This window comes from Rhodobacter ferrooxidans, assembly GCF_000176015.1.
GTDB lineage: Bacteria > Pseudomonadota > Alphaproteobacteria > Rhodobacterales > Rhodobacteraceae > Pseudorhodobacter_B > Pseudorhodobacter_B ferrooxidans.
The window spans coordinates 1-45,011 of sequence record NZ_ACYY01000027.1; the positions used below are offsets into that span (position 1 = coordinate 1).

General features: G+C 63.0%; 47 protein-coding genes. 39 read left to right on the top strand and 8 right to left on the bottom strand.

Annotated features, from left to right (window positions below; genetic code table 11):
• Positions 1-387: 387 nt before the first annotated feature.
• From RSW2DRAFT_RS14975 to RSW2DRAFT_RS14985, 5 genes are all read left to right on the top strand, one after another.
• The gene (locus RSW2DRAFT_RS14975; protein ID WP_008032441.1) at positions 388-657 is read left to right on the top strand and encodes a hypothetical protein; all 270 of its coding nucleotides are present in this window, start codon (positions 388-390) and stop codon (positions 655-657) included.
• Positions 636-2,066: a His-Xaa-Ser system radical SAM maturase HxsB gene (hxsB, locus tag RSW2DRAFT_RS14980; protein WP_232209696.1), complete on the top strand. Its 1,431-nt coding sequence runs from the start codon at positions 636-638 to the stop codon at positions 2,064-2,066. The genes RSW2DRAFT_RS14975 and hxsB overlap by 22 nt, the downstream gene beginning before the upstream one ends.
• A 104-nt stretch (positions 2,067-2,170) precedes the next feature.
• A complete protein-coding gene (gene hxsC, locus RSW2DRAFT_RS17535) occupies positions 2,171-3,160 on the top strand; it encodes a His-Xaa-Ser system radical SAM maturase HxsC (RefSeq protein WP_198008115.1) in 990 nt (329 codons plus the stop codon).
• A gap of 86 nt (positions 3,161-3,246) precedes the next feature.
• Entirely contained in the window at positions 3,247-3,639 is a 393-nt protein-coding gene (locus RSW2DRAFT_RS18810) for a peptidoglycan-binding protein (protein WP_394295243.1), read from the top strand.
• A gap of 218 nt (positions 3,640-3,857) precedes the next feature.
• Positions 3,858-4,214, top strand: a complete 357-nt coding sequence (locus RSW2DRAFT_RS14985; RefSeq protein WP_008032446.1) for a hypothetical protein — start codon at positions 3,858-3,860, stop codon at positions 4,212-4,214.
• 48 nt (positions 4,215-4,262) lie between these two features.
• Here the strand turns inward: RSW2DRAFT_RS14985 and RSW2DRAFT_RS14990 are convergent, their stop codons facing one another.
• Entirely contained in the window at positions 4,263-5,684 is a 1,422-nt protein-coding gene (locus RSW2DRAFT_RS14990; RefSeq protein WP_008032448.1) for an amidohydrolase, read from the bottom strand.
• Positions 5,685-6,207: 523 nt separating this feature from the next.
• Between RSW2DRAFT_RS14990 and RSW2DRAFT_RS18075 the strand changes: the two genes are divergently transcribed.
• The 6 genes from RSW2DRAFT_RS18075 (at position 6,208) to RSW2DRAFT_RS18085 (ending at position 12,438) form a co-directional block, all read left to right on the top strand.
• Entirely contained in the window at positions 6,208-7,071 is an 864-nt protein-coding gene (locus RSW2DRAFT_RS18075) for a hypothetical protein (RefSeq protein ID WP_008032451.1), read from the top strand.
• Positions 7,072-7,170: 99 nt separating this feature from the next.
• Positions 7,171-7,386 (top strand): hypothetical protein, encoded by a 216-nt coding sequence (locus tag RSW2DRAFT_RS18080; protein WP_156790755.1) that lies wholly within the window; start codon positions 7,171-7,173, stop codon positions 7,384-7,386.
• Between the two features lie 441 nt (positions 7,387-7,827).
• Positions 7,828-8,562 carry a hypothetical protein gene (locus RSW2DRAFT_RS18390; protein ID WP_198008116.1) on the top strand — a complete coding sequence of 245 codons (735 nt, stop codon included), beginning with the start codon at positions 7,828-7,830 and terminating at the stop codon, positions 8,560-8,562.
• A gap of 621 nt (positions 8,563-9,183) precedes the next feature.
• Positions 9,184-10,443, top strand: a complete 1,260-nt coding sequence (locus tag RSW2DRAFT_RS15005; protein ID WP_008032454.1) for a site-specific DNA-methyltransferase — start codon at positions 9,184-9,186, stop codon at positions 10,441-10,443.
• The gene (locus RSW2DRAFT_RS15010; RefSeq protein WP_008032455.1) at positions 10,440-11,771 is read left to right on the top strand and encodes a site-specific DNA-methyltransferase; all 1,332 of its coding nucleotides are present in this window, start codon (positions 10,440-10,442) and stop codon (positions 11,769-11,771) included. The genes RSW2DRAFT_RS15005 and RSW2DRAFT_RS15010 overlap by 4 nt, the downstream gene beginning before the upstream one ends.
• A gap of 118 nt (positions 11,772-11,889) precedes the next feature.
• The gene (locus RSW2DRAFT_RS18085) at positions 11,890-12,438 is read left to right on the top strand and encodes a hypothetical protein (RefSeq protein ID WP_156790756.1); all 549 of its coding nucleotides are present in this window, start codon (positions 11,890-11,892) and stop codon (positions 12,436-12,438) included.
• Positions 12,439-12,456: 18 nt separating this feature from the next.
• On the opposite strand, the gene RSW2DRAFT_RS15015 is transcribed toward RSW2DRAFT_RS18085, so the two are convergent.
• Together RSW2DRAFT_RS15015 and RSW2DRAFT_RS15020 are read right to left on the bottom strand one after the other, a co-directional pair.
• Positions 12,457-13,008: a DUF3489 domain-containing protein gene (locus RSW2DRAFT_RS15015; RefSeq protein WP_008032458.1), complete on the bottom strand. Its 552-nt coding sequence runs from the start codon at positions 13,006-13,008 to the stop codon at positions 12,457-12,459.
• A gap of 90 nt (positions 13,009-13,098) precedes the next feature.
• Positions 13,099-13,329 (bottom strand): hypothetical protein, encoded by a 231-nt coding sequence (locus RSW2DRAFT_RS15020; protein WP_008032459.1) that lies wholly within the window; start codon positions 13,327-13,329, stop codon positions 13,099-13,101.
• 118 nt (positions 13,330-13,447) lie between these two features.
• On the opposite strand from RSW2DRAFT_RS15020, the gene RSW2DRAFT_RS15025 reads away from it, so the two are divergent.
• From RSW2DRAFT_RS15025 to RSW2DRAFT_RS15075, 12 genes are all read left to right on the top strand, one after another.
• Entirely contained in the window at positions 13,448-14,008 is a 561-nt protein-coding gene (locus RSW2DRAFT_RS15025; RefSeq protein ID WP_008032460.1) for a hypothetical protein, read from the top strand.
• Positions 13,956-16,010: a phage terminase large subunit family protein gene (locus RSW2DRAFT_RS15030; protein WP_008032461.1), complete on the top strand. Its 2,055-nt coding sequence runs from the start codon at positions 13,956-13,958 to the stop codon at positions 16,008-16,010. Before RSW2DRAFT_RS15025 ends, RSW2DRAFT_RS15030 begins: the two co-directional genes overlap by 53 nt.
• Position 16,011: 1 nt before the next feature.
• Positions 16,012-16,227, top strand: a complete 216-nt coding sequence (locus tag RSW2DRAFT_RS15035; RefSeq protein WP_008032462.1) for a phage head-tail joining protein — start codon at positions 16,012-16,014, stop codon at positions 16,225-16,227.
• Positions 16,228-16,230: 3 nt separating this feature from the next.
• On the top strand, positions 16,231-17,736 hold the full coding sequence (locus RSW2DRAFT_RS15040) for a phage portal protein (protein WP_008032463.1): 1,506 nt from the start codon (positions 16,231-16,233) through the stop codon (positions 17,734-17,736).
• Positions 17,736-19,082, top strand: coding sequence for a S49 family peptidase (locus RSW2DRAFT_RS15045; protein WP_008032464.1), 1,347 nt, complete (start codon positions 17,736-17,738; stop codon positions 19,080-19,082). Before RSW2DRAFT_RS15040 ends, RSW2DRAFT_RS15045 begins: the two co-directional genes overlap by 1 nt.
• A gap of 46 nt (positions 19,083-19,128) precedes the next feature.
• Positions 19,129-19,509, top strand: a complete 381-nt coding sequence (locus tag RSW2DRAFT_RS15050) for a head decoration protein (RefSeq protein ID WP_008032465.1) — start codon at positions 19,129-19,131, stop codon at positions 19,507-19,509.
• 33 nt (positions 19,510-19,542) lie between these two features.
• Positions 19,543-20,565, top strand: coding sequence for a major capsid protein (locus RSW2DRAFT_RS15055; RefSeq protein ID WP_008032467.1), 1,023 nt, complete (start codon positions 19,543-19,545; stop codon positions 20,563-20,565).
• 19 nt (positions 20,566-20,584) lie between these two features.
• Complete coding sequence (locus tag RSW2DRAFT_RS15060) at positions 20,585-20,899, top strand: head-tail joining protein (protein WP_008032469.1); 315 nt, start codon at positions 20,585-20,587, stop codon at positions 20,897-20,899.
• The gene (locus RSW2DRAFT_RS15065) at positions 20,896-21,531 is read left to right on the top strand and encodes a DUF6441 family protein (RefSeq protein WP_008032470.1); all 636 of its coding nucleotides are present in this window, start codon (positions 20,896-20,898) and stop codon (positions 21,529-21,531) included. The genes RSW2DRAFT_RS15060 and RSW2DRAFT_RS15065 overlap by 4 nt, the downstream gene beginning before the upstream one ends.
• A gap of 62 nt (positions 21,532-21,593) precedes the next feature.
• Positions 21,594-22,673: a hypothetical protein gene (locus RSW2DRAFT_RS18090; RefSeq protein ID WP_008032472.1), complete on the top strand. Its 1,080-nt coding sequence runs from the start codon at positions 21,594-21,596 to the stop codon at positions 22,671-22,673.
• Positions 22,670-23,011 carry an STAS-like domain-containing protein gene (locus RSW2DRAFT_RS17545; protein ID WP_083800725.1) on the top strand — a complete coding sequence of 114 codons (342 nt, stop codon included), beginning with the start codon at positions 22,670-22,672 and terminating at the stop codon, positions 23,009-23,011. The genes RSW2DRAFT_RS18090 and RSW2DRAFT_RS17545 overlap by 4 nt, the downstream gene beginning before the upstream one ends.
• 573 nt (positions 23,012-23,584) lie before the next feature.
• A complete protein-coding gene (locus RSW2DRAFT_RS15075; RefSeq protein ID WP_040672389.1) occupies positions 23,585-24,007 on the top strand; it encodes a hypothetical protein in 423 nt (140 codons plus the stop codon).
• A 51-nt stretch (positions 24,008-24,058) separates the two neighbouring features.
• Here the strand turns inward: RSW2DRAFT_RS15075 and RSW2DRAFT_RS15080 are convergent, their stop codons facing one another.
• Positions 24,059-24,283, bottom strand: a complete 225-nt coding sequence (locus RSW2DRAFT_RS15080) for a hypothetical protein (RefSeq protein WP_008032475.1) — start codon at positions 24,281-24,283, stop codon at positions 24,059-24,061.
• Between the two features lie 106 nt (positions 24,284-24,389).
• Here RSW2DRAFT_RS15080 and RSW2DRAFT_RS15085 point away from each other — a divergent pair, with 106 nt between their 5' ends.
• From RSW2DRAFT_RS15085 to RSW2DRAFT_RS18585, 3 genes are all read left to right on the top strand, one after another.
• Positions 24,390-25,331 carry a phage tail tube protein gene (locus RSW2DRAFT_RS15085; RefSeq protein ID WP_008032478.1) on the top strand — a complete coding sequence of 314 codons (942 nt, stop codon included), beginning with the start codon at positions 24,390-24,392 and terminating at the stop codon, positions 25,329-25,331.
• Positions 25,328-25,765, top strand: coding sequence for a hypothetical protein (locus tag RSW2DRAFT_RS15090; protein ID WP_008032480.1), 438 nt, complete (start codon positions 25,328-25,330; stop codon positions 25,763-25,765). Before RSW2DRAFT_RS15085 ends, RSW2DRAFT_RS15090 begins: the two co-directional genes overlap by 4 nt.
• Positions 25,766-25,848: 83 nt before the next feature.
• Positions 25,849-25,998: a DUF7697 family protein gene (locus RSW2DRAFT_RS18585; protein WP_232209697.1), complete on the top strand. Its 150-nt coding sequence runs from the start codon at positions 25,849-25,851 to the stop codon at positions 25,996-25,998.
• Between the two features lie 4 nt (positions 25,999-26,002).
• Here the strand turns inward: RSW2DRAFT_RS18585 and RSW2DRAFT_RS15095 are convergent, their stop codons facing one another.
• The 3 genes from RSW2DRAFT_RS15095 to RSW2DRAFT_RS15105 all read right to left on the bottom strand — a co-directional run bounded on the left by RSW2DRAFT_RS15095 (position 26,003) and on the right by RSW2DRAFT_RS15105 (position 27,055).
• Positions 26,003-26,293, bottom strand: coding sequence for a helix-turn-helix domain-containing protein (locus RSW2DRAFT_RS15095; protein ID WP_008032483.1), 291 nt, complete (start codon positions 26,291-26,293; stop codon positions 26,003-26,005).
• A 169-nt stretch (positions 26,294-26,462) separates the two neighbouring features.
• A complete protein-coding gene (locus RSW2DRAFT_RS15100) occupies positions 26,463-26,846 on the bottom strand; it encodes a type II toxin-antitoxin system VapC family toxin (RefSeq protein WP_040672390.1) in 384 nt (127 codons plus the stop codon).
• Positions 26,843-27,055 (bottom strand): AbrB/MazE/SpoVT family DNA-binding domain-containing protein, encoded by a 213-nt coding sequence (locus RSW2DRAFT_RS15105; protein WP_008032487.1) that lies wholly within the window; start codon positions 27,053-27,055, stop codon positions 26,843-26,845. The genes RSW2DRAFT_RS15100 and RSW2DRAFT_RS15105 overlap by 4 nt, the downstream gene beginning before the upstream one ends.
• 70 nt (positions 27,056-27,125) lie before the next feature.
• On the opposite strand from RSW2DRAFT_RS15105, the gene RSW2DRAFT_RS15110 reads away from it, so the two are divergent.
• From RSW2DRAFT_RS15110 to RSW2DRAFT_RS18590, 12 genes are all read left to right on the top strand, one after another.
• On the top strand, positions 27,126-29,660 hold the full coding sequence (locus RSW2DRAFT_RS15110; protein ID WP_008032490.1) for a phage tail tape measure protein: 2,535 nt from the start codon (positions 27,126-27,128) through the stop codon (positions 29,658-29,660).
• A complete protein-coding gene (locus tag RSW2DRAFT_RS15115) occupies positions 29,653-30,798 on the top strand; it encodes a hypothetical protein (protein WP_008032492.1) in 1,146 nt (381 codons plus the stop codon). Before RSW2DRAFT_RS15110 ends, RSW2DRAFT_RS15115 begins: the two co-directional genes overlap by 8 nt.
• Positions 30,795-31,655 (top strand): phage BR0599 family protein, encoded by an 861-nt coding sequence (locus RSW2DRAFT_RS15120; RefSeq protein WP_008032493.1) that lies wholly within the window; start codon positions 30,795-30,797, stop codon positions 31,653-31,655. The genes RSW2DRAFT_RS15115 and RSW2DRAFT_RS15120 overlap by 4 nt, the downstream gene beginning before the upstream one ends.
• Before the next feature lie 100 nt (positions 31,656-31,755).
• Positions 31,756-32,004: a hypothetical protein gene (locus RSW2DRAFT_RS15125; RefSeq protein ID WP_008032495.1), complete on the top strand. Its 249-nt coding sequence runs from the start codon at positions 31,756-31,758 to the stop codon at positions 32,002-32,004.
• Positions 32,005-32,078: 74 nt separating this feature from the next.
• The gene (locus tag RSW2DRAFT_RS15130) at positions 32,079-32,372 is read left to right on the top strand and encodes a hypothetical protein (RefSeq protein ID WP_232209698.1); all 294 of its coding nucleotides are present in this window, start codon (positions 32,079-32,081) and stop codon (positions 32,370-32,372) included.
• Entirely contained in the window at positions 32,365-35,691 is a 3,327-nt protein-coding gene (locus RSW2DRAFT_RS15135) for a phage tail protein (protein ID WP_008032498.1), read from the top strand. The genes RSW2DRAFT_RS15130 and RSW2DRAFT_RS15135 overlap by 8 nt, the downstream gene beginning before the upstream one ends.
• Complete coding sequence (locus RSW2DRAFT_RS15140; protein WP_008032499.1) at positions 35,688-36,683, top strand: hypothetical protein; 996 nt, start codon at positions 35,688-35,690, stop codon at positions 36,681-36,683. Before RSW2DRAFT_RS15135 ends, RSW2DRAFT_RS15140 begins: the two co-directional genes overlap by 4 nt.
• Positions 36,680-36,970: a DUF6127 family protein gene (locus RSW2DRAFT_RS15145; protein WP_008032500.1), complete on the top strand. Its 291-nt coding sequence runs from the start codon at positions 36,680-36,682 to the stop codon at positions 36,968-36,970. Before RSW2DRAFT_RS15140 ends, RSW2DRAFT_RS15145 begins: the two co-directional genes overlap by 4 nt.
• Before the next feature lie 296 nt (positions 36,971-37,266).
• The gene (locus tag RSW2DRAFT_RS15150; RefSeq protein WP_008032503.1) at positions 37,267-37,941 is read left to right on the top strand and encodes a YcbK family protein; all 675 of its coding nucleotides are present in this window, start codon (positions 37,267-37,269) and stop codon (positions 37,939-37,941) included.
• Complete coding sequence (locus RSW2DRAFT_RS15155; RefSeq protein ID WP_008032506.1) at positions 37,941-38,195, top strand: hypothetical protein; 255 nt, start codon at positions 37,941-37,943, stop codon at positions 38,193-38,195. Before RSW2DRAFT_RS15150 ends, RSW2DRAFT_RS15155 begins: the two co-directional genes overlap by 1 nt.
• A gap of 377 nt (positions 38,196-38,572) precedes the next feature.
• Positions 38,573-38,893, top strand: coding sequence for an H-NS histone family protein (locus RSW2DRAFT_RS15160; RefSeq protein ID WP_008032510.1), 321 nt, complete (start codon positions 38,573-38,575; stop codon positions 38,891-38,893).
• Between the two features lie 397 nt (positions 38,894-39,290).
• Positions 39,291-40,316 (top strand): HNH endonuclease, encoded by a 1,026-nt coding sequence (locus RSW2DRAFT_RS18590; protein WP_232209699.1) that lies wholly within the window; start codon positions 39,291-39,293, stop codon positions 40,314-40,316.
• A 277-nt stretch (positions 40,317-40,593) separates the two neighbouring features.
• On the opposite strand, the gene RSW2DRAFT_RS15170 is transcribed toward RSW2DRAFT_RS18590, so the two are convergent.
• The gene (locus RSW2DRAFT_RS15170) at positions 40,594-43,473 is read right to left on the bottom strand and encodes a UvrD-helicase domain-containing protein (RefSeq protein WP_008032513.1); all 2,880 of its coding nucleotides are present in this window, start codon (positions 43,471-43,473) and stop codon (positions 40,594-40,596) included.
• Between the two features lie 311 nt (positions 43,474-43,784).
• Between RSW2DRAFT_RS15170 and RSW2DRAFT_RS15175 the strand changes: the two genes are divergently transcribed.
• The gene (locus tag RSW2DRAFT_RS15175) at positions 43,785-44,882 is read left to right on the top strand and encodes a Fic family protein (RefSeq protein ID WP_008032515.1); all 1,098 of its coding nucleotides are present in this window, start codon (positions 43,785-43,787) and stop codon (positions 44,880-44,882) included.
• Positions 44,883-45,011: the final 129 nt, after the last annotated feature.

Sequence of the window (45,011 nt, forward strand, 5' to 3'; positions counted from 1 at the left end):
GTGACGGCCGCGATGCCGAAGGTGCGGCCGTGGGGAAATCGGTAACATCGACGATGTGGGCAGTTTGTGGTCGTTTTGGGATGCAGCAAAACAGGCTTTGCTGTGCGGAAGCGGAATTCGACAAGACCATTGCAAAAGTCGGACCCTTCTGAAAGCTAGCGACCGCAGATCAAATGTTGGGTCCAGTGCCCGGATTTTCCGCTGAGCTTCAGATTGTCAGCCCGGTAATTTTGCGCTGCAGGTTGCGTCTAGGCACACAAAGTTCGGCTTCAATGCGTGCTTCGGATTCGAAGTGGGAGTGCCGAAACGCCTACTTCGCGCGAATTAGCCACATGTAAACTCAACCAAAAGCATAGCAGTATGCGAACACGTATTAAGGTGATGACGATGATGACCGACCGCGCAAAGCGTCCCACTGAAACGGTCATAGTCGCCGTTCCCGATGAACTGCGAGGACACGCAAGAGAGGCTATTGCCCGGCTCTCCTACTTGTACCCCAACTTCGAGTTCGCCCTGTCTGAGACCGGGATCGAAGTACACGGACCAGCAGTCGATGCCGATCTGAGACGCGATATTCACTACACCTTAGTCCGCATGAAGATCTACTCTGAGGGTGCGGAATTGCGTGCCATGCTTTGGCGCTCGGTACATTCCTGATGCACGTCTGGCCACTCAAATTTAGAGAAGTGAAGGACGGCGGACTGATCATAACCGACGATGCTGGCGGTTTTTTTCGCAGTTCCGAAGCCTTCCTCACAAGGTATATCTCTGGAAAACTGACAGCAAACGACCAAAAATTCCTGCTGCGGAACGGTCATGCATTTCTTCATGAGAGAGATATTAATTTCATTGGGTTTGCCGCTCGTTGGTCGCGACGAATCAATCGGGTAAAGGAACTCGATTTTGTCATTCTGATACCGACATTGCGTTGCGATCTTGCCTGTTCCTATTGCCAAGTATCCCGTGCCAACGTGAATGCGAATGGTTTTGACTGGTCTGAAGAGCAGTTGGAAGCGGTTCTTCTTTGGCTTGGCGAAAACGCTGGGCCCAAGCTCAAAGTTGAGTTTCAAGGGGGTGAATGCCTGCTTCGAATCGATCTTCTGGAAAGAGTCCGTGACTATTGTCGCGACCGATTTGAAGAGGTGCAGTTCGTCGTTTGCACAAACTTACAGAATCTCTCCGCCGAGGCTTGGCACTTCCTCTCGGCCACCGATACAGTTCTCAGCACATCATTTGACGGCACCATGATCCAGCATCAGCGGCAACGCACAAAAACGCCAGAAGCAACCCACCGCTTTGAGATGAATCTTTTGCGTGCAGCCACAGAATTGGGACCAGAAAAGATTTCAGCACTTCCTACGTTCGATCCAGTCGATTTGCCCGAACCCGCCGATGTAATTCGGTCATTTGTCGCGCTGGGCCTTCGATCTATTTTTCTCCGGCGCGTTAACTACCAAGGGTTTGCCCGAAAGCGTTACGATTTCGCCACCACGCCGAATGCCTGGATTGATTACTACCGACAGTTTGTGCGCGCAGTGGTTTCCCACAACGCAATTGTGGCCGAACCGGTCGAAGAATTCTACATCGCACACCTCATTCGTAGGATTGTTCAAGGCGGCCAACATGGTCATGTTAATTTGCGCAACCCGAACTGGATCGCGCAAGACTACATCGTCATCGATTTTGATGGTGCTTTGTACCCCTCGGATGAAGCGCGCATGATGACAAGGGTTGGCCAGATCGACCTTTCAATCGGGCATGTCAGGACAGGATTCGACGAAAACAAGATTGCAACGCTCCAGACCCAAGTTTCAAACTTCGATGATCCCGACTGCCAGCATTGTGCGTTCCAAGCCTATTGCGGGCTCGATATAATCGACGACCTGTCTCGATATGGCCGCATCGACCTGCCGCGACCAACAACGGATCACTGCCAGGTCCATCAAGGGCTTTTCGAACTCGCATTTGAGCTCATCTACTCGGCGGATGCTGCAACTCAGCACACCGTTCGAAGCTGGCTCGGGGTCGCAAGCTTGCCAGCTGATACCACACCGAGGCATTCATGATCCCTCTACGCCTATCGTGTTCCCGTCTGCCAATCGACACACCAATTGTCCTGCGACTCCGATGCTCCGGAACGGATGACCAGTTCTCAGCGCGCGGAAACGATGTGTGGCTGACCCGCGCTGAGTCAAGTCACCTAGAATTTGACGTCCAAGGCTTCACCCTGTCGGTCAAAATTGAAGATCCTTCCGAAATTGACGGCGATGTCGTGCTGATGTTTCCACAACAGACGACGCTGCACCGGCTTATCCGTGCCAACTCTGCGCACAATACTCTCCTTGTGACCGAGCAGTGTGACCAAGCTTGCATTATGTGCTCACAGCCTCCAAAGAAGCGACATGCGGACATGTTTGGGGTGTTCTCTGAAGCTCTTCAAATCGCGCCATTTGGAGCTGCGATCGGAATTTCCGGCGGTGAACCGCTTCTACACAAGGAAGCGCTTTTTTCAATGTTATTGAATGCGAGACGAACGCGACCTGATCTTCTTTTCCACGTGCTCACTAACGGCCAACACTTCGACAAGGAAGACATGAAAGACGTCGAGGAACTCGACCCCAAACATGTCCTTTGGGGCATTCCACTCTATTCAGAAAACTCTTGTCTTCACGACAGAATCGTCAAAAAGAACGGCGCGTTCGCTCGCCTAATGGAATCGTTAGCCCTACTCGGCCGTTCCGGTGCTCGAATTGAGTTGCGTACGGTTCTATTGCGCTCTAACGTAGCGGCACTCGAAGATATGGCGGTCTTCGTCTCGCGAAATCTTGCCTTCATTGACTACTGGGCCATCATGCAAATGGAAAATATTGGCTTCGGCCGTCGGGTATGGAAAGAGGAGTTCTTCGACAATTCGGCCAATTTTGCTCCCATAGCGAGAGCACTTGACACAGCAGACATCCGCGGTATCGAAACGACCCTCTACAATTTCCCTCTCTGTTCCGTTCCTGAGCCATATCGACGCCGGTCCTTGCGTTCCATTTCGGATTGGAAGAACGTATATATGGCGCAGTGCGGTGGGTGCTCGGCTAGGCCGTTGTGTAGCGGCTTCTTTGCGTGGCACCCAAAAAACGGTGCGTTTTCTAAATTAGGTGCAATATGAAAAGATTCCTGATCTCGACGCTGGCAGCTGCAGGTTTCACTCCGCAAGACGTTCAAGCTCTCGCACCCAATGGTTTTTCCCAGGATATGGGCGGGAAATCGACCCTGTTCCAGAAATTTGCATTGGACCATTTCTTCACTCTTGCAAATCATCGAAGCCATAGTTCGCACGCGTCTCATAGTTCCCATGCGAGCCACCGTTCCTCGACGGGCGGCTACAGCTATACTCCACCTACCTATTCAGCTCCGCCGAGAACTGGTTTACTCACGCTCCCGGGAAATTCACCTCGATTCACTGAGATCGTGAGACAGGTCCAGACTGCTCTCACGGCCTACGGATACTACAATGGTGCAATTGACGGGGTGATTGGCCCTGCGTCTCGCGCAGCTTTGCTGCAATTCCAGAAGAATTTCGGGCTCCAACAAACTGGCACAATCACTCCGGAAACGTTGACGCAACTCGGGATTACTGCTGGGTAGCTGAGAGCCCTGAATCCTTCTTGGAAATTGGATATGGGTCAAGAGTAACTTTTCGGTATTTTAGTAGGTTGTTGCTCGGTGCGGCAGTATGCTGGGAAAGGACCACTGGCTACAGGCAGCGCCGCACTGTACCCTGACGCGGAATGCCAAGGATTCGTCCGCGTTTTCGTCCGAGCATCGCAAAAACTCGGCAGAGGTTCTTTCCGAACGGAGAAGTAATGCTGCATGTCATAAGGTCTTTTTGCGCAGTAGGGCTTGCCTTGTGCCTCGCGAGTGCTGCGCAGTCCGAGACAATTTCCCCGCAGAATGCCGTGTATCACGTCGGTGAACAGACCACGGTCGAAGGAGCAATTGACCAAGTGTCTGTCAGCGACAAAGGCACCATTTTCCTGAACTTCGGCGGCCGCTTTCCGAATGAAGTCTTCTATGCCGTGGTCTTCGAGGATTACGCTGATTTATTCCCAGATGCCCGCGACATGGAAGGCCGGATCGTTGCGATCAGCGGCATGATCGAGATGTACAAAGGCAAGCCCGAGATCATTTTGATGTCGCCCGACCAGATCCAACAACGCTGATGCTCTCGAACCGGTCTCATTCGGTACCATAGGGCCGCGCGTTTTGGATCACGCAGGGCGCGGTATCAGCGGCGGGGCCAGGTCGGCCGGGAGAGGGCTCGCATAGGGGGTGCGGCCAAGGCGGCGGGCGTGTTCGGCCCTGGCATCGGCCAGGAGGCCCGCGTCTTCGCACAGCATCTGGCCCAGCCGCGCCATCGCCTTGGCGGCATGGGTCATGCCCTTGTGCGCCGCGGGAGCCTTGCCCTGTGCTGTGATCTGCCAGCTGTGCCCCGGCGTGCCGATCGCGTGGGTGGCCACCAGGACCTCGGTTGTCGGCACGGCCCAGGTCACGTCCGACACGTCGGTCGAGCCCACCATCTTTTCGCCGCCAGGGCGAAGCGGCACGATGTAATCGCAGAGGGACTCGCCGTCGCGCGGCTCCATCGCCACGCCGCGGTAGGGTGCGGCCAGGTCGGCCCCGCTCAGCGTCGCCTGGATGGCACGGGCATAGTCGTGATCGGCCTCGTCGAACGGCACGCCGCCGAGTTCTTCAAGCACGCGGTGCATGGCATGGTCCATGACCTCGTTGACAAGGTTGTTCGACACGGCCGAGATGACCTTGAACGCGACCTCGGTCCCCGTCATCAGCGCTGCCCCGCGTGCCACATCCTTCACCCGTTCGACGAGGGCGAGCATGTCGGCCAGTTCCAGCGCGCGGATCGAATAGCGCACCTTGGCGCTGGCCTGCACCACATTCGGCGCGGTGCCGCCTGCATCAAGGTAGGCGTAGTGGATGCGCGCGCCGTTCACCATGTGCTCGCGCAGGTAGTTCACGCCGACCGACATCAGTTCCACGGCATCAAGCGCCGAGCGGCCAAGGTGAGGTGTCGCCGCGGCATGGGCGGCGCGGCCGGCGAACTCGAAATCCATCCGCATGTTCGCCAGGCTTTCGGGGTCGTCCACCCGCGTCATGCAGTCGGGGTGCCAGGTGATCGCGGCATCCACATCGGCAAAGGCGCCGTCGCGCACCATGAATGCCTTGGCGGCGCCGCCTTCTTCGGCCGGGCAACCATAATAGCGCACCCGGCCCGGGATGCCGGTGGCGGCGAGCCAGTCCTTCAGCGCGCAGGCAGCGAGAAGCGAGGCCGCACCCAGCAGGTTGTGCCCGCAGCCATGGCCGTTGCCGCCCTCAATCACGGGCCGCGGCTCGGCAATTCCCGCCTGCTGGCTCAGCCCCGGCAAGGCATCGTATTCGCCCAGGATGGCAATCACCGGCCCGCCATTGCCCGCCTCGCCCATCACCGCCGTCGGAATGCCCGCCACGGTCTCGGTGACGCGGAAGCCCTTGGCGCGCAGCACGTCGGTATGGGCCGCGCAGGAGGCGAACTCGCCATAAAGCAGTTCGGGCGTGGCCCAGACCCGGTCGGCCAGCGCCGCCAGATCGTCGCGATGCGCCTCGACCATGTTCAGTATCGGATGGGTGTTCTGCATGTCTGCCTCCGGCAAGTCCGCTTGCCCTCATGCTGACCCTCGGCAAGGGCAGAGGCAAGCCGTAACGCGGGGTGCGAATAGAACGTGCGGTGCGAAGGGAAATGTTCTGGCAGCGCGTTTGCATCTGATCGAACGACTTGGCCGGGCGAGCGGCGGCAGAAATGCAAACGCCCCCCCAAAGCGCACGGAACGGTTCGGGTGCGATGCCATGTTCCACCCGCAGAACCTGGCCAGCAAAGCAGTTCAATCATTTCGCGGAATCTGCGGCTCTCAATCGACGGAATGGGCGGGGAGCGGCCAGTGAACTCGCGGCATTGCATCCGCGGCAATCGGCCGATAGCGGCCATTCGCGACCCGCTCGGATAGCGGTTGATCCCGGCCGTGACTGGCGATAAGTTTTATCCATGCCTGCGTCGGAGGCTGCTTAAGATATCTGTTTAGAGGTTCGGGTCTACAGTAATTTTAGGCGCACTAAATTGCCATCCGCCCAGTTCGGTGAGTAATCTTTAAATTGTGAGCGCAAATGACAACCAGTAAAGATCCAGAAGGCCACCTCCATACGTTAAGTCAACTTTTGCACGATCTTTGGGGCAGGTCGAACTTTCTGGCGAAAGCGCTGATCAGTGTGACTTCTGCTATTCTGGCAGTTGCCTCAATGGCGCTCTCGTTCAGAGTTGGCTACATTTGGAGTCTGCGCGATTTTTCAGTTTTTGCATCGGGAACTGTTCGATTTTCCAACTACATCCACCCACTAGCTTTTGCTTTTTTTGTTCCAGGTGCAATTTCCACACTTGCCTACGGATTCTTGCGCCTCGGACTTCGACAGATCACTGCGCGCAGGACAAAACTAATAGCTTTACTGCTTCCTTTAAGAAGATTTGTTGTAAATGATAAGTTAATAACCTTGCTTGCCCTATGGGTTGTGGCGGCCGTTTTAATATACTTCCCTATAGATTACTTCGTGGAGATTAATACTGTTTTGCTTTTTGTGTACTGGGCCTCTTATCTTGCGATCTATGCCGGAGAGTTCCGGTTCTCCATAGTTGAAGTTTTCTCACCGAGCTTCTACAATTTTTTCAACCGCAAGAGCGTTTCCGACAGTAGGGTGCTTGCTGCGCAAATTGGCTGGACCGCATTCGCAATCACCTCCACGAGTTTCGTAATTGGTTTCTACGGCCTTAGATTGTCAATGGCGTCATGCGTCTATTTAAATTTGCAGCTGGAGAATGATCTGGCTAAATATTCGATCATTGCAGAAACTGGAGATGCACTTGTCCTAGTGCAGTGCAATGACCATCCTTCGGTCGTCAAGATGCTCTGGCCTGTTCATCGAGTGACGGTGCTGAGCAAGGCAAAAGTGTCAAGCATAAGTCAGAGCGACAATTAGTTCTCCGCCCGATGAGGCCGCAGGACGGGTCGAAGCGGAGATTAAAGAGATAATAGATTACCGTTGTGGTCGCTGGACTCCGCGAGGCGATAGGTCTGAGTGGATATCGTGCTGAAAACGCAGTTGCATTCCGCGCATGACTTCAAACCGCATATGGTCGATGGCGAAAGAGAAACACTCGCGTTCATTTGGGCTTTGTCTTGGGGTGATACTCCCGCTATTGCACTGGAGCAGGCAGTCCACGAACGCCGCCCGGTCAAAGGCATGGGGTTGACGACTTTCCGCCCTCAGCGACGGCGTGAGGCTTTGCGCTGAGTCCCGCACAGTCTACAGCAAAGGGCTGGTCGGTCCCTTCGCTGCAGCGCCCTCGACTGACCGCTTCGGAGGCCTACTCCGGGAGGGCCAACCGGCGGCTATGGGCCGAACACGTCGATCAACCTTGACCACTCTGGTCTGACCCTTTGCTGCGCCGCGGAATGGCCGCTTCGAGCCCAAAGGGACAATGGACCAACTGTTATAGTTGTGCGCAGCGACGTTTTCCGGCAGCTTCTGCTTGGGCAATTTAGGTCGCGATGCACTGCGATGGGTGAGGCGAAACGAAAGCGGGAAGCTGCTTTGAACGGGCCGTGCCCATGTGGCTCGGGCGAAACCGCGCACCTTTGTTGCTTCACCGGGAAGGGCTGGCAATGGCATAAGAGGCCCGCCATACTTGGACTCAAAACCCTGCCTCCGGCGGGGCGCGTCGAGAAATGCTACATGAAAGAGTTGGGCTCGTGTATCGGGCCCATTTCTGGCGAGCACATCATTTCTGAATCTGTCTGTCAGGTTTTGATGGGAGACGGCGAGTTTTCGATCTCCGGCGTTCCTTGGCTCGAGGCAGGTGAGACGAAGATAATCGCGCCTCCACAAGCAAAATGTCTTTGTCGCAAGCACAACAGCTCGCTTAGCCCGCTCGATTCTGCCGCGTGTTACTTCTTCGCATCGCTCAGGTCATATCTTGAACACGATACTGGACCGCGACACGCGCTTCTTTCCGGGCATGATCTCGAACGCTGGCTTTTGAAAACTGCGAAGGCAGCGGCGGTCTCTCGCAATTTAGCGCATGGAGGGAAACGGCTGTCAGGCGCATTCGCGCGCGACGAATCGATACTCGACATGCTTGATGATCCACGGCACTGGCCTGAAGGAGCAGGTCTCTACTGCACCATGAATATCGGCGATCTAACCGAGAATTCGGTGAGGTTTCAATTCCAGCCGCTTACAAACGAGGATGACGACATCGAAGCTCTGGCGTTCAACATTATGGGATTTCGCTTCGTACTGCTGCTCGAAGCGCATGATCTGACCAAGTACCCGTTCTTGAGAGGTGCCAAATATCGCCCGGGCCGAATTGAAATCTCTTATCCGACTTCGACAAGTTGGGTCACTTTGTGCTGGGACGACAACAAGGCGCATGAGCTTCTAACCGCCAAGTGGCTTCAACATCGATGAAAGGGAGCTATCATGCATGACGCTGACTGCTTTGTCCGCATCGCCGTCATTCGGGAGCTGATTTCGCTGCAGTGGAAATAAATGGCCGGTTCGGCGACGCCGCACTGCAGCGCTTCGCCGAGGCTGAACGGCAACTGAGGGCCGAGTACGTCGTTCAGAGGCCGCGCCTACCCCCTCCCAATGGTTCCTCCCCGGCCCTGAGCGTATGCGGGGGGGCGCAGCGCGGCGTTTCGCTAGCGACAGGCACTTTCACCGGGGAATCCAGGCGGAATCCACCTGGCGCCTGATCGGCGGGAAAGTGACTCATTATCAAAGGCATGCGAAATCACGATCTTGGCGTGCTGGATTCTTTTGCGGAAGCCAAGGAATCCAGTTTGCGGAAGCCACCTTGCCGGAAGCCAGCCAGCGGAAGCCATCTGCCGGGAAGCTGTTGAATCCACGCGTATTTTTCGTTTGACAAAGCTGCTCCCCTTGACCTACCCCTTGATCATCGAAGAATTGCGCCCGGAGGACACCCTCGCGGGCGCTTTCGTTTTTCCCATATCGCGGATCCCGTTTCAGCCGTTGGCATCGCCCTGCGCGCATCGGCTTATCCGCCCTGCCCCACATGAAAGCCACCCCATGGACCTGGTCTTTGCGCCGAGCCAAATCGAGACTTGGCCGATTGACCGACTGCGGCCCTACGCCCGCAATGCCAAGATCCACGGCACGGAGCAAGTGGCGAAGATCGCGGCCAGCATGGCCAAGTTCGGCTGGACCGTGCCCTGCATGGTGGCTGACGATGGCGAGCTGATCGCCGGGCATGGTCGGGTGCTGGCGGCGGCCCTGCTGGGCTTGAAGGAGGTGCCGGTGATCCGGCTCAGTCACCTCGACGAGGCCGAACGCCGGGCCTACCGGATCGCAGACAACAAGCTGACCGAGTTGGGCGAGTGGGACGAGGCCATGCTGCGTGATGAAATCGCGGGGCTGCTGGCCGAGGATTTCGACCTGTCGCTGCTCGGGATCACCGACGAGGATCTGGACGCCCTGCTGCGCGATCCGGATCAGGTGGACGGCGGCGCGGTCGAGGGTGAGGACGACATCCCCGAACCGCCGGTCGCGCCGGTGTCAGTGGCGGGTGACCTCTGGCAGCTCGGATCGCACCGGCTGATTTGTGGCGATAGTACCTCCGCCGATGTGGTCGGACGCTTGCTGGGAGATGTTCGACCGTTGCTGATGGTGACGGACCCGCCCTATGGCGTTGAGTACGATCCCTCCTGGCGCAACCAGGCGGGCGCGGCCAAGACTAAACGCACCGGCAAGGTGTTGAACGACGACCGAGCGGATTGGCGGGAGGCGTGGGCGCTGTTCCCCGGCGACGTGGCTTATGTCTGGCACGGCGCGCTGCACTCCTCGACCGTTGCCGAAAGTCTGGTGGCGGCGGGTTTCGCAGTGCGGTCGCAGATCATCTGGGCCAAGGATCGCCTCGTCCTCAGCCGCGGCGATTACCACTGGCAGCACGAACCCTGCTGGTATGCCGTCAAAAAGACCGGCAAGGGCCATTGGGCCGGGGATCGGAAGCAGACCACGCTGTGGCACATTTCCGGCAAGGACCAGGACGCCGCCACCGTCCACGGCACACAGAAGCCGGTGGAGTGCATGCGCCGCCCGATCCTCAACAATTCCAGCCCCGGTCAGGCGGTGTTCGAACCCTTCATGGGATCAGGCACCACCCTGATCGCGGCAGAAACCACCGGGCGGGTGTGTTTCGGGATCGAGTTGAACCCGGTCTACGTCGACGTGGCCATCGAGCGCTGGCAGCAGTTCACCGGCGCGAACGCCGTCTTGGCTGACACCGGCGAGACCTTTGCCGAACTGAAGGCGAAAAGGCTGGCGGCATGAACGTGCCCCTCCTGCCGGGCAGGATCGAGCATTGGTCCCTTGCCCGGCTGAAGCCCTACGCACGAAACGCCAAGACCCATGATGCCGACCAGGTGGCGAAGATTGCCGCCAGCATGGCCGAGTTTGGCTGGACCGTGCCCGTGCTGGTCGCGGCCGACGGCGAGTTGATCGCTGGCCATGGTCGCATCCTGGCCGCCGCACACCTCGGGCTTTCCGAAGCCCCTGTGATCGTCCTCGGCCACCTAACCGAAGCCCAGCGCCGCGCCTATCGGATTGCAGACAACAAGCTAACCGAGTTGGGCGGCTGGGACGACGCCCTGCTGCTGCAAGAACTGCAGGCGCTACTGGCTGAGGATTTCGACCTCGGGCTGATCGGGATCCCCGAGGATGAACTGGACGCACTGCTGGCAGACGCTGACGACCGCCCTGCGATTTCTGATGATGCGGCCGATGCGATCCCGGCCCCGCCCGCTGATCCGATCACGAAGCCGGGCGACATCTGGGCGCTGGGAAAGCACCGGCTATGCTGCGGCGATGCCACCGATCCGGCCGTCGTCGCCAGGCTGATGCAGGGCGAACAGGCCACCCTGATGTTCACCTCGCCGCCCTATGCGCAGCAGCGGGACTACGGTGCCGCCAAGGAAAAGGTCGGAAATTGGGATGCGCTGATGCAGGGCGTGTTCGCCACAGCGCCGGTCACCGCCGAGGCGCAGCTGCTGGTCAACCTCGGCCTCGTGCATCGCGACAGCGAATGGCAGCCCTATTGGGAAGGATGGGTGGAATGGATGCGCGCATCTGGCTGGCGGCGGTTTGGCTGGTATGTCTGGGATCAGGGCCCCGGTTTACCGGGCGACTGGAACGGCCGCCTGGCTCCGTCGCACGAGTTCATTTTCCACTTCAACCGCGCGCCGCGCAAACCGCACAAGACCGTACCCTCCAAGCACGCAGGCGAAACTCTCGGCGGGGGTGGGCTGCGCGGGGCCGACGGCACCGTCCATGCCAAGACCGGAACCGGAAACGCGATCCAGAGCCATCGTATCCCAGACAGCGTCTTCCGGATTATGCGCCACAAGGGTGGGCTCGGCGCAGCGGGGTCGCACCCAGCAGTGTTCCCGGTGGCGCTAGTCGAGGCAGTGCTAACAGCATTCTCGGATCCCGGCGACCTGATCTATGAGCCGTTCTGCGGCTCCGGCACCCAGATCATCGCTGCCGAGCGCGCTGGGCGGCTGTGTTTCGCCATGGAAATGGACCCGGTCTATTGCGACGTGGCGGTGCGGCGGTGGGAAATGGCAACCGGGCGGCAGGCAGTTGTTACACAACTAGATTGACTGAAGGGCCGCCATTTCATCTATGGGGAGAGCGAGCAGGTCGTGGGCCAGCGCTGATGTTGCTCGGGAACAGTGAAGCAAGGCCAGTACACACTGGGCGATGGAAGGTAGTTGTAGCGTGGGACACACTGAGTTTCTCGTCGTCGGAAATGGAAGAGGTTTCTCCAACATTGAAGATGCGATTGAAAAGCTTGAAAATCTATCACTGATTTTTACACGCCGCTGGCAGAGCAACCAGCTTCAACAGGCTGGAAAAGCGAGTGAAGAAGCAATGATCTGCTTCGATCATGTGATCGGCGAACTGATGCGAATTCGGGACAGTCGAAAGCAAGACCCAAAATATGCAAGCTCAAATTTCGCGACTTCGATGGCCGCGGTTTCTGGTCGATCAAAACCAAACGCGTCTCAATCAGATGTTGACATCATCACCGCGGTTCCGGGCAATGCAGGTCTCCCTGCATCACCGTTGATTACCGATATCAGCCTTGAAAAGGCGCTGAACAAAGTAAAGCATCGCCATCCCGCCGCGATGAATTTCCGTATTGATGCAGATAGGCATGTGTTTGTCTTCTGTGCGCTCAGCACGAGCGGCTCTCTCGAAAGTATCGTCGAATTGGATGTTCTATACTTCTGCGAAAAATGTCGGGATGCGGCGAAGGCCATTTGAAAAGCCTTGGAATGCAGCTCACTGCTTGTGATCACACAACGGTATCCCATACACCGTCCCACGGCCCTCGACCTTCTGGGTGGTGATCAGCAGGCCAAGCTTCTTCTTGAGCACACCCGCGATGGAGCCTCGGACTGTATGAGATTGCCACTGGGTTGCCTCGACGATTTCGGCGATGGTGGCTCCATCGGAACGCTGTAGCATAGCGATGACCTGCGCCTGCTTAGTTCCGGCGCGCTGGCTCGGCGGCTTGGGGGCGGCAGCCTTGGCGGCATGATCGCGGATCGCAGCAACCGTCTTCACCACCACCGGCTCAATCCCGATGGCCAGCAGCCCCGCGTCAGTGACCACCAGCGTGGTCCCATGTCCGTCGCCAGTTTCACGCCAGAGCGGCTCGCCGCGGCGCAGGTTGGCATCGACCTCCTGCAGCCAGCCATGTTCGATCATCTTGCTGACGGCCATCTTCGCCGCAGCACCGGCCAGCCCCTTGGGCAGTGGCAAGGCAATGTTGTCGGGGCGCTGGGCCCCGGCGCTGAGGATGATGGTCTGGGTGTCGGTGAGTTTGATCATGGCAACCTCCGGATCTGGGGCGCGCTGCTTGGCGCCCCTTCTACGCAAACAAGCCCCGCCATCGCGGGGCCTGTTTGATGCGCTTCCGTATCATTTGGCGAATTCGCCCTCGCTGAAGGCGATGTCGGTGATCTGACGCAGCAGGCTGGAATAATGGTTCAGGGTGCCAACATCGCCCCAATGCACGGCGTTCGGGTCGGTGTCGAAATGGTTGTCGCTGAGGGTCAGGATGCGGGCCAGCATGTCGTCGATCCGGCGTTTGGCGGCGAGGAAGGATTCGAGGGCCTTTTCGTTCGGGACGGTGGCGCGGCGGGTGGTCATGACGTGGTTATCCTTCGCTGAGTTGCATCGTTCAGGTGCAATCAGAATCGCTCCGATGCGGAGTGTAATCAACTGAATACCAAGCAATATCATTGATTTATCTGGAGTTTACAGCGCCATGGACGGCATGAGCGAGCGCGAGTATTCCGCCCATTCCGGCCTCTCGCGCGGGGCGATCCAGAAGGCCCGCAAAGCCGGGCGGCTGGTGGTCTATGGCGACGGGTCGATCAATGCGGCGGCGTCCGATGTGCGTCGCGGCGAGATGACCGACCCAGATCAGCAGCGGCGCAGCACTGGCGATACCGGGTTCAGCGGGCCTGCGGACAGCTCGTCCTATCTGAAGGCCCGCACCGCTCTGACCGTCTACCAGGCGCAGGACAAGCAGCTTGGCATCCAGAAGAAGAAGGGCACGCTGGTCGACCGCGCCCGGGCGGAGACGCTGGTGTTCCGGCTGGCGCGCGAGGAGCGCGATACCTGGGTCACCTGGCCCAGCAGAGTGGCGGCGCTGATGGCGGCCGAAGTGGCAGCGGAGGTGGAAAAACAATCCGGCAATCCGGTGCGACCGGTCCGACCGGAGCGACCGGTGATCATCGAGGCCGCAATCCTGCAGAGGGTGCTGGAAACCCATGTCAGAGCGCAACTCGCCGCCCTCGCCGATCTCCGGGTCAGCCTCGGATAGCGACGACACGGCCAAGGACGTTCTGACCGCGGACCTCGACCTTGGCTTTGACGGCGCCGAGGATATCCTGCGCACCTGGCGCCGGGGGATGCGGCCCGACCCGGACCTGACGGTGTCGGAATGGGCAGACCAGCACCGCAAGCTGTCGTCGCGGGCTTCGGCCGAACCGGGACAATATCGCACCGCCCGCACGCCCTATCTGCGCGAGATCATGGATGCGCTGTCGCCCCGCCATCCGGCGCAGCGCATCAGCTTCATGAAAGCTGCACAGGTCGGCGCGACCGAGGCTGGCAACAACTGGATCGGCTTCGTGATCCACCATGCGCCGGGGCCGATGCTGGCGGTGCTGCCGACGGTCGAGATGGCCAAGCGCACCTCGCGCGGACGGCTCGATCCGCTGATCGCGGAAAGCCCGGCCCTGCGCGAACGGGTGAACCCGGCCCGGTCGCGCGATGCGGGCAACTCGATGCTGTCGAAGGAATTCCCCGGCGGCATTCTGGTGCTGACCGGCGCCAATTCGGCCACCGGCCTGCGGTCGATGCCCGCGCGCTACATCTTTCTGGACGAGGTCGACGCCTATCCGCCCTCGGCTGACGCGGAAGGTGACCCGGTCACGCTGGCCGAAGCGCGGACCACCACCTTCTCGCACCGTCGCAAGGTGTTCATGGTCTCCACCCCGACAATCCGGGGCCTGAGCCGGATCGAGCGGGAATACGAGGCATCGGACCAGCGCCGCTACTTCGTGCCCTGCCCACATTGCGGGGCGATGCAATGGCTGCAGTTTGAGCGGCTGCGCTGGGACAAAGGGCGGCCTGACACGGCGGCCTATCATTGCGAGGCCTGCGAGAAGGCGATCGCCGAGCATCACAAGACGCAGATGCTGGAACGTGGCGAATGGCGGGCGACCGCCGTTTCCGCCGATCCGCATTCCATCGGCTTCCACATCTCGGCGTTCTATTCGCCCTTGGGCTGGAAAAGCTGGCAGCAGATCGCCCGCGACTGGCTGGCGGCGCAGGGCTCCGAGGAAATGCTGCGCGCCGCCCGCAATACCTTGCTGGGCGAGACTTGGGTGGAGTCGGGCGACGCGCCGGAATGGCAGCGGCTGGCCGAACGCCGTGAGGCTTACGCGGGCGTGCAAATCCCCGCAGGCGGGCTGTTCCTGACCGCGGGCGTCGATGTGCAGAAGGATCGGATCGAGGTCGATGTCTGGGCCTGGGGCCGGGGCCTGGAGTCCTGGCTCGTGGATCACATCGTCATCCCGGGCGGCCCAGACGATCCGGTCTGCTGGGACAAGCTGACTACCCTGCTGGGTCAAACATGGGTCTGCGCCAATGGCGCGGTGATGCTGATCGGCAAGCTGGCGATCGACACCGGCTACGAGGCCCCGGCGGTTTACACTTGGGCGCGCAGGCAGGGCTTTGAGCAGGTCGCACCGATCAAGGGTCTGGAAGGCTTCAACCGCGCGACGCCGGTGTCGGGGCCGACCTATGTCGACGCCACCATCGGCGGCAAGCGTCTGCGCCGCGGCGCCCGGCTCTGGTCGGTAGCCACCGCCACCTTCAAGACCGAGACCTACCGCTTCCTGCGGCTTGAACGCCCTTCGGACGAGGACCGGGCGCTGGGCGTGCTGGACGCCCCCGGCACGGTACACTTGCCCGACTGGATCGACACCGAATGGCTGAAGCAGCTGGTGGCCGAACAGCTGGTCAACGTGCGCAACAAGCGCGGCTATGCCCACCAGGAATGGCAGAAAATGCGGGAACGCAACGAGGCGCTGGACACCCGCGTCTATGCAAGGGCTGCGGCCTGGATCATGGGCGCCGACCGCTGGGACGAGACGACCTGGCGACGGCTGGAGGCGCAGGCCGGTGTCGAGATCAGGCCGCAGGCGCCCGTGGCAATTCCTGCAACGCCTGAGGGGCCGACCGCGCCAAAGGCCGGAACACCGACCACGTCCCGGCGGAAACGCCGGGCCTGGACACCGAACTTCATGAGGGACTGAGATGGATCTGGAACGGATGCGCGCCCTGCTGGCCGCACTGCAGGAGGCCCGTTACGCGGGTGTTCGCTCGGTCAGCTATGATGGCAAATCGATCACCTATGGCTCGGATGCCGAACTGGCGAACGCCATCGCAGATCTGGAAACCCGGATTGCCACCGCCACCACCGGCAGCCCGCGTCGTCGGCGCTGGGGCACCGTCGCCTCGAAGGGCCTGTGATCCATGGCGTTCGAGGCGTTCCGCCAGCGGCTGGGGTCGATCATCGGTGGCTTCGACGCGGCACAGGCCCATCGTCGGTTGCGCGGGTTCCGGGCCAGCCGCGCACATGTGAACACACTGATCGCGGCCTCCGGCGATACCATCACCGCCCGGGCGCGCTGGCTGGTCCGGAATAACGGCTATGCCGCGAATGCCGTGGAAAGCTTCGCCAGCAATGTCGTCGGCGATGGCATCAAGCCTTCTTCGACCATCGCCGATGCCGCCAAGAAGGAAGAGCTGCAGGCGCTCTGGCTGGCATGGACCGATGATGCAGATGCCGAAGGCCTGACCGATTTCTACGGGCTGCAGCGCCGGGCCGCGCGCGAGGTGTTCCTGTCGGGCGAGGTGTTTGTCCGCATCCGCCCGCGCCGCGCAGAGGATGGGCTGACCGTGCCGCTGCAATTGCAGATGCTGCCCGCCGAAATGCTGCCCCTCGACATGAACCGCACCCTGCCCGGCGCTGGGCTGATCCGCCAGGGGATCGAGTTCGACGGTATCGGCCGCCGCGTCGCCTATCACTTCCTGCGCCGCCATCCGGGTGATCTGACCGATCCGGGGCTATCCGGCGAAACCGCCCGCGTGCCCGCCGCTGATGTGATCCATGTCCTTGACCCGGTGGAAGCGGGCCAACTGCGCGGCGTGTCGCGTTTTGCCGCCGCCATCGTGAAACTGTTCACCCTCGACCTTTATGACGACGCGGAACTCGAGCGGAAGAAGATCGCGGCGATGTTCGCGATGTTCATCACCTCGCCCGCCCCGGAAACCCCGCTGGAACCGACCGAGGAGGATCTGGAGGTCGAACCCGGCCAGGTGGTCCGTCTCGATCCCGGCGAGGATGTTTCCACCCCGGCGACGCCCGACTCCGGCGGCACCTACGAGCTCTTCCAGTACCGCACCCTGCTGCAGATCGGCGCGGCGCTGGGCATTCCCTACGGCTATCTGACCGGCGACACCGCCAAGGGCAACTTCTCCAACACGCGGATAAGCCTCATCGAGTTCCGCCGCCGCATCTCGGCCTGGCAGCATGGCGTGCTGGTGTTCCAGATGTGCCGCGCGGTCTGGACGCGCTGGATGGACGTGGCCGTGCTGTCGGGCGCACTGGACCTGCCCGGCTATGACAGCCAGCGCCGCCAATATCAGGCCTGCGCCTGGTTGCCGACCAAGTGGGACTGGATTGACCCTATGAAAGACGCCTCGGCCGAGATCCTGCAGATCGAGGCAGGCCTCAAATCCCGCACCCAGGCTCTGTCGGAGCGCGGCTATGACGCCGAACAGGTCGACCGCGAAATTGCCGCCGAGAGGAAGAGGGAATTGGCGCTGGGCCTCGACTTCCGCCGCCCGGGGTCGCCTGCGCAGGGGCCGGGTGACGCCAAGGGCAACGACAACGCGGATCAGGGTGGCGATGCCGCAGACGAAGACAAGGCCGATGACACCGCTGATGTCCGGCCTGACCCCAAGGACAAACAGTGATGCATCACGCCCAGATCGCCCAGCGTGCCTTCAACACCCCCTTGATGGTGGATCCCGCCAAAGCGCTGGCCTTCATGTCAGGGCTTGGGCCGCGCATCACCGGCCAAGATATCACTTTCCAAGGGCTGAAAGTTGAAGGTTCGGCGACAAAGGCGGCCGCCCGGCCCGCCCGCGCTTCGCTGTTCGGCAATGACCTCGCCCAGCGGCATCAGCAGGGAGGCAGTCAGCCCTTTGCCCTGATCGACGGCATCGCGGTGATCGAGATCGCCGGAACGCTGGTGCATCGCGGCGCCTGGATCGGCCAGTCTTCGGGCCTCACCTCCTACGAGGGCATCGCCGCCCAGCTGCAGGCGGCGCTCGCCGACCCCGGCGTGCGCGGCATTGCCCTCGATATCGACAGCTTCGGCGGTGAAGTGGCAGGGGCCTTTGACCTCGCCGATCGCATCCGGGCGGCACGAGCGCAAAAGCCTGTCCGCGCCTTCGTCGCCGAACATGCGCTGTCGGCGGGCTATGTTCTGGCATCGCAAGCCGACCGGATCATCCTGCCGCGCACCGGGGCGGTGGGCAGCATCGGCGTCGTGGCGCTGCACACCGACATGAGCGGCGCCCTCGATCAGAAGGGCATTGCTGTCACGCTGATCCACGCCGGATCGCACAAGGTCGACGCCAACCCTTACCAGCCGCTGCCCGAAGCGGTCCGGTCCCGGATGCAGGCCGAGCTGGAAGAGCTTCGCCTGCTCTTCGCCCGGACGGTCGCGGACGGTCGGGGTGACCGTCTCGATGTGGCGCGGGCGCTGGGCACCGAAGCGGCGGTGTTCCGCGGCGAGGCCGCGGTTCATGCCGGTCTGGCCGACGATCTGGCCGATCCCGTCCTGGCCTTCCACGCCTTCGCCGCCGCCCCTCGCGGCCCTCATTCCCCCAGCAGAAAGGGTCCTCAGATGACCACCACCCCCACAGACGCCTCCAACCCGGCACCGATTGCCGCCCAGCCCGCCGCGACGACCGCGGCACCGGTCGCACCGACCGTCGCTGAACCTCCTGCCGCGGTGGCAACTGCGCCGACAACTAACGCAGGCGGAGCCATGACCGCCGACGCTGTCCGCGTTGAGGCGGCTGAAGTGGCGCAGGTCTGCGCGCAGGCCGCCCGGTTGGGCGTGACCATCGACGCCGCCGATGCCGTTACCAAGGGCCTCAAACCCGAGGCCCTGCGCGCCCGGGTGCTGGCCGATCTCGCCGCCCGCAGTGATGCGGCGGGCATCATCGCCACCGCCCCCGCCGCTGCCGCCGCCAAGGACAGCCCGATCATCGCCGCGGCAAAGAAGGCCGCGACCGACGCCAGGCGCTGATCCAGAGCACCTTACCCATTCGCCAACCCATCCCGGAGACTGACCAATGCCTGTCCTGATCCAACCGCCCAGCATGGGCGATGTCCTCAAATATGAGGCCAACCCGAACTACACCCGCGAGAGCGTGACCCTGCTGCAGGGCATGCCCTATCCGGTCGGCGCCGTGCTGGGGCGCATCACCGCCAGTGGCAAATACAAGCTGGCCACCAGCGGCGGCGCAGATGGGGCTCAGACGGCATCGGCCGTGCTGCTCTACGCCGTGGATGCCACCCTCGCAGACGCCACCGGCATCATCATCGCCCGCGGCCCGTCGATTGTCTCCCGCGCCGGGCTCGCTTACGACGCCACCGTCGATGATGCGGCCAAGATCACCACCAAACTCGGCCAGCTGGCCGCCGTCGGCATCATCCCGCGCGACGGCGTCTGACGCAGTTTTCCCCCACCTTCCTCGGAGCACCCCATGACCCTTGTCCGCAATCCGTTTGACGCTGGCGGCTATTCGCTGGCCGAGATGACGCAGGCCATCAACATCCTGCCCAACCTCTACACCCGCCTCGGCCAGATCGGCCTCTTCCGCTTTGAAGGCGTCACCCAGCGCTCGGTGATCATCGAGCAATACGAGGGTGTTCTCAGCCTTCTGCCCTCGGTGCCGCTTGGTGCCCCGGCCACCCTCGGCAGCCGCGAAGGCCGCTCGATGCGCTCCTTCGCCTTGCCGTGGATCCCGCATGACGATGTGATCCTGCCCGGCGACATCCAGGGCTCTCCCGCGCTGGGCGTATTTGACGCCGCCGACCCGCTGGTCGAGGTGATGAACCGCAAGCTGCAGCTGATGCGCCGCAAGCACGCCCAGACCCGCGAATACATGGAGATCAACGCCCTGCGCGGCATCGTGAAGGACGGGGCCGGGACCACGCTCTACAATTACTTCACCGAGTTTGGTCTGGCGCAAATCTCGGTCGATTTCCTGCTCGGCACTGCTGGCACCAATGTGCAGGGCAAGGTGCGCGAGGTGTTGCGCGCGGTCGAGGACAATCTGCTGGGCGAGGCGATGTCCTCGGTCCATGCGCTGGTCAGCCGCGAGTTCTTCGACAAGTTGATCGTGCATCCCAAGACCGAGGAGGCCTACAAGTTCTATGCCGCAACCGGCGCGCAGCCCTTGCGCGAGGATGTGCGGCGCAACTTCCCCTTCGCAGGCATCCTCTTCGAGGAATATTCCGGCACCGTCACGCTTTCCACCCGGGCGGCCGAACGGCTGGTGCCCGCCAGCGAGGGCATCGCCTTCCCGCTTGGCACCATCGACACTTTCACCACCTATGGCGGCCCGGCGAACTTGCTGGAGGCGGCCAACACCATGGGTCTGCCGCTTTACGCCCGCCAACATCTGGACGAGAAGGGCCGCTGGATTGATCTGATGACCGAGGCCTCGATCCTGCCGGTCAACAAGCGGCCGCGCATCGCCATCCGCCTGCACAGCTCGAACTGACCGGCGGGCGGACATCATCATGACCGTCTTCGCCGCCGCCATGGACCGCATCTATGCCAACCCCTCCATGGCGGTGGCCGCTGTCTGGATCTCGGCCGCCACATCGGCGGAACGCCCGATCCGGGTGATCCGCCGTGCGCCGGACCGGATCACCGAATTCGGCGCGGGCCGATTTGTCAGCGACACCATGATGGTGGATGTGCGCTTGTCCGACCTGCCCGATCCCCGCCCCGGCGATCTGATCGTGATTGGCAGCGACAGCTTCACCATTCAGGGCGAACCCCTGCGCGACCGCGAGCGGTTGATCTGGACGCTGGACCTGCGACCGTCATGAAAATGAAGATCAGCTTCGATCCCGACATCGTCGCGCTGATGCAGGCGGAAATCGCCGCCGGAGAAAAGGCGGTCTCCGCGGCGATGCGCAGCGCAGGCACCTCCCTGAAATCCGCCTGGCGGGCGCAAATCACCGGCGCGGGCCTTGGCATTCGCCTCGGCAATTCGATTCGGCTCGCGACCTACCCGAAGGCAAAGGACAGCCTGAATGCCGCGGCGCTGGTCTGGTCCAACGCGCCGGTGATCATCGGCGCGCATGACACCGGGCCGCTGATCCGCTCCAGGGATGGCTTCTGGCTGGCGATCCCCACCCCGGCGGCGGGGAAAATCAGCAAAGGCGGCCGGATCACCCCCGGCGAATGGGAACGCCGCAGCGGCTTGCGCCTGGTGTTCATCTATCGCCGACGGGGGCCGAGTCTGCTGGTGGCGGAGGGGCGGTTGAATTCCAAGGGTCGCGCTGTGGCGTCAAAATCGAAGACCGGACGCGGCGTGGCGACCGTGCCGATCTTCCTGCTGGTGCCTCAGGTCAAGTTGCGCAAGCGGCTGGATCTGGCAAGGGATGCAGAGCGGGCGGTGGATGGCGTGCCGGGGATGATCGTGGCGGAGTGGGTGCAGTCTACGACAATCACTTGACGCCTAATGGCCTCTCAGCTCTATTCCTCTGGCTATGGTTGATCTCAGAAATTAGGCGTGCAATGAAGCGAATTTCTCCCATTTATGCAATAAAAATTTCACGGAGAGCTATTCGCTCCTGGCAAAAGAATCTGGAACGAAAAAGAACGAAAAGGTGCCCAATAAAATGGATCGAGAAACGCGTCATTCTTTCCGAAAACTTCAACTTCTCTGCAAATTACATTGAAACAGTGCAGAGCCTGCAAGAGTTTAAAAGAGCAACACTTTCAAAGCCGAAATCGAGGGTTCGACACAAAGTATACATTGATCTGGCTTCAGTGAAGGACATTTCAATAGCTGGAGCCCTAGTGCTCGCTGCTGAAATTGATCGGTGGCGACGCTTGAAACGCGCGTCTCTGAAACCTCGCGATACGGAAAATTGGGACCCAATTGTGAAGCGCACGCTCACTTCGCTAGGATTTTTCGATCTACTTGGCGTAAGAATTGAGAGAAGCGCAAATGATGATTTCAACGGAAAAGAGGTTGTTGTTCTTCCGATGGTCACCGACGCACGGCTTGACGGTGAGATGCTCTATAGGATTGGTGAACATTTGGAAGTTGTTGCTGGCGTGTTTCGCCAAGATCCCACGATTTACGCAGCGTTAACTGAAGCTGCCTACAACTCCACCCTTCATGCTTATCCGACTGACCATAACTACGAGTTCCAGCCTTTGTGGAAGCGTTGGTGGGCAACGGCATGTTGGTCGCCACAGGAATCCGCTGTGAGGTTCATGATCTACGATCAGGGTGTTGGAATACCGGCCACACTCCCGCGTTCTCAAAAATGGGAGCGCATTAGAGAGTACATCAGCAAGGTACCCTTGATCGGAGGTTTTTCAAACGACGCGTCTGCCATGATCGAAGCAGCTATTGAGGTTTCTCGAACTTCGCGCGATGGGGGGCATGGAAAGGGGCTCAAGGACGTTGTCGCTCCGGTAACGGGTTTGGAAGGTGGCAGAGTGCGAATATTGAGCGGCCGCGGCTGCTACCTATGTTATGGTGATGGGACGATCGAGAAGAGCGATAGCGACCTACATATTGGGGGTACACTTATCGAGTGGACCATACCTACGGGTCATGCCGAAGTAGGAGTAGAATCATGACTACGACGATCAACATCGCGAAGGATTACACTCGGTTTCCGGGTGGACGTTACCCTGAGGACGGAAAAGGAAACGGTACCAGTTTCCGCAAGAAGTTCCTTGTCCCAGTGATGAAGAGCGGAGATCACGCAGTCGTGATTCTTGATGGAGCTGCAGGTTACCCGTCGTCCTTTCTCGATGAAGCTTTTGCTGGCTTGGTTCGAAAGGAGGGCTTTTCGGCCGAAAGTGTTTTGAAAGCACTGAGATTTCAAGCAACCGATCCAGGATTTTCTCGCTTCATTGAAATGATTGAGAGCTACGTCCGATCGGCCACTCCAGAGAAAGAAACGCATCATTGAGCGGGTGGTGTTCTTGAACTGGGAAAGCTTTGGCTGGCCTGCCCTCATTGGCGTACTTGGATATATTGGATCGCGCGGCGTCGAGACGGCCATTGGATATTTTTCTAACAGCGCGACTACTATCGAAGCGCGCCGCAACTCGGACTTAGAACGAATTGAGCAGGTTGCTTTTGAGATCCGCGATTTGGCATGTACCTACTGGAGTTCCTCTGGCGGGGCCGAAGGACAGAAAAGATTAACAGCATCAATCACTGGGCGTCTCAGCTTTTTGGCCGCAATGATTGATGAGCTCTTCAAGTCTCATAGTGATGAGTGTCGCTCGGCTCAAGAAGTGTTGCGAAGATTTCATGAATCGTGTTCGGAGGGTGATTTCGGTGTTATCGCCCGAGACCCTGAACCAGAGCGGTGTCAAGACATAGAGCGTTTCGCTTACGAGTTGGTGCATCGAACAGCAAGTCTTAGACGGAATCTCCCTCGCGGAAGAAACTAGAGCGCATGCCTCACATTGGCACGCGAGAGCTCATTTGCACTATCCATACTAGATTTGATTTGCGTTCGCCGAAACTGGATAAATTGCCAACCACCCGCGAAACCGTCCTCGCCGCGCTTCACACCCGGTTGCAACCCCTTGCCGCCCTCTTCCTGCGCGACGAGGTTCTGCCAGAACGCATCCCATCCGCTGGCCTGATCATCCTGCGCGACGGCCAACCGGGCGAGCCGGAGGTGACGCTGTCACCACTGCGCTATCACTACCAGCACCGAGCCGAGCTGGAGGTCGTCGTCCAGACGGGAACTGGCCGGGCCAGCGCCTTCGACACCTTGATCTCTGCCATCGGCGCCGCGCTGGAAGCCGACCGGACACTCGGCGACCTCTGCGACTGGATCGAACCGGAAGCCCCTTCTTCTGTCGATCTTCCCATCGAGGGCGCATCTACCTTGAAGGCGGCGGTGATCACCGTCGTGCTGCACTACACCACAACTAACCCCCTGCTTTGATGCCGGACAATGCTGCCCGCTGAGGCTTACGGGGAGCCTGTTCTGCGGATTTCACTCCTGACTGTTCGGGTTGTCCCCAAGCAACCAGAGCAGAAGGCAGGCCAGGATTGGCGAAAGCATCAGGCTCAGCAGCACCCATCCAAATGCACTGCGGCCACGGTCCGTCGCCATGCCTGCGGGAAGCATGATGAACAGCCAGAGCGTGAAATACAGGATTGCCAGCATGAACACGATGATTGCCAGCATGTAAACGATGGAAAAGACGGCTTCGATCATGGCGATTTCCCAAAGGCGCCCCGTCCCAAGAGGCTGATGAGATTTCAAAGTTCGAAACCTCTTGCCCGGCCGAAATACAGACTCTCTAGGAAAGGAGAAACACCCAATGGCACGTGCGCAAGGCGCGCGGGCGCAGATGGCGCTTGCGTTCGAGACGGTTTACGGCAGCCCGCCGGGGAACGGCTTCACCAGGATGCCGTTTGCCAGCACCTCGCTGGGATCGGAACAGCCGCTGCTGGACAGCGAGCTGCTTGGCTATGGCCGCGATCCGCTGGCGCCGATCAAGGACGCGGTGACGGCGGACGGCGATGTGGTGGTGCCGATCGACGCCGAGGCCTTCGGGTTCTGGCTGAAGGCGGCGTTCGGCGATCCGGTCAGCTCGGGGGCAGGCCCCTACACCCACACGTTCCATTCCGGCAGCTGGGTGCTGCCCAGCATGTCGATCGAGACCGGCATGCCGGAGGTGCCGCGCTATGCGATGTATTCGGGCTGCATGCTGGATCAGATCAGCTGGCAGGTGCAGCGGTCAGGCCTCTTGACCGCCACCGCGCGTCTGGTGGCGCAGGGCGAGACCATCACCGCGATCACCGGCGCGGGTGTGCCCGGGGACCTGGCGCTGCAGCGGTTTGGTCATTTCAACGGCGAGATCAGCCGGAACGGGGCGGCGCTGGGCAATGTGGTCTCGGCCGAGATCACCTATGCCAACAACCTCGACCGGATCGAGACCATCCGCAGCGACGGCCGGATCGACGGGGCGGATCCCTCGATCGCCGCACTGACCGGCAAGATCGAGGTGCGCTTTGCCGACAGCACGCTGGTCGCCCAGGCGATCAACGGCGATCCCTGCGCGCTGGAATTCGCCTATGTCCTGCCCTCGGGCGAGGGCTTCTCTTTCGTGGCGCATGCCGTCTATCTGCCGCGCCCGCGCATCGAGATTGCCGGGCCACAGGGCGTGCAGGCGAGTTTCGAGTGGCAGGCGGCGCGCGACAGCGCCCTTGGCCGGATGTGCACCGCAACCCTGATCAACAGCATCGGAACCTATTCATGATCCGCCTGAACCTGACCGCCAGCCCTGAATGGCTGGCCCTGGCGCCCGACCTGCGGCTGCTGGTGGCACCGCTGACCACCGCGCTGATGGTCTCGGCCCGTGCCGACGCCGCCGTCGAGGCTCTGGCGGGCACGGCCAGCACCGAAGCCCTGGCGCTGGCCATGGCCAAGGCGGTCGCCCGCCGCGCCGTGCTCGATTGGAAGGGGGTTGGTGATGCGCTGGGCCAGAGCCTGCCCGTCACGCCGGACGGCATCGACGCCCTTCTCGAGGTCTGGCCGGTGTTCGAGGCGTTCCAGATCCGCTATGTCGCCCGCGGCCTGCTGCTGGACGCAGAAAAAAACGCCTCACCGCCCTCGCCGACTGGTCCTTCGGCGGCGGCGGGCGCTACTGCGAAGCCTGCGCGGGGCCCTGCCCGGACTGCCCGGCACGGCTGAACCGGCCGCAGACGCCGGAGGGTTGGCAGATCTGGGATCTGGTCGGCCGCCTTGGTGGCCAGCTGCGGATTCTGCCGGGGGCGGTGATCGGCTGGGACATGGGGGCGGCATTGGCGCTGGCAGGGGCGCTGGGCATCGACCCGCTGGTCACCGCCGAACTGCTGCCCGCGATCGAGGCGGTGATGGTGCGCAAGCTGAACGAGCATCTGGCAGAAGCGCAGGACTATATCTGACGCTTCAGCCCGCCAGCATGCGCTGGACGATCTGCGGATCCCTGGCGATCAGCGCCAGCAGCACCCGGGCAGGTCCGTCCGGGCTGCGGCGGCGCTGCTCCCAGTTCAGCAGTGTGCCTTTCTTGACGCCGATGCTGCGGGCAAAGTCGGCCTGCGACAGGCCGGTGCAGGCCCGGATCGCCTGCACGTCGGGTTCCGGCAGCTCGATCAGATGGACATTGCCCATGGCTACGCCGCTGGCGTGCGACAGTGCCTCCTTCAGACCCAGTTCGATGCTCTTGAACGCGTCGCTCATCTCGTCCTCCTGTCGCTTGCCGACAGCCATTCGCCCAATGATCTGACGGCCTCGGTCTCGGAGACCGTCAGGTTTGCATTCGCAGTCATGTCCGCAAGGCCGGGATCGCGCAAGCCGAACGCCCACCTCGCAGCCGTCTTCACCATCGCCGCCGCAGACGACCCAACCCTCACCCGCTGACCTTCGCCACGACGGTCACGCCCTGCAGCCCGGCAAAATGCTGATCGCAAGTCAGCAGCATCGCTCCATGCGCGCGGGCGGTGGCGTAGATGATGGCATCGGCGGTGGCGAGCTTGTGGGCGCGGCAGGCTTCGGCGGCGGCAAGGGCGGTTTCGGTATCGAGGGGGATGACTTCGCAGACCTGGGTGAAGGCGATGACCTGATCGGCCTTGTCCTCGCCCACCTCGCGGGTCAGCCATTTCGCGAGCTCGAGCTGCACCATGGTGGGGACCAGCCAGTCGGCCTGCTCGGGCAGATGCGGCGCCACGGCGAGGCCGGTGGCGGAACCGGTCAGCCATTCGATCCAGGCCGAGGTGTCAACAAGGACCCTCAGAACCGGTCCGCCCGGTCACGGTAATCGGAGGGTGCGGCACCACGCGCCAGACCCTGCAAGGCCTCGCGCTTGGGGACCGGCACCAGCAGCACACCGGTGCCCTTGGGAATGAAGGCAAAGGTCAGCCCGGCCTCCCAGGACTGCGCCCGCCGGATCGCCTTGGGGATCGAGATCTGGAACTTCGAGGACAGGATCGCGGTCTCGGACATGCTCATACCACCTTTTGATCGATCAGACGAACGTAAGACAGATGACCCGCCGTTGCAAGGAGCCTGACCCATGACAGAGAAACGCGTCTCGGTCCGCCTGGTGGCGGTCGGCGGCCGCCAGGTGCGCGCCGAACTGGAAGGCGTAGGGCAAGCGGGCGCGCGCGGCTTTGGCCGGTTGTCCACCGAGATGGAGCTGGCCAATGCACGGCTGGGCAGCTTTGCCCGCAAGGCCGGGATTGCGCTGGCGGCGGTGACGGTGGCGGCGGCCGCGGCGGGTGTGGCGATGATCCGCTCAGGCATCGAGACCATCAGCGCCCAGGTCGACATGGCGGCCTCGCTCCGGACCACGGTCGAGAGCTTGCAGGTTCTGACCTGGGCCGGGGAACTGGCGGGGGTGTCGCTGGGCGAGATCGAACAGGCGACAAAGAAGCTGACCACCCGGCTTTCGGAGGCGGCGGCGGGGTCGGGCACGGCCGTGGGGGCACTGGAGCGGCTGCAGCTGAGTGCCACCGCATTGCAAGCCTTGCCGCTCGATCAGCGCATCGTGGCGATCCAGGAGGCGCTGACCCGGTTGGTGCCCGAGGCCGAACGCGCCGCGGTGGCCTCCGATCTTTTCGGCGACAAGGCGGCGCTGGCGTTTCTGCGCATTGACCCCGCCACCTTGCGCGAGGCTGCCAAGGACGTGCGGGACTTCGGGGTGGCTGTGAGTGCTACGGATGCCGCGCAGATCGAACGCAGCGGCGATGCCATCGCCCGGCTCAGCCTGATCTGGCTTGGCCTGACCAACCGGCTGACCGCCGCCGTGGCCCCGGCACTCGAGACCGTCGCCAATGCGCTGGCCGCCATGGCGCGCGGCACCGGTCCCTTGGGGGCTGCGATCAACGCCCTCTTCGCCAACATCGGGCGGCTGACCACCTATGCCGCAACCTTTGCTACCCTGCTGGCCGGGCGCTGGGTGGCGGGTCTGGCGGCGGCGGCGCTGTCGGTCAGTGGCCTTGCCACCGCCCTGGTCATCCTGCGCGGTGCGCTGATCCGCACCGGCATCGGCGCGCTGATCGTCGGTGCCGGTGAGCTGGTCTACCAGTTTGGCCGCCTCGCCGCCGGGGCAGGCGGCTTTGGCGCAGCGATGGCACTCCTGGGCGATCTCGCCACGCAGGTCTGGAACCGCATCGGGCTCGGGGCGTCGGCCGCTGCCGCCAGCGCCTTCGCGGCCTTCGCCGGGATCCAGGCGGCGGTCGCCACGGCGATGCAGGGCGCCATCGCGGCGGTGGTCGGTTTTGCCAACACCGCCGTCAACAGCTTCGAGGGCGCGTTCGAGGCGATCAAGGCGGTCTGGGGGCTGTTGCCCGCCGCGATCGGCGATCTGGCGTTCCAGGCGGCCAACAGCCTGATCGACGGCGTTGAGAGCATGCTCAATGGCGTGGTGGCGCGGATCAACGGCTTCATCGCCGGGGTCAATTCCGGGCTGGAAGCGCTGGGCTCGGAACGCCGCATCACCCTTCTGGGCGATCTTGATCTCGGCGAGATCGAGAACCGCTTTGCCGGGGCCGCGAGCCAGGCCGCCACCGCCGCCCAGGATGCCTTTGCCGCGGCCTTCGCCGACAACCCCTTGGCAATACCCGATCTCGGCCTCACCGCCAGCGCAACCGAGGCGGAAGCCGCGGCCGAAGGCTGGCGCCGCGCGGCTGCCACACTGTCGGAGGGCGCGCGCCAGCCGCTGCCCGCCCTTGCCGCCCTGAAGGCCGCGATGACCGCCAGCGGTGCCGGGGCCGGAGCAGCCCTCGACGGCGCCAGTGCCGCGGCGGCGCGGTTTGACGCAGCCCTCGGCGAGGACGGCAGCAGCGGTCCGGCGGCGGCGCTGGACGAGACCGCCGCCGCCGCGGGCCGGGCCGGAGGCGCGCTGCAATCGGCCGCCAGCGGTGCCGGGGCGGCCTGGGACGCAGCCAAGGCCGCGATCGAACGCACCAAAGAGGTGGCGCGCGGGCTCAGTGAAGACATCACCGGGCCGCTGAAGGAGGCGCTGAAGTCGGGCGAGCTCAGCTGGCAGACTTTCGCTTCGGCGATCTCCGGCATTGCCCGCAATCTGGCCAACCGGCTGATTGATCAGGCCTTCAAGCCGATCGAGGACGCGCTGTTCCGCGCTTTCTCCGGCGGCGGCGCCGGGGGCGGCGGCGGCATCTTCGGCTGGCTGACCGGGGCGATTGGTCGGCTGTTCGGCGGCGGCTTTGCCAAGGGCGGGGTGTTCGGGACCGGCGGCGCGCTGACCGCCTTCGCCCAAGGCGGCACATTCGGGGGCGGCACATTCGGAGGCGGCGGCACGTTTGGCGGTGGCGGCAGCATTGTCACCCGCCCGACGGTGTTTCCCTTTGCCCGCGGCATCGGGCTGATGGGCGAGGCCGGTCCCGAAGCCATCCTGCCGCTGCGCCGTGGCGCCGGGGGCCGTCTCGGGGTCGAGACCAGCGGCGCCGCCGCCGCCCCGGCCCCGGCCACCCACATCATCAATGTGCTCGACCCCTCGATCGTCGGCGATTATCTCGCCACCCCCGCGGGTGAGCGGCTGATCGTCAACGTGATCCGGCGCAACCGGGGAGGCCTCAATGTCTGACCCCGACCTGCCGCTCTGGCCCTTCCCTGTGCGCCAGCCGGTCAGCGAGGTGCTGGAATGGCAAACCGATGTGCTGGCCTGCGCTGCCGCCGAACAGCGGCTTGCCCTGCGCGCGGCCCCGCGCGAGAGCCTGACCTACACGCATCTGCTGGATGCAGGCGGCCTTGCCCGCGCCGCAGCCCTCGCCCGCGCCGGGTATCTTGGCGACGGACTGCTGCCGCTCTGGCACCAGGCCGGGCGGGCCGCGACCGATCTTGCCGCCGATGACAGCGTGATCTTCCTCGACACTGCCGCCGCCGATTACCGCGCACCGGGGGAGGCCATCGTCGCCCTCGATGGCGGCGAGGCGTTGCGGGTTGCGGTGGCGGCGGTGTGGCCCGACCGACTGGAACTCTCATCACCGGTCGGCGCCGCGCTGACCCGGCCGCTGGTTGCCCCGGCGCGCCGGGCCTTCCTGACTGCCCCGGTCAGCATCGAGCGCCGCCGCCAGAGCCTCGGCAGCGTCACCGCGAGTTTCGCGCTGCGGGATGGCGCTGATCTCGGCACCAGCGCCGATCCGGCCGCCACCAGCCACCTTGGCCTAGCGGTGCTGACCGATCCGGCAGTGCTGCGCCAGCCGCTGGCCGCCAGCCTGGCCCAAAGCCTCGAGATCATCGACAACGGCTTCGGCCCGCTGGTGGCCGAGCCGCTGTTGAACTATCCGCAGGAGCGCTGCAGCCTGACCCTGATCGACCGCGGCCGCAGCGCCATCTGGTCGCGGCGGCGCTGGCTGCACCGGCTGCGCGGTCGCCAGGGTGCCTTCTGGCTGCCAAGCTGGGGCCGGGAGCTGAGACTGCAGGCGGCAGTCCCGGCCAACGCCACATCGATGATCGTGGCGCCGCTGGAGGATCTCACCCTCTGGCCCGGCCGTCAGGTGATGTTCGAACGGACCAGCGGCCCGATCTGCCGTGCCATCACCGCCGCCAGCTACCACGCACTGGGCGCCCGCCTGAGCATTGCCGCCCCGGGCATCACGATTGCCGCCGCCACGCCGGTGCATCTTCTGACCCGGATGCGGCTTGATACCGACCGGATCGAGTTCGAGCACTTTGCCAGCCGGACCGAGTTCAGTCTGGCCCTGATCTCTGTGCCCGCATGAGTTACGATCTGGCCGAGACCTCCACCGCCGAGGGCCGCCCGTATTTCCTCTACCTCTTTGCCGAAGGCGAGCGGCTCTGGCGCTTCACCAGCCGGGCGGCCGACTGGCTCTCCCCCGCGGCAGCGTTTCCGGCGGAGGGGGTGGATCTGAACTGGGCCGCCGCGGCGATCTCGCATGGCGCCATCGTCCAGAGCAGCGATCCGCGCCGGGTCGATCTTTCCGTCACCTTGCCGCTGTCCGACCCCTTCGCCCGGCGCTATCTCGGCCCGCGCAGTGGCCCGGTCACCAGCCTGACGATATTTCGTGGGCATGAACAGCTGCCCGCCGAGGTGGTGGCGCATTGGAAGGGCCGGGTGGTCTCGGCCCGCACCGAAGGCCCGCGCATCACCCTGCGCTGCGAATCGCTCTTCACCGCGATGCGCCGGGCGGGTGTGCGGGCCAAATACCAGCGGCTTTGCCGCCACCCGCTCTATTCCCGCGGCTGCCGCCTCGACATCGAGACCTACTTCGTCGGTGGCAACGCCAGCGCCCGGGCGGGCAACCAGATCACCGTGGCCGAGGCCGCCCTGCTGCCCGATGGCTGGTTCCGCGGCGGCGTGCTGCGCCATGCCGGGGCCTTCGGCTTCATCATCGGTCATAGCGGCGCCAGCCTGACGCTGGCGGGCCGGATGCCGGAACTGGAGGCGGCGATCGATGCGGCGATCGCGGCACCCGACACTCTGGCGCTGATCGAGATGGCGCCGGGCTGCGATCTGCGCAGCTCCACCTGCAAGGCCAAGTTCGGCAATCTGCTGAACTTCGGCGGCTTCCCCGACATCCCCGGCCGCAACCCGTTCGGCGGCACCAGCATCGTCTGACGGGCATCACGCAAGGCCCACTCGCAAGGCCCACCCTCAGGCCTTCCCAAAAGCCCTCCCTCGGGGCCAACCCCAAGGCCCTCCCTCAAGGACATCCGCCATGGTCTGGAATTTCCTGATCCAGATCGTCGTCAGCCTGGCGCTGACCGCGATCTCCTATGCGCTCTCGCCGCATCCGAAGTCCGAGACCCCCAAGGCCGCCGGGCTCGACGAGTTCGACCTGCCCACCGCCGAGGAAGGCCGCCCGATCCCGGTGGTGTTCGGCACCGTGCTGCTGCGCGGCCCCAATGTGGTCTGGGCCGGGGATCTCAGGGTCGACCCGATCCGCAAGAAAGGCGGCAAGAAGTGACTGAATCCAATGAAGCCGCAGCAGCGCCCTCCGCCGAACCCGCCGCAAATCTGCCCACCCAAACCGGGGCGCCGATGGCCGACCAATCCGGCGCGGCCCCGATTGCCAAACCCGCAGCGTCCTTGCCCGTCCAACCGGTCGAACTTCTGTCGGCACCCCTGCCAGAGCCCCTGATCGTCACCCTGCAGGATCTGCGCGCGGCCCGGCTCTGTTTTCAGGGCGCCCGGCCGTGGTTCCGCCGCCAGGGGCTGGACTGGCAGCAATTCCAGATCCACGGCATTGACGCCGAGATTCTCGCAGCCTCCGGTGATGCGCTGGCACTGCGGGTGATCGAAGCCGCCCGCAACCGGGTCGGCCGCGATGGGTAGCGCCAAGTCCCAGACCGTCGGCTACCGCTATTCGCTGGGCGTGCATCTGGCGCTCTGCCACGGCCCGGTCGATGCCATCCGCGAGATCCGGGTTGATGACCGCACCGCCTGGTCGATCGGCACCGCCCAGAGCAGCAGCGCCGCCGGATCCGGCGCGGGCGCCCAGGCGAGCTATGGCAGCCTGACCGGGGTCTCGGCCGAGGCCGGAACCGGCGGGGCAAGTGTGGCCACCCTGCGCTTTGCGGGCATGCTGCCGGGCATCCGGCTGGGGGCCAGCTACGATCTGCGCCTGGCCAGCGACGGCAGCCGCCGCACCGTCACCCTGCAGGCGGTGAGCCATGCCAAGTCGACCGGCATCACCACCTGGCTGGTCGAACCGGCCAGCACCGCCTTTGCCGCCCAATCCGCCACCGTCACCGAGGCCGCCAGCCTGCCCAGTCTCAGCCAGGGCGCCGCGGGTGGCCGCATCCGCATCAACGCCCCGGAGCTCTTTGGCGGCGAGACCCGCGAGGGCGGCATTGTCGGCGATATCGACGTGCTGATGGGCGAGCCCGCCCAGGGCCAGAACGATTATCTGGCCGCCCGGGCGCGCTCGGATGTGCCGGGCTACCGCGGTCTCTGCAGCCTGGTGCTGCGCCAGGTCTACATGGGGCTGAACCCCTATCTCAAACCCTGGTCGGTGCGGCTGACCCGGGTGCTGCAGGCCGCCGACGGCGCCCCGCAATGGTATCCGGCCAAGGCGCAGATCGTGCCCGAAGCCCGGATCGACGATGCCGCGGTCTATATCGCCATGGATGCCTCGGGCTCGATGTCGGGCAGCCGGATGGCCGCCCAGATCGCCGCCGTCGCCCGGCTGATCCGCGAGATCAGCGCCAACGCCGCCCCGGATGCAGGTGCTGGCCCGAATGATCTGCAGATCGTGACCTACAATGCAGCCGTCACCGGCACGGTGCTGCGCCGCAACGCCGATGCCGCGGCCTACGGCGAGTTGACCGCATGGGTCGAAGCCCTCTCGCCGCTCACCGAAGGCGGCACCGACTATGGCGCCGCTCTCAGTCTTGCATCCGCCTTCTTCAGTGGCGCCGCTGCCAAACACCGCATCCTGATCTTCGTGACCGACGGCGCCCCCAGCCCCGCCGCCACGCTGCAGACCGCCAAGGCCACGCTGGCGGCGATCACGGGCGTCGATGTCTTTGCCTTCAACATCGCGCTTGCCGACACCAGCGCCACCGCCGAGCTCGACAACACGCCCGTAGATGGCGTGCCGGTGGTGCCGCCCGATGATCCCGAAGCCCTGGTGGCCTCGCTGCGCGCAGGCTTCGGCCGCGGCCCCGACATGAACCCCGCCCATATCATCCGCGAATGCCTGACCAATGCCGATTGGGGTCTGGGCCATGCCGCAGCCGACATCGGCCCCAGCTTCACCGCGGCGGCGGACGCGCTCTTTGCCGAAGGCTTCGGTCTGTCGTTGCTCTGGCAGCAGGACGGCACCATCGAGGAGTTCATCGCCGATGTGCTCAAACACATCGACGCCCATCTCTTCGTCGACCGCCGCAGCGGCCGCTGGGAACTGCGGCTGATCCGTGCCGATTATGATGCAGCCACCCTGCCGGTGTTTGACGACAGCTCTGTGGTGGATTGGGGCGAGCTCGGCCGCCGCGAGACCGCCGATCTCGTGAACAGCGTCACCGTGAAGTTCTCCGACATCCGCACCGACCAGACCGGATCGGTCAGCGTCACCGACACGGCGCTGGTGCAGCAGTTGGGCCAGGTGATCAGCGCCACTGTCGATTATCCCGGCATCCGCTTCGAGGCGCTGGCGGTGCGCGCCGCCGAACGCGATCTGCGCGGCCTCTCGGCGCCGCTGCTCACCGGCGAGATCACCGTCAGCCGCATCGGCGCAGGTCTCGAGCCCGGCGATGTCATCCGCCTCTTCAACCCGCGCCGCGGCCTCGACGGGCTGGTGGTGCGCATCGCCGAGATCAGCCATGGCGACGGCCGCAACAACGGCATCCGCATCAAGATCGCCGAGGATGTCTTTGCTCTCGGCCGCACCGCCATTGTCGGCGGCGAGAGCGGCGCCAGTACTGCCCTGATCCTGCCGCCGCGGCCGCTCACCCGCCGCTGGGTCGAGGAGGCGCCCTACTGGCTCCTGGTGCAGGAACAGGGCCATGCCCAGGCCGACGCGCTGCTGGCCGAAGACCCGGGCTGCGGCGCCATCATCGCCGCGGGCGAACGACCCTCGCCCGACGCGCTCTCGGTGCAGGTCTGGGCCGACAGCGGGGCGGGTTTCGGGCTGGAACAGGCGGTGGCCTTCGTGCCCGCAGCACATCTGACCGCCGCCATCAGTGATGATCCGGCCGAGGACACGATCTCTGTCGGGGGCTGGAGCGGGCTTGGCGATGTGGCGATCGGCACGCTCGCATCCCTTGGTCCGGAGCTGGTCCGCATCGATGGCGTCTCTGCCACCAGCCTCACCATCGGGCGCGGCTGTCTCGACACCGTGCCAATGTCCCATGCCGCGGGCACTGCCCTGCTTTGCTGGCAGCAGCTTGGCAATGCCAGCGAACCGCGCTTTGCTGCCAGCGAGGCCGTGGCGGTGAAGATGCTGCCGGAGACCGGCTTTGGCACCCTGCCGCTGGCGCAAGCCCCGGCCGATCAGATCACCCTTGCCAGCCGCGCCATCCGGCCGCTGCCGCCGGGCAATCTGCGGGCCAATGGCACCAGCACCGTCAACCCGAACCTTCTGAACCTCGGCCCGGTGCTGCTGACCTGGGCGCATCGCGACCGGCTGCTGCAAACCAGCTCCGTGTTTGACGCCTATGATGCAGGCGACATCGGCCCGGAACCCGGGGTGAGCTATGTTCTCGAGCTGCGCTGGGTCGATCCGGTGAGCGGTGCGGTTCTGGAGCCCGTGGTGGCCCGGCTCCTGGCGGGCAGCGCCAACAGCTTCACGCTGGGCAAGGACGCCATTCCGCTTGCCACCGCCCCGCCGGGCACAAGACATTTCGAGCTGCGGCTGCAGGCCGAGCGCAGCACCGGTTCGGTCACCTACCAGCCCTGGACCGCCCGCGCGATCCGGCTCTTCGTGCCCGACGGCATCAAGATCGCCGAAGCCGGGCTCTGGGCCGAGTTCGGTGCGGGCGCCGCGACCATCAGTGCGGCCCGCGCCGAGCTCTGGATCAGCCGTGGTGCGAGCGCCGGTGCGATGAGTGCCGCTGCGATCAGTTGCGGCCGGGCCGATCTCTTCATCGAACGCGGCGGTGCGTCTCGCCCGACCAGCAGTCAGGTTTCCATCTACATCGAGGTTCTGCCATGAGTTACATCCTCCATCTCGGCCATCAGACCAGCGATCTCTCCGGTGCCAGCGGCCGCATCAGCACCGATGCCGCGGGCTTTGACCCCACGCTTGACGTCAATTGCATCAAGATCTCCACCCTCCCGAATGCCGCCATGGCCTTCGCCGCGGCCTGGCGGCTGCCCACCGCCGATCTCTGGCTCGGGTTCCGCTATGTCGCACCGAACCAGAGCGCCCATCTGATCGGCGTCGACGGGATGTTTCTGGAGTTCTACGACGCCGCGGCCCGGCTGGTGGCGCAAATCCGCACCCGCAAGGATGATGACAAATACCACGCCCAGGCCAATGGCGACGCCGCGGTCGAAGGCGCCTCCACCTTCATCGCCGCCATCGGCCAGCCCTACTGGATCGATGTGCGGGTCTCGGTCGGCGCCAGCATCACCATCCAGTTCCATGTCGATGGCGTGCTGCAGAGCACCGCCACCGCCGCCAACACCGCAGGCAAGGGCCGCCCGGTCCAGTGCATCTGGCGCAATTCCGCCCTGCACGAATATTACACTGTCGCCCCCTGCTACTATGCCCATATTGCCGTCCTCGACGGGGTCTCCACCATCGGACGGCGCTTCGTGCGCCGTCGCCCCGACCTGATCGGCGCCTACAACCAGATGCCGGGCGGCATCGAGGCGCTGAAGGATGATGATCCCTCCACCCGGGTGGCCAGCGACATCGCAGGCCAGCGGCTTTCCTTCTCGCTGACCGGCCCCACCGGCCCCGCCGGGGTCACGTCGGTGGCGGGTGTGCATCTCAAGCAGATCGCCCAGGCGGGCAGTGCCGGACCCGCCGCCATGGCAGGCTTTCTGCGCATCGCCGGGGCTGACCATGATGCCGCCCCCGGCACGCCCTCGCCCGATCTGCCGACCGCGCTCTATGCCAGCTGGGGCGTCAATCCCGCCACCGGCCTGCCCTGGACCAGTGCGACGCTGCCCGCGGAAGTCGGGATTGTCTCGGCATGACCCCCTCGCAATCCCGTCAGGGCTTCGTGCGCATGCCCGATGCCGAGTTCGAAGCCATCCTGATCCGCGCCGCCGAGGAAGGCGCACGTCGCGCGCTGGCCGATGTCGGGCTGGACGGCGCCGAAGCCGCCCTCGACATCCGCGATCTGCGTTCGCTGCTCGAGGTGCTGCGCTTTGCCCGCCGCACCGCCGTGCAGACCGCTGTGCGCATGTTCACCACCTCCATCATGCTCGCCCTGCTCGCCGGGATCGCGATCAAGCTGAAGGTGTTCAGCGGCGGGCCGTGACTGCACGCGGCTGAACGGGCGGTCCGGAAATGCCCGGCCCGGTTCGGATCGGGCAGCAAACCGAGCCCGATCAGACGGTGCGCGTGCCCGGCCACGGTTCAGATTGTCCGCAAACGTCGTGACCAGACCGGCGGCAGGCAATGCGCCGCCCAGATCCGGCCGAACGCATCCGGCCAGGGCTTCGGGACCAGAGATACGCGGCCCGGGCTTCGCGGCCCCGGCGCCGATCACGACCCCACCAACCAAACCCTTTACCCCCGCCCGCTGCAAGGCGGGTCTTTTGTCAGGAGACGACCATGACCACCACCACCTTCAAGCATTTCCGCGATGTCCCCGAGGCTGACTGGCGCTGGCCCAGCTTCTCCCCCGCCGAGATCGCCTGCCGCGGTACTGGCGCGCTGATGATCAATACCGAGGCTCTCGACAAGCTGCAGACCCTGCGCAACCGTCTCGGCAAGCCGCTGATCGTGCTCTCGGCCTATCGCAGCCCGGCCCACAACAAGGCGGTCGGTGGCGCCCCGGCCTCCAAGCACATGCTGGGCACCGCCTTCGACATCTCGATGGCGAACCACGATCCGGCGCAATTTGCCGCCGCTGCCCGAGCTGTCGGTTTCCTTGGTTTTGGCACTTATCCGCGTTCGGGCTTCCTGCACATCGACCTCGGCCCGGCCCGGTCCTGGGGTGAGCCCTTCCCGGTGCGGGCGACAGCCTTCGCCGCGGAACTGCCGCCCGCCCGCGAGGTGCTGGCCGAGAGCCGCACCCTGAAGGGCGGTGGTGCCGCGGGGCTCGCCACCGTCGGCGCCGCCGGTGTCGAGGTGGCCCAGCAGGTTCTGGGCGAGACCCAATCCGCCATCCTGCCGCTGGTGCCCTATCTCGACACTCTGCGTTGGGTGCTCATCGCCGTGGCCCTGCTCGGCATTGCCGTGGCCATCCACGCGCGCGTCGATGACTGGAAGCGGGGGCAGCGCTGATGGGCTGGATCCTGTCTGCCCTCACCACCAGCCGCTGGGCACGGGCTGCGGCGATCTATGCCGCTGCGGCCCTCACCCTCGTCCTGTTCCTGCTGAACCTGCGCCGCGCCGGAGAACGTGCCGGGCGGCTGGCGGAACGTCTGCAAACCAAGGAGAATGCCCATGCCGCGCAACGCCAGATGCTCGAGGCCGCCAGCCGCCGTCCTCGCGATGCTGATGCTCTGGCTCAGCGGATGCGCGACGGGCGGTTCTGATCCGGGCGCCGGGGTCTGTCCGCCGGTCGTGGAATACAGCCGAGCAGAGCAGGCGCGGGCGGCAGAGGAAGTCGGGGCACTGCCGGACGGCGCCGTGATCGGCGGATGGCTGGCGGATTATGCGGTACTGCGGGATCAGGCACGGGAGTGTTCCGGGCTGCAGGTGCCGTAGGTATCTGGCATTTGCTGGTGATGGCGCTTCCGGAACCATTGCAAATCTAGGGGCATTTCTGGCAGAGTCGTGAAATGCCATTCAACGCGGCGGCAGTTGGTCGGAAGATTCAATTGCCGCCGCACCACTATTTTTAAGGCTGGGCGTTGCAAAATCACGTTGTGACGATTATTCCCCGGCAGAACTTTTTGGATAAGGGGCCCAAATGTCTGACTTCAACATCAACGCACTGTCGCTCAAGGACCTGAAGCAATTGCAGAAGGATGTCGCCAAGGCGATTTCCGGTTTCGAGGACCGGCAAAAGGCTGAAGCTCGGGCGAAACTGGAAGCCCATGCGCGGGAATTGGGCTTCAGTCTTTCCGATCTCGCAGGTGTCGAGGTCAAAGCAACCCGCAAACCCGCCGCGGCAAAGTACCAGCATCCGGAAAACCCCAGCGTCACCTGGTCCGGGCGTGGGCGGCGGCCGCTCTGGTTTACTGAGGCGATCGCAGCAGGGCGCAAGGCCGAGGATCTGGTGGTCGGCTGACGGGACGGGCAAGGCAAGGCTGCAGCCCGTAGGTTTCAAGCGATCAGAAGCGATCGTGGGCTGCAGCCAGTTTAGCGGACACGAAGATAAGATCGTGACCAAGAAACTTTATTATGGTTATGCCGTGGCGGCAGTTTAGCCGCGACTTCAAGGTCGAGGCGATAGGGTCCGTGACATACAGGGGCGTTACTGTCGCACAGGCTGCCGTCATCTTGTCGGCGACCGACGCAATGGGCGGAAAGCTGACTGACTGCAGCGTGGCACCTGACGCGGACAGTTACCGACATTCGATCGAAAATCGACGCGCACGGTCGGCGTCCTGTCAAAACAACGCGCATTGCCATCGCTTTTCTACTTGCTTCTCCAGGAATGCTGCGCTGTTGTTTGATCTATGCCTTTGAAGGACCTCACGCGAGATTCTGTTCTGCAGGCAGTGGCGGAATTCGACCGTCTTGGCCGCGACCAGTTTCTGTCGAAATATGGCTTTGGCACTGCCAAGTCATACTACATCGTCGTGAACGGCAAGCAGTACGATTCAAAAGCAATCGCCGGTGTCGCCCATGGTTACGCTCGACCGGATCTTGGCCCACTCGCGTTCTCGGATTTCTCAGGAGGCCAAGCTCAGGTTCAGAGACCCCTGGACAGGCTCGGCTTTGAGGTTTTCGCCGACAACCCTGCTGAGCTGAGGAAGGAGCGCAATCCGAACTGGACGCGAGACGAGTTGATCCTCGCACTCGACTACTACCTTCAGCACCCCGGCGAGTCTCACGACGACAGTTCGCCTGGCGTCACTTCGCTCTCCCAGCAGATTAACGCGTTGGCGCAACTGCTTGGCCACGGCACCTCGGAAACTCTTCGGAACGCAAATGGCGTCTCGATGAAGCTGCTGAACTTCAGAGCACACGATCCCGAATACACCTTGCGAGGACAGGTTGGGCTTCAGCGCGGAAACCGATTGGAGAAGGAACTCTGGGACCGGTTCGCCCATGATCAGGCAGACCTAAAGCGAATTGCGGATTCGATCAAACAGCGCATCGATGCCCCAGATGAGGATTTGCGAGAAGCACTGTTCGGCCCCGAGGAGCCCGAAATAGCCGAGGCCGAGGAAGGGCGTCTCGTCACCAGGCTTCACCGCTTTAGGGAGAGGAATCGGCTATTGGTAAAGCGCAAGAAGGAAAGCTACGCAAAGAAGCAGGGGCGATTGTGCTGCGAGGCCTGTGACTTCGACTTCGGTGCCAAATATGGGCAGAGAGGCGAGGGCTTCATCGAATGCCACCACACCAAGCCTGTAAGCTCACTAACAATTGGCGAAAAGACGAAGGTCTCAGACCTCGTTCTGTTATGTGCAAATTGCCATAGGATGGTGCACGCAAAGGCGCCGTGGCTGACGGTGGCAGCGTTGAAGGCACTGCTGGTAAGATAACTCGGAGTCGAGGCCAAAAACGCCGAGTCCGGTTTGCGACCATCAGGTCGCGGAGTTCCAGGTCCGTGTCGCCGTACTCAACGGCTTTACAGCGCTTGGCATACCCGTCACCGAAGCCGTGTCATAACTCTTTCCTGGGAAAGGGGAACCACGTCCATCAACTGATTTGTGCAACAGAGCAGTTTCGAGGAACTGCCGGTGATAGCCGGTCTCAAATATTGACATCTCAATGCCGCGTTTGGCCAACACAATTTTTGGCACAATTGTCCACCCTGCATCAATTCCTGGTTCGGCGCCTGGGCCTCCTGGCGACGGGCCGTTCGGCCGCCGAAATCTTCGCTTTACCAACACAGGTTGGATAGCGGACACAGCCGAGGAACCGCCCATAAGTACCACTGCGTTCGACCAGCCAGCCATCTTCACATTCCGGACAGGTCGGATAGCTGGCGCCGCAGGTACATCGCGTTTCCATCGTTCCATCCGCGCGACGTGGCAGGGCGGTGGCGCAGGACGGGCATGCAGGTAGCAGGTTTGCACAGTGCTGGACATGCTCGCAACGATACCAGATACGACCATCCTGCCCGGTGACGCCCAGCAACCGCCCGCCGCATTCACCGCAAACATGGGCCTCTTGTTCCGCGCCAGGTGCCGCCACGATGCCATAGGCAGGGTCGTTCTTCAGCTCGGTGACAAAGGCCGACGGCCGCGCATTTGATGCAAGGATCGTCATTGTGTGTCGGGCCCGGGTCATCGCGACATACATGACACGCCGCTCTTCGGCATTCTGGTATGCCTCTTCCTCCGGCGAGACCAGCGATAGAAGGAGATCATCGACGATCTCCGAGGGGAAACCTGTGCGACCGCTGTCGGCATTCAGGAGGATCACATGGTCCGCTTCCAGGCCTTTCGAGGCGTGGATGGTTTTAAAGGTGATGCGAAGTTGGGAGAAGCAACGTCGAAGTCCCTGCATGTCCGGTTCAAGAAAGCGATATCGGCCAAGCAGCAGAACAGTTGCGGGCTTTGCCTCCGGGTTCGGGCCTGTGGCAAGCGCAGAGAGGACGTCAGACAGTTTTCGTTCATCCTCGTTCCTCGACACCGTTACGATCCTGATCGCCGGTTCTGTTGCTGTTCCGGCTGGGACAATCCGCTTCTGGATCTGCGCCGGGTTCCGAAGGACGAAGGTTCTGGCTGCAAAGGCAATCTGGTCGACGGAACGAAAGGTGCGACCGAGATCGACGGTTCTGTGCAACCCTGCCTCGCCATCGAAGCTGCCACCGAACTCGCGCCCGAAATGGCGCATCAGATGGATGTCGGAACCGGCAAAGCGGAAGATCGACTGCCAGTCATCGCCAACAGCAAAGACGCGCACATCCGGATGCTGGGCCTTCAGCGCCTTCACCAGCCGGGCCCTGCTTTGCGAGATGTCCTGGAATTCGTCGACCAGAATATGGCGAAACGGGCTGACATAGCGGCCGGTCTCGGCATAGTGCGCGGCGCGCAAGATCATGTCTTCGAAGTCGATCCGTCCGTCGAGCCGCCTCTGGTATTCTTCGAAGACCGGCGCAAACACGTCGAGAAACGCGCGGGCCCGCTGTCCCTGCTTCATCCGCACGGATTTGGCCTCGCAGTCCTGAAGACTGTAGCCCCCACTCTTGAACTTGCGCAGGAAGGTTCCGAGCAGCTTCGAGAACTCATCCACCTGCTTCAGCTCGACGATCCGGTCATAGATCGTGTCGAGCGGGCGCGGTTTCAGGGTGACATGCGGCGCCAGTTTTTCGGCGAGGCCGGTCAACAGTCGCCCTTCCTGTCGTTCGTAGCTGTAGGTCTCGATAAGGATTGTCTCATGTTCGGCGTGGACCTGCCGCTTCCATACCATGCCAGCCAGATATTTGTCGCGGTCGACAAAAGGTGCGGTGACCAGCCGTTCGCTGCCATTGGACATTTTCTGGCGGCGCACCCCGAAGTGCTCGATGTAGATGCCGCTTTCGGTCAGGCGGAAATCGGGCTGATAGTCCCGTCGGCCGGTTTCCGGGATCTTGTGCTCGTAGACGGGTTCGTACTCGTATTCGACGCCGTTTTCATAAAGCCAGTTGGCGATCTGCAGCTCTTCGTAGCTCTTGACCTTTTCGCCCTGCAGCGTGCGCAGGTCCTGGCTTTCCATGTGGGTGTAGAACTCGTGCTTGGTGTTGAAGTCCCATTCGGTTTTCGGCTCGACCAGAAAATGCGCGAACCACTGGATGATCGCCTTGGACACGGCCGACTGGGATCGCACCAGGTCTTTCAGGATCTGCTTGATCAGATTGGTGAAGGCCAGGTCATCGGTGGCATGGTCAGCCAAAGCGGGCTTCGACCCTTCGACAATGCCGATGATGTCATAGGCAATCGCGTGGAACGTTCGGGCCACGATTGGCACTCCGGAGCGCGCCTCGACCCGCTCCGACATCTCTGCCGCGGCGTTTTTGGCAAATGCCAGCAACAGGATTTCTTCCGGCCGCCGGATGCCCGCCTTGACCAGATAGGCCGCTTTGGCGGTGATCACGCTGGTCTTGCCTGATCCTGCCCCGGCAAGAACCAGCGTTGCGTCCTCGTCCACGACGATGGAAAGCCGTTGCTCCGGTGTCAGCGGCTTGCTTTCGATCGTGTCGAAGAAATCCTTCCAGCGATCCAGTTCTGCCGTGACAAAAGCGGAGATGCCATTGGCCCGTGCCGTCCGAGGGTCGCCTGCGAACTTCCGGACCACCGCAATACGCGCCGTCGCCTCGGGGCCGATGGCCTCCGACTGCAACTTCGATAGCAGCGACGTATCAAGGGCGCGTGCATCATCAAGCAGCGGTGACACCTTGCAAGCAGCCGGATAGCTGGTCGGCCCTTCGAGCGCCCTCACCGCTGCAAGGACCCTTTCCAGGCGCGCGGCTTCCTTTTCAAGGGCCAACAAGTTGAACCGGACCCATGCCTCCTTCAGTTCCTTCGAGAATGCCCGGGCATCAAGGTGGCTTGCGCCCTTCAGGGTGACGTCGTTGTGGACGTCCGAGGTGATGGTAAGGGCGGTTCCAAGCATCCCCTTCCGGATGGAAGGAGGACTCGCCAGCGACTGCAGCGAAATGGACGCAATCCGGCCACGGCGCATGATCCGCAGGTGCTCCCCGTCGATCTCCATGGCGCGAGCGGACTTGCCGAATGGATCAGCCAGAAATCCGAGCAAAGGGCGTTGTTGTAGTCGAATCAATGAACTGGGCCTCTTGATCGCGTCCGGTCAGCTTGTGCTGCGACCAGGGCTGACTGCAACATTGATCGGCGACTTAGGGTGCGGTTTCTTGGCTCGGCGAACGGCGCCTCGAGCGAACTCCATCCGCACGCTCTGCCGCGTGCGGAGAATAGTGGCATTAATCTCCGCAGCTCTTGCGGCGCTTTTACTTGCGCTTGCGGCGAATGCCCCCCACAATCGCCGCGCATGATGCGGAGATTGTGATGTACATCTGGGAGCAACCGGACTGGCAGAAACTAACGTGGAAGGACGCGACCATTGCCGCACGGCTGGCGGAGGTGCGCCATGACCAGGGACGGCTCATCGGCCGCATGGAAGCACTGGGCTTCAGGCTGCGCGAAGAGGCCGTGCTGCAGACTCTGACGCAGGACGTCGTCAAGACGAGCGAGATCGAGGGCGAGCAACTGGACGCCACGCAGGTGCGGTCATCGCTTGCCCGTCGCCTTGGCATTGACATCGGCGCCCTGCCCCCGACCGACCGCAACGTGGAAGGCATCGTCGAGGTGATGCTGGACGCGACGCGGAACTATGCCTCCCCCCTGACCACCGAGCGCCTGTTCGGGTGGCATGCAGCCCTGTTCCCCACTGGGCGCAGCGGCATGACAAGAATCATCGTCGGGAACTGGCGTGACGACAGCACCGGCCCAATGCAGGTTGTGTCGGGGCCCTACGGCCGGGAGCAGGTGCACTATTCGGCGCCACCGTCGACGCGGGTCGCGGCCGAGATGGGCGCCTTCCTTGCCTGGTTCAACGCGCCGACCTCCACCGATCCGGTAATCAAGGCTGCGCTCGCGCATCTGTGGTTTGTAACGATCCACCCATTCGAGGATGGCAACGGCCGCATCGCTCGCGCTATCGCCGATCTGGCGCTCGCCCGGTCGGAGAAAAGCCCGCAGCGTTTCTACAGTATGTCAGCGCAGATCAGGGCGGAACGGGCTGCCTACTATGATCAGCTGGAGCGGACACAGAAGGGCGGAACTGACGTCACCGCATGGATCCTTTGGTTTCTCGAATGCCTCGGACGCGCGATTCATGGCGCGGAGGGTGTCCTGGCGGCCGTGATCGCAAAGGCTCAGTTCTGGGAACGGGCCGGGTCGCTGGCGTTGAACGAACGCCAAATCAAGGTGCTGAACCGCTTGCTGGACGGGTTCGAGGGAAAGATGACCTCGTCAAAGTGGGCAGCGATTGCCAAATGCTCGCAAGACACCGCCAACCGCGACATCGCGGCGCTGATCGACGCGGGTCTTTTTCGGAAGGGCGAAGGCGGCGGGCGCAGCACGCATTACGAGGTGGCGCTGTGAGGGCTGTGGCCGCGAACATGGCCCCGTGCAGGGGGGGGACTCTTCAAACGTTGACCAGGTGTTGACAAGAAATGCAAACGTCAAAACCCGACTGTTTAGGTCGGGTTCTATCTATTTGATAAGACGAGA

Bases quoted from the DNA above. Each gene is read 5' to 3' on its own strand.
- RSW2DRAFT_RS14975 (WP_008032441.1), top strand. From the start codon at position 388: ATGATGACCGACCGCGCAAAGCGTCCCACTGAAACGGTCATAGTCGCC.
- RSW2DRAFT_RS18810 (WP_394295243.1), top strand. From the start codon at position 3,247: ATGGGCGGGAAATCGACCCTGTTCCAGAAATTTGCATTGGACCATTTC.
- RSW2DRAFT_RS14985 (WP_008032446.1), top strand. From the start codon at position 3,858: ATGCTGCATGTCATAAGGTCTTTTTGCGCAGTAGGGCTTGCCTTGTGC.
- RSW2DRAFT_RS14990 (WP_008032448.1), bottom strand. From the start codon at position 5,684: ATGCAGAACACCCATCCGATACTGAACATGGTCGAGGCGCATCGCGAC.
- RSW2DRAFT_RS18075 (WP_008032451.1), top strand. From the start codon at position 6,208: ATGACAACCAGTAAAGATCCAGAAGGCCACCTCCATACGTTAAGTCAA.
- RSW2DRAFT_RS18390 (WP_198008116.1), top strand. From the start codon at position 7,828: ATGAAAGAGTTGGGCTCGTGTATCGGGCCCATTTCTGGCGAGCACATC.
- RSW2DRAFT_RS15005 (WP_008032454.1), top strand. From the start codon at position 9,184: ATGGACCTGGTCTTTGCGCCGAGCCAAATCGAGACTTGGCCGATTGAC.
- RSW2DRAFT_RS15010 (WP_008032455.1), top strand. From the start codon at position 10,440: ATGAACGTGCCCCTCCTGCCGGGCAGGATCGAGCATTGGTCCCTTGCC.
- RSW2DRAFT_RS15015 (WP_008032458.1), bottom strand. From the start codon at position 13,008: ATGATCAAACTCACCGACACCCAGACCATCATCCTCAGCGCCGGGGCC.
- RSW2DRAFT_RS15020 (WP_008032459.1), bottom strand. From the start codon at position 13,329: ATGACCACCCGCCGCGCCACCGTCCCGAACGAAAAGGCCCTCGAATCC.
- RSW2DRAFT_RS15025 (WP_008032460.1), top strand. From the start codon at position 13,448: ATGGACGGCATGAGCGAGCGCGAGTATTCCGCCCATTCCGGCCTCTCG.
- RSW2DRAFT_RS15030 (WP_008032461.1), top strand. From the start codon at position 13,956: ATGTCAGAGCGCAACTCGCCGCCCTCGCCGATCTCCGGGTCAGCCTCG.
- RSW2DRAFT_RS15035 (WP_008032462.1), top strand. From the start codon at position 16,012: ATGGATCTGGAACGGATGCGCGCCCTGCTGGCCGCACTGCAGGAGGCC.
- RSW2DRAFT_RS15040 (WP_008032463.1), top strand. From the start codon at position 16,231: ATGGCGTTCGAGGCGTTCCGCCAGCGGCTGGGGTCGATCATCGGTGGC.
- RSW2DRAFT_RS15045 (WP_008032464.1), top strand. From the start codon at position 17,736: ATGCATCACGCCCAGATCGCCCAGCGTGCCTTCAACACCCCCTTGATG.
- RSW2DRAFT_RS15050 (WP_008032465.1), top strand. From the start codon at position 19,129: ATGCCTGTCCTGATCCAACCGCCCAGCATGGGCGATGTCCTCAAATAT.
- RSW2DRAFT_RS15055 (WP_008032467.1), top strand. From the start codon at position 19,543: ATGACCCTTGTCCGCAATCCGTTTGACGCTGGCGGCTATTCGCTGGCC.
- RSW2DRAFT_RS15060 (WP_008032469.1), top strand. From the start codon at position 20,585: ATGACCGTCTTCGCCGCCGCCATGGACCGCATCTATGCCAACCCCTCC.
- RSW2DRAFT_RS15065 (WP_008032470.1), top strand. From the start codon at position 20,896: ATGAAAATGAAGATCAGCTTCGATCCCGACATCGTCGCGCTGATGCAG.
- RSW2DRAFT_RS18090 (WP_008032472.1), top strand. From the start codon at position 21,594: ATGAAGCGAATTTCTCCCATTTATGCAATAAAAATTTCACGGAGAGCT.
- RSW2DRAFT_RS17545 (WP_083800725.1), top strand. From the start codon at position 22,670: ATGACTACGACGATCAACATCGCGAAGGATTACACTCGGTTTCCGGGT.
- RSW2DRAFT_RS15080 (WP_008032475.1), bottom strand. From the start codon at position 24,283: ATGATCGAAGCCGTCTTTTCCATCGTTTACATGCTGGCAATCATCGTG.
- RSW2DRAFT_RS15085 (WP_008032478.1), top strand. From the start codon at position 24,390: ATGGCACGTGCGCAAGGCGCGCGGGCGCAGATGGCGCTTGCGTTCGAG.
- RSW2DRAFT_RS15090 (WP_008032480.1), top strand. From the start codon at position 25,328: ATGATCCGCCTGAACCTGACCGCCAGCCCTGAATGGCTGGCCCTGGCG.
- RSW2DRAFT_RS15095 (WP_008032483.1), bottom strand. From the start codon at position 26,293: ATGAGCGACGCGTTCAAGAGCATCGAACTGGGTCTGAAGGAGGCACTG.
- RSW2DRAFT_RS15105 (WP_008032487.1), bottom strand. From the start codon at position 27,055: ATGTCCGAGACCGCGATCCTGTCCTCGAAGTTCCAGATCTCGATCCCC.
- RSW2DRAFT_RS15110 (WP_008032490.1), top strand. From the start codon at position 27,126: ATGACAGAGAAACGCGTCTCGGTCCGCCTGGTGGCGGTCGGCGGCCGC.
- RSW2DRAFT_RS15115 (WP_008032492.1), top strand. From the start codon at position 29,653: ATGTCTGACCCCGACCTGCCGCTCTGGCCCTTCCCTGTGCGCCAGCCG.
- RSW2DRAFT_RS15120 (WP_008032493.1), top strand. From the start codon at position 30,795: ATGAGTTACGATCTGGCCGAGACCTCCACCGCCGAGGGCCGCCCGTAT.
- RSW2DRAFT_RS15125 (WP_008032495.1), top strand. From the start codon at position 31,756: ATGGTCTGGAATTTCCTGATCCAGATCGTCGTCAGCCTGGCGCTGACC.
- RSW2DRAFT_RS15130 (WP_232209698.1), top strand. From the start codon at position 32,079: ATGGCCGACCAATCCGGCGCGGCCCCGATTGCCAAACCCGCAGCGTCC.
- RSW2DRAFT_RS15135 (WP_008032498.1), top strand. From the start codon at position 32,365: ATGGGTAGCGCCAAGTCCCAGACCGTCGGCTACCGCTATTCGCTGGGC.
- RSW2DRAFT_RS15140 (WP_008032499.1), top strand. From the start codon at position 35,688: ATGAGTTACATCCTCCATCTCGGCCATCAGACCAGCGATCTCTCCGGT.
- RSW2DRAFT_RS15145 (WP_008032500.1), top strand. From the start codon at position 36,680: ATGACCCCCTCGCAATCCCGTCAGGGCTTCGTGCGCATGCCCGATGCC.
- RSW2DRAFT_RS15150 (WP_008032503.1), top strand. From the start codon at position 37,267: ATGACCACCACCACCTTCAAGCATTTCCGCGATGTCCCCGAGGCTGAC.
- RSW2DRAFT_RS15155 (WP_008032506.1), top strand. From the start codon at position 37,941: ATGGGCTGGATCCTGTCTGCCCTCACCACCAGCCGCTGGGCACGGGCT.
- RSW2DRAFT_RS15160 (WP_008032510.1), top strand. From the start codon at position 38,573: ATGTCTGACTTCAACATCAACGCACTGTCGCTCAAGGACCTGAAGCAA.
- RSW2DRAFT_RS15170 (WP_008032513.1), bottom strand. From the start codon at position 43,473: ATGGAGATCGACGGGGAGCACCTGCGGATCATGCGCCGTGGCCGGATT.
- RSW2DRAFT_RS15175 (WP_008032515.1), top strand. From the start codon at position 43,785: ATGTACATCTGGGAGCAACCGGACTGGCAGAAACTAACGTGGAAGGAC.